Below are 57,671 nucleotides of genomic sequence, written 5' to 3' on the forward strand. Positions count from 1 at the left end.
TATGATGAAATGCATAAGGCGTCAACACGGGTTTTGGTTGAAGGTTTGGTTGGGCTAGGAATCTTGAAGGGCGAGATAAGCACGCTACTTGAAAATGAAGCCTATAAACCGTTTTTTATGCATGGAACCGGGCATTGGCTTGGACGAGACGTGCACGATGTAGGGCACTACAAGCTCAAAGGGCAATGGCGACCGCTAGAGCCGGGCATGATTGTTACCGTGGAGCCCGGGTTGTATATTTCCGAGGAAATCGGGCGTGAACACCAGGTGGATGAGAAATATTGGAATATCGGCATCAGAATTGAAGATGATGTTCAGGTCACCTATTCGGGGCACGAAGTATTGACGTTTGGCTTGCCGCGGACACCGGAAGAGATTGAACTTTTCATGGAAAATGCGGCGGTTGGAGACGAGGGTTAAAGATGGCATCTCAAAAAGCTCAGTCCAGTGTAGAAACCCCTATAAACGTTGATGCGTTTATTAATGGAGGCGGTCCTGTTGGCTTGATTTTGGCATTGGGGCTGGCAAAACAAAACAGACAAGTGGTTTTGGTTGAGCAGTCTGCGCCAAAGCAAGGTCCTTCTTTTGACGGACGGGTGCTGGCATTGAGCTATGGTTCACGTTTGGTGCTGGAGCAGTTGGGTATTTGGCAACAGCTTGAGCCTTTTACCACCGAAATATCGGATATTCATGTTTCGCAAAAAGGGTTTATGGGGGTTACGCATTTGCATGCGAAAGAAGCGAAAGTGCCGGCACTGGGTTACAGTGTGACCGCTTATGATTTAGGTCAGGTACTTTGGCAAATTGCCGGCGAACACAGTCGTATTCAGCTTTTTACCGAATGTTCCTTAGCGTCATTTGGACAACAAGCTTCTGGGGTTTCGATTGCCATTCAATGCCAGAAAAAAGAGGCGGCACATGATTATTTTCATGCCAAACTATTGATTGGTGCTGACGGAACCTACTCTAAAGTCAGAGACATTCTCGGGTTGCCGCTTGAAGAGAACGATTATGGCGCATTTGGCTTTATTGCCAAGATAGAAACCGAACTTGAACCCAATGGTTGGGCATTTGAACGCTTTACTAATGAAGGTCCGGTTGCCTTGCTGCCAATGGGAGGCGCTTTTCATAAGGCGGTTATGGTGGTTCCTAATGACAAAAGAGAAGCGGTTGCGGCTTTGGATGATCGATCCTTTATGGCACTGTTTAGTGAAAAAATGGGCGAAAGACTCGGCCGGTTTGTCAGCATTAGCGACAGAGTTGCTTACCCGTTAAAAGAAACCTATGTGCCGGAAATGGTTCAGGGAAGAGTAGTGTTGATGGGGAATGCATCTCACACTCAGCACCCGGTCGCCGCGCAAGGGTTGAATTTGGGGATTAGTGATATTCAAACTTTCTTGGCGATGATGGACGATGTTGAAGATTTGGGTGATGATACGGTTTTGCTGCAATATCAGACAGAACAACAAGCTCATCACCAGAAAATCATGGGCTTTACTGATAGTTTGATTCAGGTGTTCCAAGCACCGTCTCCTGTTGTCGGGCATATGCGAGGCATCGGTTTGATGGCGATGGAGGCGATGCCTAATTTGCGCAAACGCTTGTCGCGTATGGCGATGGGTTTGGCAAAATAAACGGATTGAGAAAGGGTTTAAATGACACAGCAAACCAAAGAACAATTAGAAACACTTTATGATGTCGCCATTATTGGTGGTGGCATGGTTGGTGCGACCGTTGCACTTGGCTTGGCGCAGCAGGGCTTTAATGTTGTTGTGGTGGAAAAATCACGTCCAGAATTGGCATGGGACAAAAGTAATCCTTTTGAAACCCGAGTCAGCGCACTGACACGTGCCTCCGAAAATATTTTAAAGGGTGTCGGAGCTTGGCAGGGTGTATTGAATAAGCGTTATCATGCTTTTACCGATATGCATGTTTGGGAAGATATTTCCAATGCTCAAGTCCATTTCTCGGCTAAGGACATTGATGAAAGTAATTTAGGCTTTGTGGTTGAAAACAAAGTGATCCAGTTAGCGCTATGGGAAAAGTTGGTTGAGAACGACAATGTTGCTTTGCTGACGGAAAAAGCCCTGATTGATATCCAAACCAAAGTTGGTGCAGCGACCCTAACCCATAACGAGTTGCTGTTTGAAGAGGGCGTTAAGCTTTATTCTAAGCTAGTGGTCGGTGCTGATGGTGCATTTTCTAAAGTTCGCCAATTGGCAGGCATTGGGCTGGAAACCCATGACTATGAGCAATGTGCTGTTGTCGGTTGTGTTGAAACCGAATTAAGTCACCAAAATACTTGTTGGCAGCGTTACCGCTCCGAAGGCCCCTTTGCCTATTTGTGTATGGATGGTCATATAAGCTCCATCGCTTGGTATATGCCGGTGGAAAAAATGGATTGGGCGCTGTCTTTGGATGATAAGGCTTTTGCCGAAGCGGTAGAAGAAGCTTCCGGTGGTTGTTTAGGACGTGTTACCCATGTGGGCGCGCGCGATGCTTTTCCTTTGACCAGACGTCACGCTTTGGAGTACGTTAAGCAAGGCGTTGTTTTGGTTGGTGATGCGGCACATACTATTCATCCGCAAGCTGGACAGGGCGTGAACCTAGGGCTGTTGGATGCTGCAGCTTTGATAGAAACCTTGTCAGAGGCAAAACAAGAAAATGCCGCAACTTGGAACAGATTGTCAGTACTTCGACGTTATGAGCGCTGGCGTAGAGGCGATAACCATATCGTTCAGCGTTCTATGGAAGGTTTTGATTGGCTGTTTGAGCAAGATAGTGATGTGAAAAACGCTGTGCGCAAAACGTTATTGCCGTTTGCAGATAGAATGCAAATGGCAAAAAACTGGCTGATGCGCCAAGCACTGAAGGGGCGCCAAGCGTTACCGGAATTAGCAAGAGATTGAGCGTAAATGAAGGATGATGGTTTTACTCCCTCCGGCCAATTAAAAGAGTCGGTTCAAGAAAAAATCAAACAGGTTAACCTTAGGGCAATTCTAGGGGTTGAAGGGGTTCATTCAGAAGAGAGCCAGTTGGCGATAAACATTGGCCGCATTTTCTCCGTGGTAGTGGTGCTGGCGCTGATGGTCGTGTTGGTTCAGTTGCTACTTGGATTGGCGCACGAGAAAGAAGGTGATTTTTATGTCACTGTCGGAGTGTGGGCGGTTTTTGCTGCCGAACTAAGCGTCAACCTTATACTGGTTAAAAATAAAAAACGATATTTGTTGCACAATTGGCTCAACGTTACTATTGTGGTGTTTGCATTCCCATGGCTCAACTATGGCAGTGAGTGGACAACGATCTTAAGAACGTTAAGGTTTATGTTGTTGATTAGAGTGGTTGCCGATATTTTTTGGGATGTCGTGCTTATTCTGAGACGCAACAACTTCTGGATGGTGTTGCTGGCTGAAACACTTTTAATTATTGTGTCGGGCGCGATTTTTGCAGCACTTGAAAACCGTGATTTCTCTACTGGTATTTGGTATTCCTTAGTGACCATTACTACGGTCGGTTATGGTGATGTTGTGCCTTATACCGAAAAAGGTCGTATTTTCGGAACGATTTTGATTGTGTTTGGGGTGATTTTCTTTTCGCTGATTACTGCGAACATCGCGGCCTTTTTGGTTGGTGCAGAACAGAGAAGAACCGAAAAAGAAATTTTGGATTACGTCAAAATCACAAAATTGCGCTTGGAAGAACAATCCGAAGTGCATGAAAGGCGTATGAATCACATTTTGACGCAGTTAACAGAGAAATTGGATTCAATAGAAAGCGAAATTGACGAAAAGCAACATGCGCAGAGATTGTCCAAGCGTGTTAGTGATTTTGAAGATAAACTTAAGAACGATTCAAAGCATTTCCAACATAGATTGGATGAAATAGAAAAACATATTAATAGACGCGCGAACGAATTAGAGTGAATCCTCCGCCAGAGGCAGGTTTTTCTCTGAAAGTTTTTGACTTTTAGCGGCAATGGCTCTATAGTCAAAGCACTAAATTTTTTTATGAGGCTGATGAGAAAATTCATTTCATCACTTCCTGAACATAGAGGCAAAATGAATGGCAGATAGAAGGCTCCAAGTTTTTTATACTGTTGCAAAGGTGCTAAGTTTTACAAAAGCAGCAGAAACCCTTCATATGACCCAACCAGCGGTCACATTCCAAGTTAAGCAACTCGAAGAATTTTTCAATACGCGTCTATTCGACAGGACTCATAATAAAATCTCTTTAACTGATGCAGGCAAAATCGTTTACGACTACGCCGAGAAGATACTTGATCACTATGAGAAGATGAATAGTGAGGTGAGGGAGCTCACCGGGGAGGTCACGGGCAGCCTGTTGATAGGCGCCAGTACGACGATCGCAGAGTATATGCTGCCAAGTTTGCTGGGCGCTTTCAAAAAGCAGTTTGAAGAAGTGAACATCCGCCTTCAGGTGGGTAACACCGATGCAATTGTTGCCATGGTTGAAAACAACATGATTGACTTGGGTGTCGTCGAAGCACCGGTTTACAACAAGAACCTTGAAGTTGAAGTGTGTCGTTTAGATGAAATGGTGTTGATCGTACCGGTTGGACATCCACTTTCTAACAGAGACAAGATTTCAGTTGAAGATATTCGCAAGTATCGTTATATCTCTCGTGAAGAAGGCTCAGGTTCTCGTTCGGTAATCGATAGCTATATCCGCGAACAAGGTTTGAGTTATTCAGACTTGAATGTTGTGATGGAGTTAGGTAGTCCAGAAGCTGTGAAAATGGCTGTAGAATCTGATGTCGGTGTGGCGATTGTTTCTAGAACGACGATTACGAAAGAGTTGAAACTAGCGACTTTGAAAGCAATTCCATTGGACCCACCATTGGATCGACCTTTCTCTCACGTTCGCCAAAAACATAAATTCAGACATAGAGCAGTGGGTGAGCTTTTGGATTTTGCAGTTGATTACTGTAAAGAGAAAGCGGTTGAGCAAGGCTTTAAATTACCTTCTGAATCAGACATGGAAAAATACGCCTCTAAGACACAGCAATCAGAAAAACGCTAAACCAATGTGAGTTAGAGAAGTAAAAAAACGGGCTATATGCCCGTTTTTTGTTGGAGTGGTTTTGGAAATGTTGTGATTGAAAATCTGCCAGGTTGGGGGGGAGGTGTTAACCCCAACCTGGTAGATTTTCAGGTTATAGATTGTCAGAAGCAAACTCTGCCAAGCGAGAACGCTCACCTTGTTTCAAGGTGATATGTGCTGCATGAGGCCAGTTCTTGAAACGATCCACAATGTAGGTTAAACCGGTTGTTGTTTCCGTGAGATAAGGAGAGTCGATCTGACCGATGTTACCGAGACAGACAATCTTCGTACCTTCACCGGCACGAGTCACCAAAGTCTTCATTTGCTTCGGCGTCAAGTTTTGCGCTTCATCCAAGATGATGAATTTGTTTTGGAAGGTTCGACCACGCATGAAGTTCAATGATTTGATTTTGATGCGCTTGTTCAGTAGCTCTTGAGTAGTTTCTTTTTCCCAATCGGTATGACCTTCTGACTTGGTCAGCACTTCAAGGTTATCCATTAAGGCGCCCATCCAAGGCGTCATTTTTTCCTCTTCCGTACCCGGAAGGAAACCAATGTCGTCGCCGATAGGGATGGTGGCGCGTGTCATGATGATTTCGTTATAAATGCCTTCATCCAGCGTTTGTTGCAAGGCGGCAGCCAAAGCCAGCAGCGTTTTTCCGGTACCCGCCACACCGAGTAGAGAAACGAAGTCGATATTTGGATCAATCAAGAAATTGAGCGCCATGTTCTGCTCATGGTTTCTGGCACTAATGCCCCAAACGTTGTGTTTGTTGTGTTCAAAATTGTGCATGTATTCAAGTGTGGCGACACCATTGTGAATATTGCGGACAATCGCGCTGAAACCAGATTCGTTTTCGCTCACCAAGCATTGGTTTGGATACCAATGGTGATTATCGCCAACCTCGATTTCATAAAAAGTATTATTGTTTTCCTGCCAAGACTTCATTTTGCTGAAGTTCTCTTCGAAGAAATTCTCAGGCAAAATTTCCCAGCCGGTAAATAGCAAGTCGGCATCTTCAAGCACACGGTCATTGTAGTAGTCTTCTGAGTGCAAGCCAGCTGCAGAAGATTTGATGCGCATGTTGATGTCTTTGGTGACGAGTGTAACACCACGATCCGGGTACATTTCTTTTAGCGCCAGACCAGTTTGAAGAATGTGGTTGTCGGCTTTATGGCTCGGTAAAGACTTAGGCAGTTCAGCCAAGAGAGGCTCTGTTTCAAAAAAGAGTTTTCCAAGATAAGAGTTGTCCGAGTCTTTGTTCGGATGAATGCGCTCTAAATCCAGCCCTTGTTTGATTTCTTCAAACGTGGCATTGCTGATAATCTGGTCAATCAAACGGTTGGTTTCACGTACGTTTCGTGAGACTTCCGACATCCCTTTTTTACCTGCGTCCAACTCTTCAAGTACGGTCATAGGCAAGAAAATGTCATGTTCTTCAAAGTTGAACAATGCCATCGGGTCATGCATCAATACATTGGTGTCGAGAATAAAAAGTCTTTTTACTGCATCTGTCATGAACTTTTCCTAATTAAAGATTCATTTTCAATGTGATTGCAACTGACGAAGTTGAGTGAGCACGTCGGTAACATGGTCTTTCACTTTTACTTTGCGCCATTCATGGATCAGTTTGCCGTTAGGGTCGATCAAAAACGTACTCCTTTCAATACCAAGATATTCACGACCGTAGTTCTTTTTAAGTTTGATAACATCAAAGAGTTGGCAGAGGACTTCGTCGCCATCACTAATCAACTCAAATGGAAAATCGTATTTTGTTTTAAAGTTTTCGTGTTTCTTAATGGAGTCTTTTGAAACGCCTAGGATTTGTGTGTTGAGTGCTTGGAAGTCAGAAAGGTGTTCGCTGAAGTCAACCCCTTCGGTTGTGCAGCCTGGCGTATTGTCTTTGGGGTAGAAATAGAGGACTGTGTAGTGTCCTTTGAGGTCGCTTTCGGTAATGGTGAGGTTGGATGTGGCTTCTAAATTGAACTTTGGAACTGTGTCCCCAATTCTTACACTCATTTCGACTCCTTTTTGATAATCAGTATGCATTGAAAAAAAACATTGTTCAATGAAAATTTTATGAAAACAAAAAAAGCGTCGAAAGCGTGCTGAAACGCGAAAAGTCTGCTTGAAGAAAGTGGGTGGAAAAGGTAATATTATGCCTTTGTCTTTCGGTCATTTTTTTGGAGAATTTCACCGTGTTTAAAGGAAGTATGGTTGCTTTGGTCACGCCAATGTTGGCGGACGAATCTGTGGATTTTGCGGCGCTCGAAAATCTAATTGAGCTTCATGTCAAATCCAAGACTAAGGCGATTGTTGCTGTAGGAACAACCGGTGAATCAGCAACATTGGATTTTGAAGAGCACTGTAAAGTAGTGCGTTTTGTTGTGGAAAAAGCCGCAGGTCGTATTCCCGTGATTGCCGGAACGGGTGCCAACTCTACTTCTGAGGCGATTGAGTTAACTCAGTGCGCAAAGGATGCCGGAGCGGACGCCTGTCTTTTGGTAACGCCTTATTACAATAAGCCGACACAAGAAGGTTTATACCTGCATTACAAAAAAGTGGCTGAAACGGTTGATATTCCTCAGATTCTTTATAATGTTCCAGGCAGAACTGCTTGTGATCTGCTTCCTGAAACAGTCGGGCGTTTAGCGTCTGTTAAAAATATTATTGGTATCAAAGAGGCCACGGGTGACTTGTCTCGTGTGGCAAAAATCAAAGCGCTAGTCTCTGATGATTTTGATCTGTATACGGGTGATGATGCCACTGGTATTGAATTCGTTTTATTGGGCGGTCACGGGACCATCTCTGTAACCGCCAATGTTGCACCAGCAATTATGGCTGAAGCTTTTGATGAAGCTTTGGCTGGTAATGCTGAAAAAGCCAAAGCACTGGATGCTAAAGTCGCTGCTTTACACTCGAAACTTTTTGTCGAAGCCAACCCGATTCCTGTGAAATGGGCTATGGCTGAGATGGGGCTGATCGGACCAGCTATTCGCCTACCAATGACGCCTCTATCACCCGCCTACCATGAAGAGGTAAGACAGGCCTTAAAAACCGCCGGGGTTCTTTAAATAATTATGACTTTTTTTCAAATGTTCAATCGAGCGGTCATCTTGGTGATGACCTCTTTTTTACTTATCTCTTGCTCATCAACTGCTTCCAAAAATGCTAATGATGTTTTAAATAACTACGATGATTCCGATGTCGACTATCGTGCAACTGAGTCAAAGCTGGCACCTAGTTTGGATGTGCCGCCTGATCTACTAGCTCCAAGAGCAGCTAATGACGGTTTTGCACAGGCTTTAGCGACTCAGACTAAAGATGAGCCTAGAGCGACAATTCCTACCTACAAAGCTCAGAATATTCAGGTTCAATCAGACCTTTCTGAACGCTGGTTGGTTATTAAAGGGTTGAATGATGAGCAGGTTTGGAAAGGTGTCCAGGCATTCTTGGTATCTGCTGGGTTTAAGATTAAGGATGCCAGAAAAGATACCGGGTTTATCAAAACTGAATTCACACCTAGAAAAGAAATTGTGCCGCCAGATGCGATGGGGCCTATTTCTCGCGTTTTGAACAGTTGGCGTCCTGAGTTGGCTGATGGTGCTTATGACCGCATTATTGCCAGAGTGGTTTATGATGTGAATAAAGCTGAAACACGCGTTTATTTCTACAATACAACCATTTATGACGCCTCATCGGTCAACGACGAGGATGCTGTTATTTCTGGTGGTAAGACCGGTTGGCAAATTCGACCTTATAGTCCTTTGATTGAGGCGGAAACACTTTACCAAGCCCTGATTTTCTTTGGAACTTCACAGCAAAGCGCGATGAATCAAATTGCGACAGTCGAGAAGCAACGCGATTTGGTTGATGGAAGCAAAGAATTTGACGGCGTTGTCTTTGATGCGGATAAAGATACAGTATGGAGTTATTTAGTGGCGATGATTTACCGTTCAGGTTGGCAAATCGACCACATGAAGCCACAATCGTATGCCGTTTGGGTCAAAATCCCAGAAGGATTGCAACAGAAAAAAGGTCTCATGTCGAAGCTAGCCTTCTGGAATTCGGATGATGAACATAAGCCAGCAACGGTGATTTTGACCGTGGAAAATGTCAAAGATGCCACGAAGCCGCAAAGCTTGCTAAGAGTTCATGCGAAAGAAAATGCCACGCCATTGTCTGCAGAGCAACAGAAAGCAGTTGTTGAGTCGATGGGGCTGCTGGCGCAGTGATATTAAATTTGATTAAAACCCTGGCCTCAGGGTTTTTTTGTATTGCTTCAATTTAAGGAATTGTCATGCAAGTTATTTGGGGAAATCCAGCTCATTCTCAATACCGTCTAGAAAAATTATTGGCAAAGCTTCGTGTGAAGTATGCTGTTAACGCGGTTCGCTCTCAATACGTGTATTTTGTGGAGACGGCTGATAATACGGCATTGACTGAGTCAGATGTTCAAAAATTGAATGTTTTGTTGAATGAATCCAATGAAACGGTCAAGGGTGAGTTAAATGATTCTTCATTCATTATTGTGCCGCGTTTAGGAACCATTTCGCCATGGTCGTCAAAAGCCACTGATATTACCCATACTTGCGGTATTGAAGCTGTTCAACGTATTGAAAGAGGTATTGTTTATTTCGTTGAAGGAGCTTCTGATAAGCAAGGTATTGCCACAGAAATCCATGACCGAATGATGGAGCAGGTGTTTTACTCTTTTGATGGACTGTCTGAACTATTTTCACATCAATCACCTAAGCCTTATACAACGGTTGATGTGTTGAGTGGTGGCAAAGAAGCACTTGTAGTGGCGAACAGCGAAATGGGTTTGGCACTATCGGCTGATGAAATAGACTATCTTGTAGAAGCCTTTCAAACATTGAACCGCAATCCGGTGGATGCTGAACTGATGATGTTTGCCCAGGCGAATTCTGAGCATTGCCGTCATAAGATATTTAATGCCGACTGGACAATTGATGGTGAGAATAAACCAAACTCTTTGTTTGGGATGATTCGTAATACCTACCAGAAAAACCCTCAAGGGGTTTTGTCAGCATACAGTGATAATGCTGCGGTTATCGAAGGTTCAAAAGCGACACGCTTTTTCCCAAACCCTGAAACACGTCAATATCAATATTCTGCTGAAAATGTTCATTTTCAAATCAAAGTGGAAACTCATAACCATCCAACCGCGATTTCACCTTGGCCGGGTGCAGCAACGGGTTCTGGTGGAGAAATTCGTGATGAAGGTGCGACCGGACGTGGTTCAAAACCTAAAGCTGGTTTGACGGGTTTTACCGTTTCCAACTTGAACATCCCAGGTTACAAGCAACCATGGGAAAGAGACTATGGTAGACCTTCACGCATTGTTTCCGCTTTTGACATCATGATAGAAGGACCTTTGGGAGCCGCTGGGTTCAATAATGAATTTGGTCGCCCCGCAATCAATGGTTATTTCCGTACTTATGAAAACGCCATGATCACGCATGATGGTGAGGAAATGCGTGGTTACCATAAGCCTATTATGTTAGCGGGCGGATTAGGAAATATCCGTGAAGAACATATTCAGAAAAACGATATTCCTGTCGGCGCAAAACTAGTTGTTTTGGGTGGTCCTGCCATGTTGATTGGTTTGGGCGGCGGTGCTGCGTCATCTGTCGATAGCGGTGCGGGCTCTGAAACATTGGACTTTGCTTCTGTACAACGCGAAAACCCAGAAATGGAAAGACGTGCTCAAGAGGTAATCGACCGTTGTACTTATTTAGGGAATGATTCTCCGATTGCTTCGATTCATGATGTCGGCGCCGGTGGTCTTTCTAACGCCTTTCCAGAATTGGTGAATGATTCTGGTCGTGGTGGATGTTTTAATTTGCGTGATGTGCCAAATGACGAACCAGGTATGTCGCCGATGGAAATCTGGTGTAACGAGTCTCAAGAGCGCTACGTTATTGCGATTTACCCTGAAAAAATTGAGCAGTTTGAAGCGATTTGTAAACGTGAGCGCTGCCTGTATGCGATTGTGGGTGAGGCGACTAAAGAACAAAAATTGGTTGTTAACGATACTGTTTTTGACAACAACCCAGTTGATATGCCGTTGAATGTTCTATTGGGTAAACCACCAAAAATGCACCGTCAAGTAGAATCACGTGCTATGCCGCAGCCAGGGTTTGAGCCTGCTGTGCTGGATATGAATGATGTAGCGGAAAGATTGTTAAAGCTGCCGACCATTGCCAGTAAGAACTTTTTGATCACAATTGGTGATAGAAGTATTACCGGTATGGTGACACGCGATCAGATGGTTGGTCCTTGGCAAGTTCCGGTAGCAAATGCGGGAATTACCTGTAGTGATTATCAGGGATATACCGGTGAAGCAATGGCTTCTGGTGAAAGACCACCAGTTGCGTTGATTAACCCTAAAGCCTCTGCACGCCTATCTATTGCCGAAGCGATTACCAATATTGCCTGTGCCAAGATTTCTGATATTAGCGATATCAAAATTTCTGCCAACTGGATGGCTGCAGCGGGGCATCCAGGTGAAGATTCTGCCTTGTACGATGCAGTAGAAACAGTTGGTTTGGAGTTGTGTCCATCGCTTGGTATTGCTGTTCCGGTTGGAAAAGACTCTATGTCGATGAAGACGGTCTGGGAAGAAAACGGTGAGCAAAAATCTGTGACCTCACCGGTATCATTGAATATCACCACTTTTGCCAAAGTTGAAGATGTACGTAAAACAGTGACGCCTCAACTGAGAACCGATTTAGGTGATACGCGTATCTTGGCGATTGACTTAGGGAAAGGGCAGAACCGTTTAGGTGGAAGTTGCTTAGCGCAGGTATATAACCAGATTGGCGATGAGACCGCGGACTTGGATTCAGCCGAGGATTTGAAAAACTTCTTTGCGGCAGTGCAGGCGTTGATTGCGCAAGACAAATTAGTGGCCTATCACGACCGTGCGGATGGTGGTTTCTTGATTACGGCACTTGAAATGGCTTTTGCGGGACATTGCGGTTTGAGCTTGGATGTTTCTCAGTTGGGTGAAGAGCCTGTATCTGCATTGTGCGCAGAAGAGGTGGGTGCGCTTATTCAGGTTAAATCTTCGGATTTAGATGCAGTGAACGCCGTTATCGCCAAGCATGGTTTGTCAGAAATGGTTGCGGATATTGGAAGCGTGTCGAGTGATGACGTGGTTACCATTTCTGCGCATGGCAAAACGGTGCTTGAAGGTAGTCGCAAATATTATCAAAAGTGGTGGGCTGAAACGAGTTATAAGATGCAGGCTTATCGTGATAATGAAGCGTGTGCACAACAAGAATTTGATGCCATTGAAAATGATGAGTATACCGAAATCAAGCCTTTTGTCAGCTTTGATCAAAACGAAGATATTACAATAAGTTTTAGCCGTGAAAATCGACCCAAGGTGGCGATTTTAAGAGAGCAAGGTGTTAATGGACAGCAAGAGATGGCCGCAGCTTTTGAAAAAGCTGGATTTGATGCCGTTGATGTTCATATGACGGATGTTCTGTCAGGTGATGTTAGTTTTGATGACTTTAAAGGTTTGGTGGCTTGTGGCGGTTTCTCCTATGGAGATGTACTGGGTGCAGGGCGAGGTTGGGCAAATTCAATCTTATTTAACCCAATCGCAAGAAATACTTTTGAAAGCTTCTTTAATCGTCAAGACACCTTTACCTTAGGTGTCTGTAACGGTTGTCAGATGTTGTCGAATCTGAAAGAAATCATTCCGGGTGCGGCAGGTTGGCCGAAGTTTGTTAGAAACAAATCAGAACAGTTTGAAGCGCGTTTTTCTTTGGTAGAGATTCAGCCTTCGCCTTCAATTTTATTACAAGGTATGGAAGGCTCGAGAATTCCTGTCGCGGTTGCTCATGGTGAAGGCCGAATGGACTTTGGTTCTCGTTCCTCATCAGAGGTTGAAGGTTTGGTTGGTGTGCGTTATGTAAACGCTGTCGGTCAACCGACCGAGACTTATCCGTTCAATCCGAATGGGTCAGAAGCAGGCATGACGGGTCTGACAACAAAAGATGGTCGCGTCACGATTATGATGCCGCACCCTGAACGAGTGTTTAGAACGGTGCAAAATTCATGGCATCCAGATGATTGGCAAGAAGATGCACCTTGGATGCGTTTATTTAGAAATGCCAGAAAATGGGTCGGGTAGTTTAAGTTTGGTAGTACGTTTTTGTGGTGAATTTATTCCATAAAAATTAGAGAGGTAGCAATAATATGTCTTTATTTGACATTTATTAGTGTTTTCTTTAATGTTATCCGACTTTAAAAATATTTATTATTTATAACGGTTGTTAAAGAAATTTAATAGCCAATTTCAATTTACAAAACGGAGTAGGAGACTATGTCTTTAAATCGTCGTGAATTTCTTCATGTGATGTCTATGGCCGCAGCGGCAGGTATGTTGCCAGGTACTGCGAGCGCGATGTCATCTAGCCCAGCTAAAAAAGGTGCTGCGGCATCAATGGATATGTATAACTTACCAATGAAAGGTAATGTTCGTTTACTACACATTACAGATACGCATGCGCAGTTAAAGCCTATCTTCTTCCGTGAGCCAAACGTTAACCTTGGAACAGGTCCTGCGTTTGGTAAATTGCCACACGTTGTTGGTCACAAATTGATCAAAGAACTTGGTATTCAAGAAAACACGCCTTTATCCTATGCGTTCTCATTCTTGAACTTCCAAGACGCTGCAGAACAGTACGGTAAAGTTGGTGGTTTTGCTCATATCAAAACATTGCTAGACAAGTTACGTGAAACGGCTGGTGGTCGTGATAACACCTTGACTATGGATGGTGGAGACCTTTGGCATGGTTCAGGGACAGCTCTTTGGACACGTGCAAAAGATATGGTTGAAGCATCTAACATCATTGGTATTGACATCATGACTGGTCACTGGGAATTCACTTACCATGAAGAAGAAGTTCTATCGAATCTTCAGAAGTTCAAAGGTGAGTTCTTGGCACAAAACATCCGTATCAAAGAAGATTCACTATTTGGTGATGACTATAAAGATATGGTTGAGCGTCATGGTGGAATCGGTCTGTTCAACGAAGACGAAGCGCGTGCATTCAAGCCTTACACCGTTAAAATTATTAATGGTGAGCGTATTGCTGTTGTTGGTCAAGCTTTCCCTCGTACTGCTAATGCTAACCCTCAATCAAACTTCCCAGATTGGTCATTCGGTCTTCGTGTAGATGCACTTCAAGACACGGTCAACAAAATCCGTCAAACAGAGAAGGTCGCTGCTGTTGTAATGCTTTCTCATAACGGTATGGATGTTGATATCAAAATGGCATCACAAGTTAGCGGTATTGACGCTATCTTCGGTGGTCACACACATGACGGTGTTCCAAAAACAATCAATGTTAAAACACCAGAGGGTGGTGTTTGTTACGTAACCAACGCTGGTTCAAACGGTAAGTTTGTTGGTTGTATGGATTTGGATATCCAAAACGGTAAGTTGAAAGGTGTTAATTACACGCTGCTACCTGTGTTCTCAAATGTACTACCTGCTGACAAAGAAGTAGATGCTTTCTTGACACAATTGTATTTGAAAAAATACGACGACAACGTTGTAGAATCTCGTGATCCTTCACGTGCATACAGCAAAGAGCGTCTAGGTAAAACTTATGGTGAAATCCTAAGTGAAGAACTAGCAGTAGCTGAAGATACTCTATACCGTCGTGGTAACTTCATGGGGACATGGGACCAAATCATCGTAAACGCTTTGCGTGAAGAACATGATACTCAAATCGCTATGTCCGCAGGTGTTCGTTGGGGGACTTCTGTTCTAGAGGGTGAAACCATCACTATGGAACGTGTTATGGATGAAACCTCTATGACTTACGGTGAAACTTATAAGTCTGAAGTAACTGGTGCTCAAATGAAAGATATCTTGGAAGGTATCTGTGAGAACCTATTCCAAAAAGACCCATACCTACAATCTGGTGGTGATATGGTACGTCTTGGCGGTATGGATTACACTTGTGAGCCAAACGCTACGCTTGGTAACCGTATCACAGAGATGCGTTTGGATGACGGTACACCTCTTGAGCCAAACAAAAAGTACACAGTTGCTGGTTGGGCGCAAGTTGATGCAGTTGGAAGCGGTCGCTTGATGTGGGACGTTACAGCTGATTACCTACGTCGTCACAAAAACGACATGAAGCTTAAGAAAGTAAACCACCCATCACTTAAGGGTGTTAAAAACAACCCAGGTATCGAAGCATACCCAGGTAAAATGCTTTAATAGAGCAAGCTGACTTAAGCAAATAAAAAAACCCGCGTTAGCGGGTTTTTTTATGTCTGAAGAATAATGTCCAGACGTAGCTTAATAGTCTAAAAATCTACCAGGTTGGGTATGGCGCAGTAAAACACTGCCTGTGGGCTTCTAATTTGTGGAGTAGTAAATAAGATAAGGGTAGGCGAGTGTGACCTTGGCAAATAAAGAGAAATGCATTTTTCAATGAGCTTGAGGGTTTAGTACCTATTTGTATATCTTGTTTAAGCAACGCTAATGGTAAAAAACTGCAAAGGGGTTGTTAAGGTAAGATGAAAGTAATGTATTTGAATAAGTATGGTGGAGTTCTAAAGGGAGGCGTTAAAAAGTAAAAGTTTGGGTCGAAAAAGATTTGGTAATTACTTAGAAGAAGTAAATGGGGCGAATGACGGGGATCGAACCCGCGACAACAGGAATCACAATCCTGGGCTCTACCAACTGAGCTACATCCGCCATAGTAGGTCTTGATGAGTGGTAAACCATCAAAAATGGCACGCCCATCAGGATTCGAACCTGAAACCCTCGCCTTAGAAGGGCGATGCACTATCCAGTTGTGCTATGGGCGCTCTTTCGAACCTTGTCTTTGTACCCAATCAAAGAATGATTAAATACGAAATAATTGGTCGGAGTAGAGGGATTTGAACCCCCGACCACTTGTACCCAAAACAAGTGCGCTACCAGGCTGCGCTATACTCCGATAAGATGCGGCGTATTGTATAGAGCGCCGAGAATACTGTCAACCTATAAAATACGATTTTTTTTAAAAAATAGAATGAAAGATAATCTTAGTTTTAGATTGAATTTTATAAATGCGTTATCATATGCGCCATAAGAAAATCTGTACGGAGAATGTGGTTATGTCGGCAAAAATTTTAGATGGTAAAGCGATTGCCCTTGAGTTGCGCGAATCTATCGCTGAAGAAGTAAAAGCTCAAGTTGCAAAGGGTAACCGCGCGCCAGGTTTGGCAGTGATTTTGGTGGGAGAAGATCCCGCTTCGCAAGTTTATGTGAAGAACAAGAAAATCGCTTGTGAGAAAGCTGGGTTTGTTGATGTTTCTATGGAGTTGCCAGCTTCAACCACACAAGAAGAGTTATTAGCGAAAATTGATGAGTTGAATGCGAGAGAAGACGTTCATGGCATTATTGTTCAATTGCCAGTACCAAAACACATTGATCCAGAAGAGTTGATTGAGCGCATTGATCCCAAAAAAGATGTTGACGGCTTTCATCCATACAATATGGGGCGTTTGGCAACAAGAATGCCTGTGCTAGCACCTTGTACCCCTCATGGTGTGATGACCATGCTGGCAAAAACCGGTATTAACTTACGAGGATTGAATGCTGTTGTGGTTGGTGCTTCAAACATTGTTGGCGTTCCGATGACATTGGAGTTGTTGAATGAACGTGCAACCGTGACGGTTTGTCATAGCGCAACCAAGGATTTGCCTCAAAAAGTCAGCGAGGCAGATATTCTAGTGGTAGGGGTCGGCATTCCTGAAATGGTTAAGGGTGACTGGGTCAAAGAAGATGCTATCGTTATTGATGTGGGGATTAACCGCTTGGATGATGGTCGCTTGGTCGGTGATGTTGAATACGAAGTCGCTAAAGAAAAAGCTAGCTGGATTACGCCAGTTCCAGGCGGCGTTGGTCCAATGACGATTGCGACCTTGTTACAGAATACGTTACAGGCAGCATATGATCTGTAAGTTTTAGTGATCTGCGAGTCATAAAAAAAGCCCGATACTGTCGGGCTTTTTTGTTTCCAGCTAATCAAGCTCAAGCTCAAGCTCAAGCTCTTAAGCTTCAGTTTGATCTGCTTTTGATGTGGTGTCGGCTGTCGTTTCAGCATCCTGGTTATTTGGCGTGATGCCTAAGTATTGGTTGGTGAAGTTTTGCATTCCCTGCGTAACCAATCCCCAAGTGCTGTTGAAATTGTCTTTAATTTGGCCGTCAAACACTTTTAGGCTTGAAAGAATATCTTTTGCTTCATCAAAGCCTTTTTTCAAACCACCACCAACAACTTCGTTGAACTTGTCCATCAAGGCTTGCCCTTGTAATTCGGGGTGAATTTTTTGGAAGCCGTCCAAAAATGCTGTTGCACCCGTTACAATTCGGTTTGCGGTGTTTTCTGGTGACCAATACTCAATGCCACCTTGTTGTTTTAACGCTTCTTCGCTAATCGGTGCTGTGTCGGATGAACTGCTACCTGAACTGGTTTGGTCTGCAGTTAAAATCTCGTTCAACTTGCTGATGGCAGCTTGATAAGTCATCTTTAGCGCATCACTTGGCGCAGTTTCCTTGTTGCCAAATAGTGAGGTGACAATGCTTGCCTGTTGTGAACGGTTGGAGGTGCTAATATCTACACCATATTGTGCTGCTCTTTGTGCAGCGATATCCAATCCTTTTACTTTGCTAGTGTTTTGGCTTGAATTGCTCTGATAAGCCTGAACTAAGTCATTAATACTGGTTCCTGACATAATCAAGTTTCCTTCTGGTCTGGGAAGAATTTCTTCTTTTGTTATATTTTTATTCTACGCTTCAGCTAAGTAGCTGAAAAGCATTATATTTTTTTGTATTTTATTTATCGGCAGACGGGGGGGGTTCTTGAGGCTGAATTTTTCCGAGCATTTTCACGGAAGAATTCATTTTTTGTCGGCTAACATGGCTGAATCCAACCGTTAAAAATGATAGAATTCCTCTTTTTTATCACAAGCCGTTAATGAGGCTGCAGAGAAGATGGAATTAAACCCGATTTACAGCAAAATCAAAGATTTTTCAGAGCGTACCCAAGTACTTAGGGGGTATCTTTGACTTCGAAACCAAACAAGAGCGTTTAATCGAAGTAGAAAGGGAGTTAGAAGACCCTACAGTTTGGAATGATCCTGAAAAGGCTCAAGCTCTTGGCAAAGAAAAAGCCCAATTGGATAATGTCGTTAAAACTATCCAAGACCTAGACACCAGCCTAGAATCCGCACAAGAAATTCTTGAAATGGCAGAAGCCGATGAAGACCAGGAAATGGTTGAAGATGTTGTTTCTGAACTAGAGCGTTTGGAAGGCATGCTGGACGCGCTGGAATTTCAGCGTATGTTTTCTGGTGAGTTGGATGCCAATAATTGCTATCTGGAAATTCAGGCGGGTTCCGGTGGGACAGAAGCTCAGGATTGGGCAAACATTCTATTGAGAATGTATTTGCGTTGGGCGGAGTCGCATAATTTCAAAGCTGAAATCGTGGAAATCTCTGCAGGAGAGGTTGCCGGCATTAAAGGGGCCACTGTCCATGTACAGGGTGATTATGCCTACGGTTGGTTGAGAACGGAAACGGGCGTGCATCGCTTGGTGCGTAAGTCTCCATTTGATTCCGGTAACCGCCGTCATACGTCTTTTGCATCCGTATTCATTTCTCCAGAAATTGATGATAGTTTTGAAATTGAAATCAATCCAGCTGATTTGAGAATCGACGTTTATCGTGCAAGCGGTGCAGGTGGTCAGCACGTTAACCGAACAGAGTCAGCGGTGCGAATTACACACTTGCCAACTAATACCGTGACCCAGTGTCAAAATGGTCGTTCTCAGCACCAGAACAAAGCTGAGGCGATGAAACAGTTACGCGCCAAGCTATATGAATTAGAGATGCAAAGCCGCAACGAAGAAAAACAGCAGTTGGAAGACAGTAAGTCCGATATCGGCTGGGGAAGTCAGATTCGCTCTTATGTTTTAGACTCGGGTCGAATCAAAGATTTAAGAACCAATATCGAGACCGGAAATACCGGCGCAGTATTGGATGGAGATTTAGATCAGTTTATTATCCCCAATCTTAAAGCGGGCGTTTAAGCGATCATTTAAAAGTAAATTATTCTGTAAGAGTTCAAGTTAATAGGAAATATCATGTCAAAAACCGAGAATCAGTCGCCAGACCAAGCCAATCCGGTAGACGAAAATAAAATCATCGCGGAACGTCGTGCGAAGCTAAATGCATTGCGATCAGAAGGGCATTCGTACCCGAATACATTCAGACGTCAGGATATTTCTACCGATTTGCATGAGAAATACGGTGATATTTCAAAAGAAGATTTGGCTGAAATGGAACCGGTTCGCGTGAGAGTTGCGGGTCGTATGATGTTGCGTCGTATTATGGGGAAAGCCAGTTTTGCAACTTTGCAAGATACACAAGGCCGTATCCAGATTTATGTCACGCGTGATGAATTGCCAGAAGGCTTCTATAACGAGCAATTCAAGAAGTGGGATTTGGGTGATATCGTTGGTGCAGAAGGGTACTTGTTCAAGACCAATACCGGTGAGCTATCAGTGCATGTTCAGCATATTGAGTTGATTACCAAATCCATTCGTCCGTTGCCGGATAAGTTCCATGGTTTGCAAGATCAAGAAATCAAATATCGCCAACGTTATGTTGACTTGATTGTGAATGAAGAAAGTCGTAATCGTTTTGTATTACGTTCAAAAATCGTTCAGCACGTTCGTGAGTTCTTGATTGGTAAAGGCTTTATGGAAGTTGAAACGCCAATGATGCACGTCATCCCGGGTGGTGCAACGGCGAAGCCTTTCAATACGCATCATAATGCATTGGACATGCCGTTGTATTTGCGTATTGCGCCAGAACTTTACCTAAAACGTTTGGTTGTCGGTGGTTTTGAAAAAGTATTCGAGATTAACCGTAGCTTCCGTAATGAAGGCTTGTCTACACGACACAATCCCGAGTTCACCATGGTTGAATTCTATTCGGCCTATACCGACTATCACCAGTTGATGGACTACACCGAAGAGCTTTTGAAAGAGCTGGCGGAGTTGGCGATTGGTTCTACCAAAGTGCCTTATCAAGGGCAAGAGTTTGATTTCGGTAAGCCATTCGCGCGTATGACTATGAAAGAATCCATCATGCACTTCTATCCAAATGTCACTGCAGATCAGTTAGCGGATTTGGAATCGGCGCGAGCGCTAGCGAAAGAAATGCATGTTTCAATCGACGACTCTTATGGTTTGGGTAAAGTGATTACCGAAATTTTTGAAGAGCATGTTGAAACCAAGCTGCAAGACCCAACATTCATTACCGAGTACCCAGCGGAAGTTTCACCGTTGGCGCGTCGTAATGACCAAGACCCATTTATCACAGACCGTTTTGAGTTGTTTATCGGCGGAAGAGAATTGGCGAATGGTTTCAACGAGTTGAATGATGCGGAAGATCAAGCGGAACGCTTCAAGGCGCAGGTTGCCGCGAAAGATGCCGGTGATGATGAAGCCATGCATTATGATGAAGACTATATCATCGCACTAGAGCATGGTATGCCGCCAACAGCGGGTGAGGGGATTGGTATTGATCGTTTGGTGATGTTGTTTACCGATTCTGCATCGATTAGAGATGTGTTGCTGTTCCCTCATATGAGACCAGCAGACTGATAACCTAATCAGTTATCTTGTTGCATAAAAAAGCCTTTGTTCAGAATGTCTGACAAAGGCTTTTTTGTTTGTACCGAATAGTCTTTGCCCCCCCAACCTGGAAGATTTTCAGCAAAATCTACCAGGTTGGGGGGGGCTAAATAAGCAAACTTATTCTTCTGACAGGTCGTAAGGCATCGGCTCAATAGTTGCAATAGCGCCATCTGCCGTTTTCAAGTCGCCTTGAGTAGACTCTAGAGGTTTTAGAGTTGTGACCGCAAGCGCAATAGAGCCTTCGTAAATATCCTGGCCGATGGATACGATGGTAAATTTATAGCTGCGCTCTGCGCCATCTTGTAGAACCAACTCTTCACCAGAAGTTAAAGACAATGGTTGCGAGATATGTAGTCTTACCATACGTTTGGTTGCTTTTCCGCGATAGTGCATACGAGCGATAATTTCTTGCCCTGGGAAGCAGCCTTTTTTGAAGTTGATGGCTTCTAGTTTGTCTAGGTTTAGGAATTGCGCCACAAATTCATTCGTTGTATTGGCTTTGATTTCCGGTTGTCCTGAAACGATGTTCAAGAGTGACCAGTCGGGTCTGCCAACGCATTCGCTATTGCCTTTCAAGGTTTCCCAAACTTGTTTGATGGTGTCAACATCTCCAAACATACTATAACGGTGGTATGGCCCTGGCAACTTGATGCCGATAACGCCCTCCAAGCCTTCTTTAGACACTTTTTCAACTTGGTAGATGTCTTTGATTTTAGTCGATAACGCTCTTTGGACATCTAGGTCTGCAAACTCACCAGCATAGCCAATTTGGATCAGGCTGTCCGAAACATCTTCTAGCTCAACTTTGGCGCGCAGCTTGAACATGGTTAAACGTTTAACAATGCTGTCTTTTAACGAGTCGTCAAAACTCAGATAAAACGCATCGTCCTGTTTGAAAACCGTGATAAGGGCAAGAACTTTACCCTGTGGTTCGCAGTAGGCGGTGAGCTGGCCTTTTTCATCTGTTACATCTTTCAAGTCGTTGGAAAACTGACCTTGAAGAAAAGTGAAAGCTTCTTCGCCGCTAACTTTAATTAATGCTTGGTAAGAAAGGTCGCTTAAAACAGGACCATGTTTAATCAGAAAGTGTTCTAGTTCAGGGTTGCCGAAATGTTCAATAACCCCGAATTCGTTAAAACTCGCACCTTGTTCTTGTAAAAAACTTTTCCATTCACTATTCATTGTTAGTTTAACCCCGTTTTTTTAGGCGCTCTATTATATACTATTGAACAATGTAAGCTTAATCGGTAATATCATTTGAAAATGATTAAGTCTGATGCTAAACGTCAGTTTGGAGATAAATTGTGTCTGAATCAAAAAAAGATTTTCTAACGTTTAAGTTAAGTAAAGAAGATTACGCGGTTGAGATCAACCGGGTTCAAGAAATTCGAGTTTGGCAAGAGCCAAGCCCGTTGCCGAATGTGCCCGCTTTTGTAAAAGGGGTTATTGATCTTCGTGGCGATGTGGTTCCCATTCTTGACTTGAGAGAAAGATTTCACCTAAAAGTGTCTTATAACGCGACAACCGTAGTGATTGTGGTGAATGTAAACACCCAAAATGGTGAAAGAGTGGTTGGCTTTGTGGTCGATGCGGTGTCTGATGTGCACCAGTTTGACTTGGATAAAGTACAGCCTGCGCCTGATGTTGCCGCAATCGATAACCAGTTTATGATGGGGTTGTCGACGATTATCGAAAAGAATCATGCGAGCAACTCAATGGGTTCTAATCCATCAGAAGACAACACGTCAGATAAAAAACGCATGGTGATTTTGATTGATATTGATAAGCTGGCGACTGATGGTATGTTGCAGCAAATCAGTCAGAATGTGGATAACCTACCGCTGCAAAACGGTTAATTGAATCATTCAAAGTCGGACAGCGCTAAAATAGCGCTTGTCCGATGTGTTTTTTGACTATTTCTTTTTTGTCTCGATTGTCGTTTTAGGCAGTTTCTTTTTGGGCTTCAGGAAAGTGGGTTTTGCCTTGGCTTTGGTCTTGGGGTAATCCAGATTGTAATGTAGTCCACGGCTTTCTTTGCGCTTGATAGCGCTTTTAACCATCAGCTCAGCCACTTCCGTTAGGTTTCTCAGCTCCAATAAATCACTTGTTAAGGTATGGGCATAGAAATATTCGCGTACTTCCTGTTTCAGAATGCGTATGCGTTTTAGTGCACGGTTAAGGCGTTTGTTGGTGCGTACAATGCCGACATAATCCCACATCAATCGTCTCAACTCATCCCAGTCATGGCTGATAAGTACTTTTTCTTTTGCTTGTGTAACAAAGCTGGTGTCCCAGTTTTTGACGCAAAAGAAGGTCTCCGAAGAAACGGGTTCGAAATGCGCTTCTATCCATTCATAAGCGGTTTCGGCAAACACCAAACCTTCCACTAGCGAGTTACTTGCAAGTCTGTTGGCACCATGAAGTCCTGTATAAGCGGTTTCACCGATAGCAAAAAGCCTTGTTAGGTCGGTTTTACCGTTCAGGTCGGTTTTGATGCCGCCACAAGTGTAATGCGCGGCGGGAACAACAGGAATAGGCTCTTTGGTGATATCAATCCCAACTTTTAGGCAGCGCGCATAAATCGTAGGAAAGTGATGGATAATGAAGTCCGCAGGGCGATGTGAAATGTCCAGATAAACGCAGTCGATACCATGACGTTTCATCTCCTGGTCAATGGCGCGCGCCACAATGTCCCGTGGTGCCAGGTCGGCTCTCTGGTCATATTCAGACATGAAGGCATGTCCATTTGGAAGTTTAAGGATGCCGCCTTCACCGCGCACCGCTTCGGAAATCAAAAAAGACCTATCTTGTGGGTGGTACAAGCAGGTTGGGTGGAATTGGTTAAACTCCATATTGGCAACGGTACAACCTGCACGCCATGCCATGGCAATGCCATCTCCCGTGGATGTATCAGGATTGCTGGTGTAAAGATAGGTTTTGCTCGCGCCGCCGGTTGCCAACACGGTATAGTGCGCAAGAAGGGCTTCAACTTTATCTGTTTTTTTATCAAGTACATAGCTTCCCAAACATTCCGAGCGATCACTGTTCAGGATCAAATCGACAGTCATGTGTTCAGGCAAAAGAGTGATGTTCGAGTTTTCTGAGACTCTCTCGATCAGCGTTTCGGCAACACTTTTGCCTGTGTGATCGGCAGCATGGATAACCCGTCTATGACTATGACCACCTTCTTGAGTGAGGTGATAGTCGTCTGAAGTTGTGTCTTTACTAAATGGAACACCAAGTTCAATCAACTCATAAATCGCAGGCGTGCCTTTGGTGGTCACGAGGCGAACAGCCTCTTCTTCGCATAAGCCCGCGCCAGCTTCTAGGGTGTCTTTGATGTGGGATTCGACAGAATCAAACGGGTCGAGTACGGCGGCAATACCCCCTTGCGCATGTTGTGTGCTGCCTTCGTGTAAGGCGGCCTTGGCGACAACGGTCACACGATAGTGACGTGCAAGTTTCAGTGCGATGGACAAACCGGCAATGCCGCTGCCGATGACCAAAATGTCCGTTTGTTGCTTAAAAGCGCTTGTCAAAAGAGGTATCCTATTAGTTTGTGGTTTCGGTTGACGTAAATAGTATTAAAACTATTCTGCTGTCATGTGTATTTGCTCTATTATAACGCTGTCATAGAGCTGGTTTATCGGGAAGTTGTTATGAAAAATCAAAATCAAATCATTCAGCCTTTTTCTTTTGATGCTGAGTCGGCTGACTATGCTTCTCATGGCAAGCTGGTGGCAATGGGGACGGTCGTGGATGCGAAAGAAGGAAAGGTTTGGGTTGTGACCGAACGCAATACAGGGTGTAGCGGTTGTTCGGCGGAATCTGGGTGCGGTACCTCGGCGTTGGCGAAATTGTTTTCACCCAATAATAAAGCACCATTGATGTTGGATAATGACCTTGGCGTCGGGGTTGGCGACCGAGTTCTACTCTCAATAGTGGAGTCAGACTTATTTAAACATTCTATGATGGCTTATGGCTTACCATTATTTTCAATGATTGTACTCGCCTGGATAGGCTTGGCGGCGACTCAAGAAGACGTGTTTTCGATTTTTGGTGGCGTTGTTGGGCTAGGTTTAGGTTGGTGGTTTGCCAAGCGTTATTATCGACCGCATTTACCTAAGTTGGAAAAGATCATACAGGCGCAGTAAGAGATTTCATTTGGAAATTTCTATACGAATAAATAAAACCAAAGGGAGAAAACATGTTTGTTAATAAACATAAGTTCTTATCTGCTAAGACTATGTCAGCCATGTGGCTAGCAGTTTTGTTAAGTGTGTCAGCAGCAGCCTCTGCAAAAACACCAATGGTGGCATTGCCGGATTTTTCGGTTTTGGCTCAGCAAAACAGCCCGGTTGTGGTCAATATTAGTACGACGAAACATGTCTCAACCGTTCCTCAGCAATTTCAAGGGTTGCCTGATGAGATGTTACGTCGTTTTTTCGGTATTCCAGAAGGTCAGCAACCTGGTACACAAGAGAGACAGGTCACTTCCTTAGGGTCTGGTTTTATTATCAGTTCTGACGGCTATATTTTGACCAATAACCATGTGGTTGATGGTGCGGATAACGTTGTGGTGAAACTCAGTGATAGAAAAGAGTTGAAAGCAAAAATCATCGGTCAAGATAAGCGTACTGATGTTGCGGTCTTGAAAGTGGATGCAACAGGGTTGCCGGTAGCGAAGATCGGTTCTTCAAAAGATTTGAAAGTTGGGCAGTGGGTGTTGGCAATCGGCGAACCATTTGGTCTTGATTACACGGTAACGCATGGTATTGTCTCTGCGATTGGTCGTGCTTTGCCAGATGATACTTATGTGCCTTTTATTCAAACGGACGTTCCAATTAACCCAGGTAATTCTGGTGGGCCATTGTTTAATATGAACGGTGAAGTTGTCGGTATTAACTCACAAATCTACAGTAACAGTGGTGGGTCAATGGGCTTGTCTTTCTCGATTCCGATCGATATTGCGATGTCAGTTGCTGAGCAGTTGAAAGAAAAAGGTCATGTTACGCGAGGCTTCCTAGGTGTCAGTGTTCAGGATGTATCTGGTGATTTGGCGAAATCCTTCGGATTAACTATTCCAAAAGGTGCATTGGTTGCAGAAGCTGTTAAAGGAACACCCGCTGAGAAGGCAGGTATTCAGGCTGGAGACATTATCCTTGCATTCAATGGTCAGCCAATTAATAAGTCGGCGGACTTGCCACCAATCGTTGGTGCAACACCAATCGGTAAGAAGGTGAAGGTTAAAATTTTGAGAGCGGGTGACATCAAGTATGTAACTGTTGTATTAAAGCCATTGGATAAATTTGGCGGTAATGCAGGTGGTGATAATGCTGTCGATATTCCATCATTGGGCGCTCGCGTTGAAATGGTTGATCCTAAAGTGCTACATAAACTGAATTTGCCGTTTGGTGTTCGTTTAGTGCATGTCGAAAATGACGGTCCTGCGGACAAAGCCGGGCTGATGAAAGGCGATATTCTGGTGACAGTTAATTTCCATTCTGTAGAGTCGGTAGCTGCATTGGAGAAAATTGCCAAAGATGTGCCAAAAGACAGAGCAGTTCCAGTAAGAGTGGTTAGAGGTAATCGATCTATTTTCTTACCGGTACAGTTTGGTAAGTAAAGCTTGTTCAAACCATTTTAAAGAGTGAGTTTGAAGTCAAATTAGCGTAAAATACGGCGATTATTGGATTATGCTCGTATCTATGCTGGTTTGAAATGCATCACACTGAGGTTTCTCAGTAGTGTGAAATAAAGGAAGGGTGCAAATTCCGTTGGAATAGGCGCCCTTTTTTATTGTTTTGTTAAGTAGAAAATCAGTGATAAAGAGGCGAGACGAAAACAGATTGAAGGTTGTTGAGGCTTAAATGTCAGTAAATATTGACCATATCAGAAATTTTTCCATCATTGCGCATATCGATCATGGTAAGTCCACCATCGCAGACCGCTTTATTCATATGTGCGGCGGATTGACGGATCGAGAAATGGCGGCACAGGTTTTGGATTCAATGGATATTGAACGTGAACGTGGCATCACTATCAAAGCGCAAAGTGTGACATTGCATTACAAAGCCGAAAATGGTCAAACCTATCAGTTGAATTTCATTGATACTCCAGGTCATGTCGACTTTTCTTATGAAGTTTCACGTTCTTTGGCTGCTTGTGAAGGTGCGTTGCTGGTGGTGGATGCTTCTCAAGGTGTTGAGGCGCAGACGGTTGCTAACTGTTATACCGCTATTGAACAAGGGCTGGAAGTCTTGCCGGTCTTGAATAAGATAGACTTGCCAGCAGCGGAACCTGAGCGTGTGGTCGACGAGATTGAAGAGATTATCGGTATTGAAGCCCATGATGCGGTTCAGGCGAGTGCAAAGTCCGGTATCGGTATCAAAGAAACATTGGAACAGATTGTTCAAAAGGTGCCTGCGCCGACGGGGAATGCTGATGCGCCTTTGAAAGCCTTGATTATCGACTCGTGGTTCGATAACTACCTGGGGGTGGTTTCTTTGGTCCGCGTTGTGGATGGACGCATCGGTAAGAAAATGAAGATGAAGATTTGTTCAACCAAAGAGGAATACATGGTTGATCAGGTCGGTATCTTTACACCAAAGCATACGCCGACGGAATTCCTGTCTGCGGGTGAGGTGGGGTTTGTGATTGCCGGGATTAAAGACATTGACGGTGCTCCGGTTGGGGATACCATTACGTTAGCGGGCAATGATGTTTCACCATTGCCTGGCTTTAAACCTGTACAACCACGGGTTTTTGCCGGGCTGTTCCCGATCAGTTCCGAAGATTATGAAGATTTGCGTGAAGCACTTAGAAAGCTTCGTTTGAATGACGCGGCACTACATTTCGAACCAGAGTCTTCCGATGCCTTGGGGTTCGGATTCCGTTGTGGTTTCCTTGGGATGCTGCATATGGAAATCATTCAGGAGCGCTTGGAGCGCGAATACAACCTTGATTTGATTACCACAGCACCAACGGTGGTCTATGAAGTGTTGACCAAGTCGGGTGAGGTCATTAAGGTCGATAACCCGTCGAGTTTGCCGGAAGTATCGAGTATCGATGAGATTCGTGAGCCTATTATCCAGGCGAATATCTTGGTGCCGAATGAATATGTAGGTGCGGTCATGAAGCTGTGTTTGGAAAAGCGTGGTATTCAAAAGAATATGCAGTACGCAGGGAACCAGGTATCTCTTAACTATGAAATGCCGCTGAATGAAGTGGTGTTGGATTTCTTTGACCGCCTGAAATCGACCAGTCGAGGCTATGCGTCAATGGATTATGAGTTCAAACGTTTCCAGGCGGATGACTTGGTGAAGTTGGAATTCATGATCAATGGTGAAGGGGTGGACGCGCTTGCTGTGATTGTTCACCGTTCAACGGCGGTGCAACGTGGGAAAGTGTTGATTGAGAAGCTGAAAGACATTATTCCTCGTCAAATGTTTGATGTTGCCATTCAGGCCGCTATTGGTGCTAAAATCATCGGCAGAACAAACGTTAAGGCGTTGAGAAAGAACGTAACCGCTAAGTGTTATGGTGGAGATGTCTCACGTAAGAAAAAATTGCTGCAGAAGCAAAAAGAGGGGAAAAAACGCATGAAAGCCATCGGTAGTGTCGAACTGCCGCAGGAAGCGTTTTTAGCTGTATTGAATACTTCGGAAGATTAAGGACAGAATAGATGAGTTTTGAACTGATACTGGTCATCGCAACGGCTATAACGGGGGCGATTGCCTATGTCGATAAGTTGGTTTGGAAACCAAAGCGTGATCGTTCGGTCACGACCGAAAGTGAACCATTAATCGTTGAATACTCTCGTTCTTTATTTCCAGTCTTTTTAGTGGTTTTAGTTTTACGCTCTTTCGTTGTAGAGCCTTTCAGAATTCCGTCCGGTTCTATGTATCCTACTCTAGAAATCGGTGATTTCATCGTCGTGAACAAGTTTGCCTATGGGTTGAAGTTGCCAGTCACGCAAACCAAAATTGTACCGATTGGTGAACCGAAACGTGGTGACGTGGTGGTGTTTAAATATCCAAAAGACCCTGATGTTGACTACATCAAACGCGTGATTGGTCTGCCGGGTGACAAGATTACCTATATTGGTCGTACGGTTTTTGTGAATGGTGAGCCTCTGAAACAAAAATTTGTGGAGACCTATAAAGGCCATGATTCAGGCGCTAACATGACAGGCACTTCGGAAGTTCAGGAAACTTTCCCATCCGGTAGGAAGCATATGATCCTATTGGATAAAGATAAATATAGCCAAGACATGCAAACAGTTACCGTGCCGCCAGGGCATTATTTCATGATGGGTGATAACCGAGATTATTCCAATGACAGTCGATTCTGGGGCTTTGTCCCAGAGCAAAATATCAAAGGCAAAGCGTTTGGTATTTGGATGAACTGGGATGATGGTATTCACTTTGGACGAATTGGGAAAGGGATTGATTAACAATGTCTGAACGCGAAAAGCAGGCAAAGTTAAAAAGACTTGCTAAAGCACTGGGTTACGACTATCAAGATATGGGTTATCTTGAAAAAGCATTGACGCACCGTAGCGTTGGAGCCAAAAATAACGAGCGCTTGGAGTTTCTAGGAGATAGCTTGGTAAACTTCATGATTGCCGATGCGCTTTTTCACCAGTTCGAAAAAATTTCCGAGGGTGACTTGAGTCGAATTCGCGCCTTTTTGGTTAAAGGAGAGACGCTCGCCAAAATCGGAAAAGAGTACCAGTTGTCTGAGTATTTGATGCTAGGGCCGGGTGAGCTGAAAAGTGGCGGTTATCGTCGAGAATCCATTATTGCGGATGCTGTCGAGGCGATTATTGCATCGGTTTATGAAGACGGTGGTTTGGAGCCTTGTCGAGATCTGGTGTCGAGATTGTACAAAAAACGTTTGGAAGAACTTGAGCCGGAAAAAGTCGGTAAAGACCCGAAAACGCGTCTACAAGAGTTTTTGCAATCTCATCATCAGCAGTTGCCTGAGTATAGCGTTATCAGTGTGAATGGCCCTGCTCATGCACAAGAGTTTATCGTTAGTTGTTATGTTGCGCAGTTAAACCGAAAGTTTGAAGCGACAGCCACCAATAGAAGAAAAGCGGAACAGCTTGCCGCAGAACAGGCTCTTGACGTTCTGGAGAATCAATCATGAGTGATGAAAAGGATTTTAAAGCCGGTTTCGTTGCTGTAATCGGTCGCCCTAATGTCGGTAAGTCGACTTTGATGAATACCCTTTTAGGGCAAAAGCTAAGTATCACTTCTCCTAAACCCCAAACAACGCGACACCGAATTCACGGTATCCACTCAACTGAAAATTATCAAATCGTTTTTGTCGATACGCCGGGTATGCATTTGGGTGGGCAAAAATCGATCAATCGTTATATGAATCGTGCGGCAAACAGTGCATTCGCAGATGTTGATGTGGTGTTGTTCGTTGTCGAAGCTGGACGTTGGACTCAGGAAGATCAAGCGGTAGCGCAGAAGTGCCAGAACCTAGATATTCCTGTGATTGTCTTAGTGAATAAAATCGACAAGATGCAGCAGAAAGAAGTGTTGCTACCCTATCTGCAAAAGATCGCGGAAAAGATTGATTTTGATGAGGTTATTCCTGTTTCTGCCTACAAAAAATCCGGTATAGATTTGATTGAAACAGAAGTCTTGAAGCATTTACCAAACCAGCCTGCTATTTTTCCTGAAGATTACATTACGGACCGTTCTTCGCGCTTCCTTGCATCGGAAATTGTCCGTGAAAAGCTGATGCGTACACTGGGTGACGAAGTACCTTATGGCGTGACTGTCGAGATTGAGCAATTCAAGTTTGATGAAGAAGAAGGTCGCTGGGTAATTCATGCATTGATTCTGGTTGAGAGGCCGGGACAAAAGCAAATCGTTATCGGTAAGCAAGGACAGCTGATCAAACAGGTCGGTATTCAAGCTCGTAAGGATTTGATGAAGATGATGGATAGTCGCGTTCACCTTGAGTTGTGGGTGAAGGTCAAAGAAAATTGGGCAGATGACGATCGCGCTCTGGCGAGTTTAGGTTATACCGACGAAATCAATTGATAGCTGAGAGGATAGGCTTTGGCTTTAGAGATACAGCAGCAAGCCTATGTATTGCACAAAAGACCTTATCGCGAAACCAGCTTGTTGGTCACTTTTTTAACTGCCGAAAAAGGACGCCAAAACGCGGTTGTGAAAGGGGTTCGTAGTAACTCTAAGTCTAGTCGAGTTAAGCAAGCTTGGTTGCAGCCATTTCAAAGTCTTAATATCAGTTGGGCAGAGCGTTCAGTGCATCAATCCGATTTGGTTAATCTCAGATTGTTGGAACCAGCCTCAGTAAGGTTCCCGTTAGTTGGCGATGCCAATATTTGTGGGTTATACCTGAATGAGCTGTTGTATCGTCTGCTTTATCCTCGTGTGACCTCTGAATCCATTTTTGAAGATTATCAGCAAGCTTTGCTTGGTTTGGCAAGAGCGCAAGACCGAAATGAACAGGCGTGGGTATTACGACAATTCGAGTTTCAACTGCTGAACGACTTGGGCTATGGCTTTGACTTGTCCAGCGATGCTGCGGGTAAGGCGATTGACGAGGACAAACAGTATAAATTTGTCCCGGAAATCGGTTTTGTAGAGCTTTCTGGGTTGATTGAAGTTCAGGGGGCGACAATTTCGGGACGATGCATTTTGCGGTTTTTGGCGGAAGATTATTCCCCTGACTGTGCGAATGCCATCAAACAATTTTTCAGACAGGTATTGGCCTATTACCTGGGAAATAAACCTATCCAAACCCGTGCGTTATTTCAGGGGAATTAGGTGAACAAAATAGGTCTACACTGAGGTAAGAAGGAATAGAAATGAATCCGATTTATTTGGGATTGAACATCGATCATGTGGCAACGGTTCGTCAGGCGAGAGGAACTCGTTACCCGGATCCTGTCAAAGCGGCGTTGGATGCAGAGATGGCGGGTGCGGACAGCATCACACTTCACTTGAGGGAAGATCGTCGCCATATCCAAGATGATGATGTAAGGCGTATCAGTGAGTCTCGACAAACCAAAGTAAATTTAGAGATGGCGGCTACACCAGAGATGGTCGCTATCGCACTGCAATACTGTCCTGCAGATGTTTGTTTGGTGCCGGAAAAGCGCGAAGAATTGACAACAGAAGGCGGGCTGGATGTCGCTTCTCAGCAACCATGGCTGACAGAAGTGTGTGGGAAATTAGCGGCCAATAAAACACGTGTTTCCTTGTTCATTGATGCTGATGAAACTCAAATCCGTGCGGCAAAAGCCGTTGGTGCTCCTGTGATAGAAATCCATACCGGTACTTATGCCGAGTTGACTGATCCAGCTGAGATTGCTACTGAGTTGGAACGCATCAAACAAGCGACGGCTTTGGCAAAGTCTTTAGGCTTGGTGGTAAATGCCGGGCACGGGTTGCATTATCATAATGTGCAAGCGATTGCCGCAATACAAGATATTGAAGAATTGAATATCGGTCATGCAATCATTGCTCAGGCGATGTTCTCCGGTTTGCCTGAAGCGGTGAGAGAGATGAAACGCATCATGGTGGAAAGCCGTAAACAATCTTATCTAGGTTAAGGGCGGCTTGACAGTAAGATGATTATCGGAATCGGAACGGATATTGTTGAAATCGAAAGAATCTCCTCTTTGTTAGACAAAAGAGGGGAGTCATTTGCCCGTAGAATTTTGTCCAAAATCGAAATGAAAGAGTTTGTAGATCAGATGCATCCTGCGGTATATCTTTCAAAACGCTGGGCAGCAAAAGAAGCCATTGCTAAGGCTTTGGGCACAGGGTTCACGCAAGGCGTTTGCTTTTCCGAAATGACGGTCGGTCATACTGACCTAGGTCAACCACAAGTCCATTTGCATGGCAAAACACTTGCACTTTCTGAGTCACGTCACATAACCGACTGGTCAATCAGTATCAGTGATGAAAAGCACTACGCGATTGCATTTGTCGTTGCTGAAAGTCGATGAATGCGTTTCATTGAAAATATCTCTGAAGGATTCCGCTTACACTTTTCGATAAGATTTAATACAATGCAATCTATGAATCGATTAATCATTGTTTTTGTAAGAAAAATCTGCCAGGTTGGGGTGTTTGCTTTTGCATGGTTTTCGGCAAATGTTTATGCCGCAGTACCCGAGCCGACAACGCTATCCAAAGGCATTGAACCGACAAGCTATTTCGGTCAAATTCTCGTATCTCTTGCATTTATTATTTTGGTTATCTTTGCAGGTGCATGGATGCTGAAGCGTTTAGGGAAAGTCAATGGCTTGGTTAGCAAGGATATGCGGGTACTTGGTAATATGGCGGTTGGACAGAGAGAGCGAATCTTGCTGCTACAAGTTGGTCAAGAACAATTATTGATTGGCGTCACTTCAAGCCGTATCTCGCTGCTACATGAGTTGAAAGAGCCGATTGAAGTACAAGAGTCGGTTCCGATGAATAGCGCCTTTGCCCAACGGCTTCAAGAAGCCCTAGCCAATAGAAAAAAGCCGGAAAATGACTAAACGATTACCTTTCTTACTGTTTGTTTTTACACTTTTCTTTCCGATGATTGCCGGTGCCGATCCCGGTATTCCAGCCTTTACCGTTCAAACGGATGCACAAGGCAATCAAGATTACACCTTAACGATCCAAATTCTATTGTTGATGACAGGGTTGACCTTGTTACCGGCAGCGTTGATTGCAATGACATCCTTCTTGAGAATTATCGTGGTGCTTGCATTATTGAGACAGGCGCTTGGCGTTCAGTCAACACCTTCTAACCAAGTGTTGATTGGGTTAGCCTTGTTTTTAACCTTGTTTATCATGTCTCCAGTACTTGATAAGATTTATAAAGATGCGGTAACACCGTATTTGAATGAGCAAATCAAGTTCAAAGAAGCGATTGATATTGGCGCTAAGCCATTGCATCAATTTATGATTGAGCAGACGCGGGAGTCGGATCTAGGTATGTTTGCCCAAATGGCGGATGTCGAGTTGAATGATCCGCAAACAGTTCCTTTTAAAGTTCTGATTCCGGCATTCATGACCAGTGAGTTGAAAACGGCGTTTCAAATAGGATTTATGATTTTTATTCCTTTCTTGATCATAGATTTGGTGGTCGCGACGTTGTTGATGGCAATGGGGATGATGATGTTGTCACCGATGATTATCTCGTTGCCCTTTAAGATCATGCTGTTTGTTTTGATCGATGGATGGGCTTTGATTATGGGAACTTTGGCGAACAGTTTTGTCGTTGCAGGAGGTACTTGATGACACCTGAATTTGTATTGACGCTAGGTCAAAGAATGTTGGAAGTGGTTGCGATGCTCTCGGTGCCACTATTATTGCCGGCGTTGGCTGTCGGTTTGTTGGTCGGTATGTTTCAGGCCGCAACCCAAATCAACGAAATGACGTTGAGCTTTATCCCTAAGGTTGCAGCAGTAGGTGTGGTTCTGGTGATTGGCGGTCCATGGATGCTGACGACATTGATTTCTTTTACTAAAGAGCTTTTCCAAAACATCCCCGCATTGATTGGTTAGCGCTATGCTGACGTTTAACTATGATGATTTTCTGCGCCTACTAGGGCTGTATTTCTGGCCATTTGTCCGTATTACCGGCATGCTTATGCTTATGCCGTTATTTTCTGCAAGTTACGTTTCCGTTAATGTCCGCTTGATGCTGGCTGTCTTTATCACTTTGGCGGTCGCACCTTCTTTGCCGTTACCGGCTCCCATTGACCCTTTTACCTGGCATGGTGTGTTGTTGATTGTTCAGCAATTCGGCATCGGGTTGGCAATCGGCCTGATTTTTGCCGTTATTTTCCAAGCATTTGTTATTGCCGGTCACTTGATTTCAATGGCGATGGGGCTGGCAATGGCGACCATGGTTGACCCTTCAACTGGCGTTAATACCCCCATTATCGGGCGTTATTTTACAATTGTCGCCACTCTGTTATTCTTGTTGATGAATGGTCATGTTTTGATTTTTAAAATGGTGCTGGACAGCTTTCAAACGATGCCTGTCGGGCTGCATTTTTTTGATTCCATGAGCCTGAAACAAATTTATGGTTTTGGTAGCACCATGTTTGAATCCGGTGTGTTATTAGCGCTACCGTTGGTAACCGCATTGTTGCTAGTGAATATTTCTTTTGGTGTGGTAGCGCGTGCGGCACCTGCACTGAATATTTTTGCGGTTGGTTTTCCAATTACGCTATTGGCAGGGTTGATTATGTTGATTTTCATCACGCCTTTGTTGCAGCCTACTATGCAAAGCTTGATGGTGGCGGCACACGATTTGATTGAAAGTTTAGCGCTGAGCAAGTAGAGAGTTACTTAAGGGTTTTGGATGGCTGAGAACGAAGACGGCACAGAAAAAACGGAAGACCCCTCCGATAAAAAGCTCCGGGAAGCTAGAGAGAAAGGTCAGGTTCCGAGATCAAGAGAGTTATCAACACTGTTGATGACCTTGTCTGCTGCTTTGTTTTTGTATTTTTTCGGTCATTTTATGGTGGTTCGATTTGAAGAAATCATGATACAAGGGTTTCAGCTGGACCGAGCTCATGCCTATGACATTGGGTTACTCACCAATCGTATTCTTGGCATGGCTTTAGAATCAATCTATATGTCATTGCCTTTCTTGACGTTAATGATGCTGGTAGCGATTGTTTCGCCCATGTTGCTAGGTGGCTGGAATTTCAGTACCCATTCATTGGCGCCTAAATTGAGCAAGCTGAATCCCATTAGCGGCATTAAACGGATGTTTTCGATGAATGCTTTGGTCGAGTTAATCAAAGCGTTATTGAAGTTCACATTGGTTTCTGCAGTAGCCGCTTATTTCCTATGGCATACTTATCATGAAGTGGTTTCTATCGGGTTGGAGCCACTCAAGATCGCCATGGAACATTCGGCGAAACTGGTGCTCGAAGCTTTCATTTTCGTCAGTCTTTCACTCATAATCATTGCAGCCATTGATGTCCCTTTTCAGATGTATCAGCATATCAAACAGCTGAAAATGACTAAACAAGAAGTGAAAGACGAATATAAACAACAGGAAGGAAGTCCAGAAGTTAAGGGACGCATTCGTCAGTTACAAAGGGAAATGTCTCAGAAACGTATGATGCAGCGTGTTCCGGAGGCGGATGTGGTTATTACCAACCCGACACACTTTGCTGTTGCATTGAAGTATGACCCCGATGCGATGCAAGAACCGATGGTGTTGGCAATGGGGGCTGACTTTATGGCCTCGCAAATTAGGACACTGGCAACTGAACACAATATTCCATTAGTAGAAGCGCCTCCTTTAGCTCGTGCTTTATACTATAATGCAGAAGTTGAGCGACCGATTCCTTATGACTTATTTAAAGCGGTTGCAGCGGTGTTGGCTTATGTCTATCAGCTAAGAGATGGTCGAATGCCGCAAGAAATGGATTTTGAGACTTTACCTATTCCCGAAGGAATGAAAACTGAGCAATCCTCAGAGAGTAGAGAACGAGAATTAGAAGAATAACCATTAGATGAATTTTACTCAGCTGCTCAATCAGATAAAACAATCATTCAAAAATGGATTAGGGATACCTGTCGCTATTCTGGCACTTTTGGCAATGGTTGTTGTGCCGCTACCGCCGTTCTTGTTGGATGTTTTCTTCACTTTCAATATTGCTTTATCACTTGTCGTTTTGATGGTGACCTTGTATGCCAAGCGACCAATCGAATTTTCAATTTTCCCAACCATAATCTTGTTGACGACTTTGTTTAGGCTGTCTTTGAACATTGCATCCACACGTGTCATCTTGTTGGAAGGTCACAATGGTGGCGCTTCAGCTGGTTATGTAATCGAGTCTTTCGGTGAGTTTGTTATCGGCGGTAACTATGCCGTTGGTTTGGTGGTCTTTGCGATTCTTGTGGTTATTAACTTTGTGGTTATCACCAAGGGTGCCGGTAGGGTTGCTGAAGTAAGCGCACGTTTTACGCTAGACTCCATGCCAGGTAAACAAATGGCGATTGACGCTGATTTGAATGCAGGTTTAATCACACAGGAACAGGCGCAGGAGCGCCGTTTTGAAATTGCGACAGAAGCCGATTTCTATGGCTCAATGGATGGTGCTAGTAAGTTTGTAAGAGGGGATGCGATCGCAGGGATTATCATTCTATTTATCAACTTACTGGGCGGTTTTGCAATTGGTGTTGGTCAGCATGATATGTCATTCAGCGATGCAACCCATGTCTACACGATTTTGACGTTAGGGGATGGTTTGGTCGCACAAATTCCTTCGTTGTTACTGTCTACCGCGACGGCGATTATCGTTACCCGTGTGTCAGGCGAAAAGAAAGATATGTCCCAGCAAGTACAACTGCAGATGTTTGCCAATCCAAAGGCGTTAGGCATGAGTGCGGGTATCGTTGGTGTTCTAGGTTTGGTTCCAGGAATGCCAAATATCGCCTTTTTATCCTTTGCAGCGATTTCAGGTGTGGGCGCCTATTTAATTCACAAGAAACAACTGGAAACGCCTCCTGTTGAAGAGTTGTTGAATGAAAGTGAGTCTGAAACGCCGGAGCAAGCATCTGAGTTGAGCTGGGATGATGTGCAGGCAGTTGATGTGCTGGGTCTTGAAGTTGGTTATCGTTTGATTCCAATGGTGGATCAAGCTCAAAATGGACAACTTTTGGAACGCGTCAAAGGTGTTAGACGAAAAGTATCTCAAGAACTTGGTTTTTTGGTTCCACCTGTCCATATTCGCGATAATCTGGATCTTACGCCGAACAATTATAAAATTATGCTATTAGGGGTCTCCGCTGGAGAAGGCGAAGTTTTCCCAGATAAAGAGCTAGCAATTAACCCTGGACAAGTTTTTGGCGAGATTCAAGGGACACCGACAAAAGACCCGACATTTGGTTTGGATGCGGTTTGGATTTCTCCATCGGATAGGGAGCAAGCGCAAGCACTGGGTTATACTGTGGTAGATTCAAGTACGGTTGTGGCGACGCATATCAGCCAAGTAATTCAAGACTATGCAGCGGAGTTGCTAGGGTATGATGAAACACAGAAGCTTTTGGATAAACTCAAAGAATCTTCACCTAAGTTGGTGAGTGAACTGATTCCAGATAAATTGCCATTATCGGTTGTAGTAAAAGTTTTGCAGAACCTTCTGGAAGAGAAAGTCTCTATTAAAGACTTGAGAACGATTTTGGAAACTTTGACAGAAAGCGCGGCTAAAATTCAAGACCCCAGTTTGTTGACGATACAGGTGCGTGCCGCGTTAGGTCGTTCGATTATTCAAAACCTAGTAGGACCGGAAGGTGAGTTGAAAGTCATTACATTGGATCCGAGTTTGGAACAGTTGTTGCTACAGGCATCTCAGGGCTCTCCAGAAGGGCAATTAGCGATTGAACCTGGCTTGGCAGAAAGATTGCATAATACTTTGAAAGAAGAATCGCAAAAGGTCGAAATGGAAGGCCAGGCGGCCGTGCTACTGGTTGCACCGCAGATTCGAGCACAGTTAGCTAGACTGTTTAAGTTTAGTTTACCTAGCTTAAATATTTTGGCATATTCCGAAGTGCCGGAAAACCGTCAGATAAGCGTGGTTGCAAATGTGGGGCAGGGAGGCTAGATGAAGCTTAAACGTTATCTGGGACCAAATATGCGACAAGTGATGGCGCTGGTTCGTGAAGAATTAGGAGACGATGCTGTCATAATGTCAACGCGTAATACGGATGAAGGCGTTGAAATTGTTGCCGCGATTGACCCGGAATCGTCAATCAAGCAAGAAGCTCCCATTCAACAGGGAGCGAGAGCGAGTTTTACTTCGCCGGAGTTGAGCCATCAAGGCGGGCAAGGGTTTGGCAAAGAAAACCAAGAAATACAAAAAATGGCAGCGGAGCTCCAGGCTGTCAAAACCATGTTAAAAGACCAACTGGCTGGACTGGCTTGGAATCATTCGGAAAAAATGGAGCCAGAAAAAGTCCGGTTGCTGAAGCGTTTGGTTCAACTTGGTATTGGTTGGGATTTAGCACAAGAGCTGGTTGATGGGCTGGAAAGTCTCAATGAGAGCTCTTGGGCTGAAGTTTTGGTCGAGTTGGAAAGACGTATTCCAACGGGTATGGGGGATGTTGTTGACATGGGTGGTGTGGTAGCTTTGGTAGGCCCCACCGGAGTCGGGAAAACCACCACCATCGCAAAAATGGCAAGTCGCTTTGTGATGAGAAACAGTCCTAGCCAATTAGCATTGATTACGACGGATTGTTATAAAATAGGCGCACAAGCTCAACTTAAGACGTTTGCAGATTTGCTGGGTGTTCCTGTTTATGTCGCAGCTTCAGAAGGCGAACTGTTAAATTTACTAGCATCGTTGACCAGTAAAAAACTGATATTGATTGATACGGCTGGCCTCAGCCAGAAAGACTCGCAAATTGAGCAGCAGCCCACTAAAACAAAAATGGGATTGGAGACGATACGAAATTATTTAGTGATGTCTGCAGCAACCCAGTTGAGTGTCATGAAAGACATTGTTAGCGCTTTCGGCAAAGTTGGTTTAAAAGGTTGTATCTTGACGAAGTTGGATGAGGCAACCCAGTTGGGTAATATTTTGACGGTGTTGATCGAAAATAAGTTGCCACCAGCTTATGTGTCGAATGGCCAGAGAGTTCCAGAAGATTTGGAGCCGGTAAGAATAAGAGATTTAGTTGATAAAGCCATGGTCTTAGGACAGCAAAAATCAGTAAATGAAGAAGAAGTGGCATTTCGTTTAGGAATGGGTAAGGATATTTCAGATGCACAATGATCAAGCAGCAGGTTTAAGAGCCATGCAATCCAGCCAAGCCAGCACTCCGGTAAGTGAAGAAAGCGCTCCGAAAAAAACTTCGGGGAGGCCTCCAAAACCGGTTAGAGTGCTTGCAGTCGCAAGTGGTAAAGGTGGTGTCGGTAAAACGAATGTGTCTGTTAACCTCTCTGTTTCACTAGCTCAGCTAGGCAATCGCGTCCTATTGATGGATGCGGATATGGGGTTGGCGAATGTCGATATCATGTTGGGGCTGCAAACCAAATATAACCTCGCACATGTGCTAGATGGGGAAAAAACGTTGCGTGAAGTAATGGTGGATGCTCCAGGCGGAATTAAAGTCATTCCGGCAGCATCTGGTGTTAAACGCATGGCTCAGTTATCGACAGCTGAGAACGCAGGGATTATCAACGCATTTTCTGAGATTGACGGTTTTTTAGATGTTTTGGTTATTGATACAGCTGCTGGTATTGCAGATAGCGTTGTAAGCTTTTGTAGAGCGTCTCAAGACGTAATTGTGGTTGTAAATGATGAGCCAGCGTCTATGACGGATGCTTACGCGTTGATAAAAGTATTAAGTAAAGAATATAATCTAACAAAGTTCAAGTTGCTGGCGAATATGGTTCGCACTGAGAAGCATGGCTTAATGCTTTATGATAAATTCTCAAAGGTATGCGAGCAGTTCTTAGATGTTTACATTGATTATTTAGGGACCGTTCCTTTCGATCATGATTTGAGAGAAGCGATTCAACGCCAAACACCTGTAACGATTTCCAAGCCGAATAGTGAGTCGGCAAAAGCGTTTAGAAAGATTGCGGCAGAAATAAACAACTGGCCGATACCAACGGGAATCACTGGGTATTTGCAGTTTTTTGTCGAGCGATTGTTTCAATCGCAAAATAGTTAATCAAGGATTGGGTTAATTCATGACAGGCACGCAAATTTATGCAAATATTCAAAAGCAATCAGGGCAACCGATTGATATTGAAGAGTTTTTGCCGCTTGTCAATAGAATTGCTTATCATTTAAAAGGTCGTTTGCCTGATAGTGTAATGGTAGATGATTTGATTCAGTCTGGCGTTGTTGGACTGATTGAAGCAGCGCAAAAGTTTGATGCTAGTCAGGGTGCTAGCTTTGAAACTTATGCAGGCATTAGAATTCGTGGGGCGATGTTGGATGAAATTCGCCGCGGAGACTGGACACCGAGGTCCGTTTACCGTAAGTCTCGAGAAGTATCAGACGCGATTGCTAAAATCGAGGCAAAGCAAGGACGGGAAGCCAAAGACCCTGAAATCGCTGAAGAAATGCAAATAAGTTTAGATGATTATTACCATATTCTTCAGGACACGAATTCGGTACAATTGCTGTCCATTGATGAACCCGATCATGATGAGCTTTCTGAAGACAGAATGGTTGGACAAATGAAATCTCAGTTGGCGGAGATTTCCGAAGAAGGGTTTCATAAGGCGCTGTCGCAAGAAATTGCAAATCTGCCTGAAAAAGAAAAACTGGTGATGGCTCTTTACTACGATGAAGAGTTGAATCTAAAAGAAATTGGTGAAGTCTTGGATGTAAGTGAATCTCGTGTAAGTCAGATTCACAGCCAAGCGATAAAGCGTCTTAAAGCACGCTTAGATGATTGGATTTAGAATTAAAGGAATATCAGTATTAAACTGAAGGAATAAACGATGCAAATTGATAGAAATATGAACATCTTGGTGGTAGATGATTTTTCTACGATGAGAAGAATTGTTAAAAATCTGCTGAAAGAACTAGGCTTTAGTAAGTTCGATGAAGCAGATGATGGCGCTAATGCTTGGCCGATGATTCAAACGGGAAAGTATGATTTCATCGTAAGTGATTGGAATATGCCTCAAATGACTGGTATTGATTTGCTAAGACATGTTCGTGCGGACGCAAAACTGAAAGATACGCCATTCCTATTGATTACTGCGGAAGCGAAAAGAAGCCAAATCCTTGAAGCGGCTGAAGCAGGAGTGGATGGTTACATCGTTAAGCCATTTACTGCCGCGACTTTGAATGCAAAAATTCAGAAGATTTTTGAGCGAGTTGAAGAACGTAAAAAAGCTAATGCCGGCTAACGGAAGATCATAAAAATATAATATTAAAAGCCTTATATAACTTAATTTATATAAGGCTTTTTTTTTAGCAAAGAGGGGAAAAAATGGAAAACATCAGTGTTGCTCAAGTGGAGTCTTTGTTAAAGTCGATTAAAGACAAAAATTATCAAGAAGCCGCATCCATTATTGATGAATTGGTAAAAATGAAAAATGAAAGTCTGGTCAATGAAGTAAAAGAACTCTCCGCAGGCTTGCATAAATCTCTAGAAAGTTTTGGCAACGACACCATCATTCTAAAGCACACAAAGCATGATTTGCCGGATGCCTCGGAAAGACTGAAATATGTTATTGAAGCCACGGAAGAAGCCAGTAACAAAACACTCGAAGCAGCCGAATCGGTGCTGGGAAAACTGGAAACTTTGGAATCACAAATAACCGATGAATCCGTGTTGGCAACCTTGTCGACCATACAAACCCAGATGACAGATATCATGGTTGCCCAATCCTTTCAAGACTTAACCGGACAGGTGTTGAATCGCATAGTTGATTTAGTGACCAGTCTAGAAAAAAACTTAAATGAGCTTATTGTTAAGGCTGGTGTTGATTTGGACAATGTCGCAGGGCTTGAAGCGACGGATGAGCAGCGTCACGAGGATGAAATGAAGGGAGTTGGCCCTAACGTGACCAAGTCCAGCAAGAAAGATTCTGTTTCTTCTCAAGACGATGTGGATGACCTGCTTGGTGAACTTGGATTGTAATTTGGGCTGGCATGCTCGTTGCTTAAGGTTTTCTAGATTTAATTATCAAGAAAATAAGTCACTATGTTGACAGGCACCTAGACGAGGTATGAATTGTGGATGAAGAAATTTTACAGGATTTTTTAATTGAAGCATCAGAGCTGGTAGAGCAGCTAGATGAGCAATTAACCGATCTGGCCAATTCACCGACAGACTCTGATTTGCTGAACGCCATTTTTAGGGGGTTTCATACCATTAAAGGGGGCGCAGGCTTCCTAGGCGTTACGCCTTTGGTTGAAGTGTGTCACAGAGCTGAGAACGTCTTTGACAAAATCCGAAATGATGAAGTAGCCTATGATGATGTTGCTAGTGACGTTATCATGCGCGCTTTTGACGTTATTTCAGACTATATCGAAAAATTGAGAGATGGTGCTCGTGAACTTGACGAAGCAGATACAGGATTGCTTTCCGAATTAGATGCTTTGTGGCGTGGTCAGGCAGCTGGCGCAACTCATGAGGAAGAAATTGCCACACCAGAGGCGGAAGTTGCCCCTTCGCAGCCTGAAGTTAAGCTTCAGCTTCCAGAAGGCGTTGATCCCGATGGCGATATTAGTGATGATGAATTTGAAGCACTGCTTAATCAACGTGATGCGCTTTCCGTATCTGCTGATGAGCCAGGAACAACTTCTGTTGCCGGCGTAAAACTTCAATTAGAAGAAGGGGTTGACCCTGATGGGGATATTACCGACGACGAATTTGAAGCACTGTTGAATCAAAGAGATATGTTAGGGGTAGATGAACCTTCTGCTCCTGCTGAACCACCAAAGTCTGCTGTAGAACCTAAAGTCGCTGCGCCAGCGCCACAACCAGCTCCGGCTCCTAAACCTGCTGCTAAAGACAGTGATGGTGACAAAGGTGAGGATAAGCCTTCAAAAGCTGCTGCTGAATCTACTGTGCGTGTCGATACACGCCGCTTGGATGAGATCATGAACTTGGTTGGTGAGTTGGTGCTTGTCCGTAACCGTCTGTTGACCTTAAAATCTTTAGAAGATGCGCAAGAAGAGCTTTCGAATGCCGTTGGTAATTTGGATCACGTAACTACTGACTTGCAAACATCAGTCATGAAGACTCGTATGCAACCAGTTAAGAAAGTATTTGGTCGCTTCCCTCGCGTTGTAAGAGATTTGGCCAGAAAGCTTGGTAAAGAGATTGAGCTTGAATTGCAAGGTGAAGAGACAGACCTTGATAAAAACCTTGTAGAAGCGCTAGCGGATCCATTGGTTCACTTGGTAAGAAACTCTGTTGACCATGGTATTGAAATGCCAAGTGAACGTGAAAACGCCAATAAACCGAGAAAGGGCACGGTCATTCTTGCCGCAGAACAAGAAGGGGATCACATTCTTCTATCAATTACCGATGACGGGAAAGGGATGGATCCTGATGTTTTGAGACGCAAAGCTGTCGAAAAAGGCATGATGGATGAAGTCAGTGCAAACCAGCTAGATGACAAGGCAGCGTTCGAGTTAATCATGTCGGCAGGATTTTCGACTGCTGAAACGATTAGTGATATTTCTGGTCGTGGTGTTGGTATGGATGTTGTAAAAAACATGATTACCAAGCTGAACGGTAGTATTGATATCCATTCTGTTTTGGGGAAAGGAACACAGATTAATATTCGTGTACCTTTGACATTGGCTATCTTGCCGACATTGATGGTTTCTTTCGGTGAAGACAGTTATGCAATTCCACTAACGAGTGTTCAAGAAATTTTCGATTTTGATTCTGATCAAACGAATAAAATTGATGGTCAAATGATGGTTCGCCTGCGTGAGAAGAGTATTCCGCTGATTTTTCTTTCCGAATGGCTTTCGCCTGAGTGTGATAAGACCACTTATGACGGAGATAAAGTAATTATCGTCTCTATTGGTAATCAGCGAGCAGGATTTGTCGTTGATCAGGTAAATGGTCAGGAAGAAGTGGTTATTAAGCCGCTGGGTGTAATGATGAAGCATATCGAAGGCTATGCCGGAGCTACCATCACAGGTAATGGAAATATTGCTTTGATTCTGGATTTACCAGGTGTCATTCAACGTTTTCAATATTAAGGAAGGAAACACATGGCTTTAGTAGCAGCAAACAAAAACAAAGACGTTGATCTAGCGCTTATGAATGAAGAGGATCAGGAGAAGTATTCTGGGCCAAGCATTCGTTGTGTGTTATTTGAGTTGGATTCCGAGATTTATGGCATCAATGTTAAAAAAATACGTGAAGTCTTGAGAGTCGGGTCTATCCGTAAAGTTGAGGGTTCTGACTACAATGTTTTAGGGGTTATTAACGTCCGCGGTGTCATTGTGACCGTCGTTGATACTCGCCTGTCCTATGGTATTTCTCCTAAAGCAGTTGACGATCTATCGCGAATCATTATTGTTGAGCTTGATGACGATAATATCGTTGGAATGTTGGTTGATTGCGTTCTGGAAGTAAAAGATATTCCTGAAAAACAATTCGAGTCGATGTCAGCCACTAAAGAGGGTGCTTCAAGGTATCTTCAAGGCATCGCACACTTTAACGGCAACGTTATCATCCTAGTGGACGTTGATAGCATGTTCAAGGTTTAAGTTCGGGGTGTTTGCCTGAAATTTGATAGGCAAAAATCAAGACTTGAACCACGGCTTCATAAAGCGATTCCGGGATTTCACTATCTAGCTCTACCTGAGAAAGAAGCGCCGCCAAATTTTCATCCGAAGTGATAGGAATATCATTTTCCTTTGCTATCTGGATGATTTCTTCTGCAACATACCCGTAACCTTTCGCAGACACTGTTGGTGCGCCCTCACCATCATATTCAAGAGAAATAGCGACTGACTTATCGAGTGTAATTTTTTCCAAACCAGCGTTCCTTTAGTGGTTTTGAAAGGTAGTGCTTGGTGAGTTTTGCCGCTTTGGATTCATTGCAGCGTCATTAATTTTTGATAGAAGCCCGGAAAATTTTAGGAAAGCATTAACTTTTCGCTCAAGCCAAGTTTGCTTGCGCTGGTGGTTAATTGTTCTGATGGAGCTGTCCATTGGATTGTTTTATTACCGGCTTGTGCACTTTTAATAAGTGCTAGCAATAGTTGCAATCCTGAGGTGTCAATGTTTTCAACTTTTGAACCTTCCAGATTGAAAGTTTCAGCATCGGACTGGAAGGCCAGTCTTAAGTCACCAAGTTGACCTTCTATATGGTGAATCGTCAGGCTTTCTGGAAGAGTGATTGTGGTTTCGCTCATGACGTTCTTCTCCGGTTCTGAAAAAAGGTGATGCGCTTATAGAACGCGTGTAATAACTGATAACAGTTTTTCTGGGCTGAAAGGTTTAACAATCCAACCAGTTGCACCTGCTTCTTTACCTTTTTGCTTCATATCGCCAGAAGATTCTGTCGTCAAACACAGAATCGGCGTGAACTTGTAGTTTGGTAAAACTCTCAACGCCTGGATAAGCTCGATTCCATTCATGTTTGGCATGTTGATATCCGTAACAACCAGATCGAATTGTTCGCGTTTCGCAATATCGAGTGCCATAGCGCCATCTTCAGCTTCTGTGACATCATGGCCAGCAGATTTTAGAGACATGCTTACCATTTGACGCATTGATTTAGAATCATCTACTGCGAGAATTTTAGACATTGTTTTCCTCTCAAAAAAATTTTTAGATTATTTAAGAATAATTATAACGTTATTCTTCAATTCGCAAGTTTTTTTTAATCGCTGCCAACACCCCTTGAGTGATCAATTGATCAACATTGAGGACGATAACCATTTTTTCGGCAACTGTTGCCAACCCTTTCACATAATCTGAATGGATGGAGCCATTGATATCCGGTGCGCTTTGAATCATGTTGCTATCTAAGGTGTGTACATCTGATACACCATCGACAACAATCCCAATAATTTTTTGTGTACCGGTGTTTTCATCGTTAGATCTAAGAATAATGACAACGGTGCTGTCGTCATAAGTGACGTTTGGCAGCCCGAATCTTACACGAAGGTCGATAACAGGAACTACTGCGCCCCTTAGGTTGATGACTCCCATGACATAATCTGGAGAGTTTGGAATACTTGTGGTTTTTTCCCAGTCTTTGATTTCTTGGACACGGAGGATATCTACACCATATTCTTCTCCACCAAGAACAAAGCTCAGAATTTGTTCGTCATTTCCATCTGAAGGTTCATACTGGCTAGAATTATTTTCAGCTTCTGTGCTCATAGACCACCTTTAGTACCCGAAATCATTTCATTAATAGGTAAAAGTTAACCGATTTGTGTCAAAAGGTCTAGCCCAATTTATACGATATTTCATCTTCTAATCTCCAAATTGATGCTTTGATAAAAGTATGTCGTTGTTTTCAGGGTAGAAAGAAGTATTTAAACCAGTTTGATAAAGGCTTTATACTCTAATATCAATCAATGCAATTTTCGTCGCCATAGGGTTGGCCTCGGGCTTTTGCGTATTCATGAGTATGTGTTTTACACTCAGCCCGTTCCGTCTGAGCTGTTCTCTGAAGCCATCTAAGTTATCTTCAATCTGTTTTGCCAGTGCGGATTCTTCTGCCCAAAACTGAAACCCAAACTCTTCGTTTTGCATGGTGCATTTAGCAACCATCGTGCCCATGTCGCTTACGTCGAGAGAAATAATGGTTTCCCAAATAGTATTATGTGCTCCTGTGGTTTTCCTGATATCAAGTTGAAATTCAATTAAAGGGTTGTTGTTAGGAGAGGTAGGAAGTTGAATCGTCCATGCATTAGGATTTTCAACCGCTTGAATTTGTTGGTGTGTGACTTTGTTTAAAAGCTGATTCAATGTTTTTGCCAGAGACTTAAGTTCCGGTGATTGGGAAGACTCGTTGCGAATGATGTCCAGTAATTTGAGTAAGTGCGCCTTAAAATCATTGGCATAGGGTTTCTTATTTTTAGTCAAGCTGTTTTCCAGAAAAAGTCCGCTAGTGAGCAAAGCGGCTTTAAACTCTTCAACTTTGACTTTATCGGATAGTTTGAAGAGGCTATCGAATAATTTAAACAGATAAGTTTGGATGATGGTTGGTAATCCGCCAGTTTGAGTCAATTGAACCAGTTGGCTTAAGCCTTGAGAGACAGAGGTTTGATTTGGCAGTATTTGGGTAAGAACCTGTTGTAGAAGCTTGTCGGAATTTACCGGAACCGGTTGGTTCTGTGTGTTTGAAAAAGTCAGTACAACACTGGGTTTGATTTGGATCACTCTGGCTTGTAGTTGCTGGCCTTCAAGTAGCGGCATTTCAGGAGATGTTTTTGCCGCAAAGGTTTGTCCGGCGATGTTCAGCAAGGCTTGCCCATTACTTATTTTCAGCACAGTTGCCGCCAGTGTTTGGCCTACTGAAATTTGCAATCCTTTGCCTGAAGCCCCTAGTTTTGCGAGGGCAGACAGAGTGTCAGTAGCTGGGGGATTGTTCGGAGGGGTTATCGCCATAGTGTTTTCATATCGAAACGAGAGAATTTAGTTAGGTTCAAGCCTATTTGTTTTATATAATCTAATCATAGATGATGTGCTCGCGAAAAGAAAATTCTGAGTGGATTTCAGAAGGCATTAAAGTTCGGAAAAAGGTGGCAGATGAATTCGGAAAGAGAGTTTGAATATACAGAAACAGATTTTTTACGAGTCAAAAATCTGGTTTATAACTTTGCAGGAATAGACCTGAATGACTCAAAAAAGAACCTTGTTTATAACAGACTGGCAAAGCGTATACGCTTTCTACAGCAAGATTCATTCGATGAATATCTGAATTATGTTGAAGCTCAAGGCGAAGCAGAATTCATCCATCTTATCAACGCCATTACGACTAACCTGACATTTTTCTTTAGAGAGAATCACCATTTCGAGTTTTTGGCGGAAACGGTTATTCCCGAACTCTTGCAGAAAAATCAGTCGACCAAAAAAATTCGTGTTTGGTCTGCAGGTTGCTCAACGGGAGAAGAGCCTTATTCAATTGCCATTGTTTTGAAAGAGGTTGTGCCTCCAGGTTGGGACGCAAAAGTAATTGCCACGGATTTGGATACAAATGTGGTCAATACGGCCAGTAGTGGAGTGTATAAAGTCGATAGACTCAAAGGTGTTTCTGAAGCCAGAAAGAAAAACTGGTTTATGAAAGGAAAAGGTAGTAATGATGGCTATGTCAAAGTGAAGCCTGATCTGCAATCTATTATTGAGTTCGGGCAAATTAATCTTATGAACGAATGGCCTATCAAAGACCAGATAGATGTCATCTTTTGTCGTAACGTTGTGATTTATTTTGATAAAGAAACACAGTCTAAATTGTTTAATCGCTATGCAGACTTGTTAAGGGAGAAGGGGTATTTGTTTGTAGGGCACTCGGAATCATTATACAAAGTCTGTGATCGCTTTGAACTGCTTGGGAAAACGATTTACCAGAAAAAAGATTAAACCAGAAAGCAGGATAAGTAATCTCTAGTGAGACTAAAAAAGAGAATAAGAATAATGAAAAGTAGGGTGGTGGAAGTATGTCAAAAGTAAAAGTGCTGGTCGTTGACGACTCTTCATTGGTAAGACAGATGTTGTCAGATATGCTCGATTCGGATCCTTTTATTGAAGTGGTTGGTACAGCTTCAGATCCTTACGATGCAAGAGAAAAAGTCAAAACACTTCGCCCAGATGTGTTGACGCTGGATATTGAAATGCCGCGCATGGATGGTGTGACCTTTTTAAAAAATCTGATGAGATTGCATCCTATGCCGGTGGTAATGGTTTCTACCTTGACAGAAAAAGGTGCTGACATCACGTTTGAGGCATTGGACTTAGGGGCGGTGGACTTTGTCACCAAACCGAAAATCGACTTGGAGCATACTTTTGAAGCCTATTCGTTGGAAATTCGCCGTAAAGTCAAAATCGCGGCAAAGGTTTCCAAAGAACAGTTGATCAGACAATATGAGCGTTATGTTCAGAACCTAGATGCTAAGCCTGCGTTTAAACCCAATTCTGCTGCCAAGGCTGATAGAGTGCCTGATAAGTTGAATGTTGACGCGATCATTCCCGCTAAACCAGTTCCGAAGAGTTTTGGTAAAACCCATCAGGTTATTGCTTTAGGGGCGTCAACCGGCGGAACCGAAGCTATTAAAGAAGTACTGATGCGTTTGCCGGAAAACACGCCGCCAATCGTTATTACCCAGCACATTCCGGCTGCATTCAGTTTGCCATTTGCTAACCGTATGGACACGATTTCGGCAATGAGAGTGGTGCAAGCGGAAGATGGGCAGGAAATTCTGCCAGGTTGGGTCTATATTGCACCTGGTGACCGCCATTTACTTGTTGAAAAACAAGGTGGGAAATATATTTGCCGTCTCAATGATGGGCCACCAGTCAATCGCCATAAGCCTTCTGTAGATGTCATGTTTAGAAGCGTGTTACAAACTGTTGGAACCAATGCGATTGGCGTGATTCTGACGGGAATGGGCGCAGATGGTGCGCAAGGGTTGAAGGAGTTAAGAGAGATAGGCGTTCACACCATTGCTCAGGATGAAAAAACCAGTGTGGTGTGGGGAATGCCGGGTGAAGCAACCAAAATCGGTGCGGCAGAAGAAGTGATGCCGTTAGATAAGGTTGCAGAAAAAATTCTCAGTTGGGTCAAATAAGTTTGGCATTGATTTTATTTGGCATAATGCCTGCTTTACACAAAGCATAGTTAATGTCGATATAAGGGCTCAGTATGTTACTAGTTTTACAGCGTTATTGGATTGCATGGTTGCTTACATTGATTGGTGTAGGCCTATCCTTTACCGTCATACCTTATATAGGGGTGATTTTCCTATTTATTGTGTCCATCACGTGGACGCTTCTTGCGGCAAATTCTGCCGATAAAACCACGCATGCCGTTTCTGCGACACCTGCAGAGCCCGTTAAAGTAAGTGGTGGCTCGATTCCTGATGCTGAAGTCAACCTTATTGAAAACACACTGGCAACCATTTTGGCGGACATTGATTCTGTAATGGGGCAAGAAGTTGAGGTGGTCAGAGGGGAGTTGACGCAGGTTAAGACGTTGGTCGGGGAAGCCATTGAGACATTGAACGATAGCTTTATGGGGCTGCATGAGCAGACACAAGCGGAATACAACTTGGTTCTGTCTTTGATCGACAACTTGGGTGGTGGCTCTTCTGAAGGAATGAGTATTCAGAAGTTCTCTGAAGAAATCAAAACGCTTTTGAGCTACCTGATTGAACTGTTGACCATTTCGAGTCAGCGCAGTAATGAAACGGTTGGCAAGATCGATAACATGGTTGAGCAAATTGAATCTATCTTTATCTTGTTGGAAGACGTTAAAGGTATTGCTGACCAAACAAACTTGTTGGCATTGAATGCGGCAATCGAAGCGGCAAGAGCCGGTGAAGCCGGTCGTGGGTTTGCCGTTGTTGCCGATGAAGTTCGAAAACTTTCACTTAATTCCAACTTGTTGAACGAACAGATTCGTAAGCAAGCCGAGAAAGCGAAGCAAACAGTTGATCATGTTCGTAAGTTGGTGAGTGATACTGCGGCTAAAGACATTCAAGAAGCCAACAGTTCAAAAGATCAGGTGACGGGCTTGTTAACGGATTTGGAATCTATGAACACAGGCATCTCCGGTAAGCTTGGTGATGTATCTGGCATTATTTCTGAAATTGAAGTTTCGGTTTCCAATGCCATGCGTTCTTTACAGTTCGAAGACATCGTTCGTCAGTTGGTTGAACAAATTATGCATCACTTAGATAACTTGCATTCTTTCTCACAAGAGATTAATAAACAAGTGGAAGAGGATAAAGATAAACCACCTGTCAGTTATGACGAATATAAAGAAAGAATGGCGATTTTTAGAGCCAAGATTCATAATCAAAGAGAAGCAATCGAAGCCCAGCGAATGAAGCGCGTGACGTCTTCAACGATGGATGAGGGAGAGGTTGATCTTTTCTAGTCTGAGAGAGTTGAAATTCAGACAATAAAAAAAGCCCGTCAAGTACGGGCTTTTTTTATTGCCGTAAAATGGGGAGGATTACATTCCGCCCATTTGAGAGTTCCAGAAAGTCCCGAAGATCAAGCTGAAAAACAAACCTGTCGCAAATACAACATACCAATACTTCTTATAGGTGGCAACTTTAGCCGCTGCTTCGGTATCAACATCTTCTTTTGAAGAAGGGTCCTTGAAAAAGACCAGCATAAAACCAATCGCAGCGATGAAACCAGCGATATTGGCGAAGTAGTGTATTTTTGTCACCATGGAAAGAATGCCGAGGGTAAGGATAATGGCATAGGTAATCAAAATCAGTTTCATAGATTGCATATCAGGTATCCTTGGTTTTTTGTATATTGTATCTGCAATTCGTTTTAACGAGGGAGATTTGGTTTGTTAAAGTTAACGTTTTTTGTTCCCAGCACCCATTTGGAGCAGGTTAAGTCAGCCTTGTTTTCGGTCGGTGCCGGCAAGATAGGTCATTATGATAGTTGTTGTTGGCAAGTGCAAGGGCAAGGACAATTTAGACCCTTGGAAGGGAGTCAGCCTTTTTTGGGGCAGCCAGGCGTTGTTGAAACTGTTGATGAGTATAAAGTTGAGATGGTGCTGGAAGAGGCTTTAGCAAAAGCCGCTTTAGAAGCACTTCTTGAGGCTCATCCGTATGAAACGCCAGCCTATGAGTTTTATCGATTATTGGATGTGGAAGCGGGAGAATAAAGCTTTTATATATTAACTTTATCTATGATTATAAAAGAATATTATATTAGTAAAAAATAATGCTGTCACTTAAGATAAGCGCCAGTTGAAACTTCAACTAATCCTCCCTTGGTATTTAGAACATAATACAGCCCCAAATTTTTGGGGCTTTTTTGTATGCGGGAGTAAGAGAAGCTTAGTGACTAGGCTTGTCTTTACTGTAGGTGATCATTTCAATTGTAAAGATCAGTGTTTGGTTTGGTCCAATCACTTTACCCGCACCTTTCGAACCGTAGCCCAATGAAGGTGGAACAAAGATTTTCCATTTAGAGCCAGGCTTCATCATTTTCAATGCTTCTGACCAACCGCCAATCACGTCATGCATTTGGATTTCAATCGGGGTACCACGTTGATATGAACTATCAAATACTTTCCCGTTAATATCTGTTCCTTCGTAGTTTGCTGTGATGTAGTCACTATCGGTTGGTGGTGTGCCTTTACCTTCTTTCAATACAACATATTGAAGACCGCTTTTAGTGACTTTAACACCAGGCTTGTTCTTGTTTTGTTCTAGGAACGCTTGACCGGCTTTAGCGTTCTTCTCGCCCAGCGCTTTGCGTGCTTCCATTTGTTTTTTGATCAGGTTTTGCTTCACTGTTTCAACAGCTTGTTGCATTTCCTCTGGCGTCAAACGGATTTTTTGTTTGTTCATAACATCGGTCAGACCCAGCATCAGTGCCTTTGAGTCGACTTCCAAGCCTTGTTTCTCAAAGCTTTTTGCCAAGTCAATTCCCAGTGCGTAGCTTGCTTTTTGGTTTGCAGTTTTCAAATCAACATTTGCAGCAAAAGCGGAAGGGGCAAGCAAAGAAGTTGTGAGTATTGAAATTAAGGCGGTGTGTTTCATATCAATCCTTGGATTTATTGGTGAGAAAAATCTGCCAGGTTGGGCCCGGCAGATTTAAACTAGACTTGACTATACAAGAAGATGTAGCGTTATTCAAACCCTTTTAGGATTAGGATTTTTTCGCTGCAAGTTGATCTAAATACTTCTCGGCATCAAGTGCTGCCATACAGCCTGCACCCGCTGAAGTAATGGCTTGTTTGTAGACTTGGTCCATTACGTCACCGGCTGCAAATACGCCTTCAACAGAGGTTTGTGTGGCGTTGCCTTGCAGGCCGCTTTGTACTTTGATGTAGCCGTGATCCATTAGCATTTGATCTTCGAAAATGCTGGTGTTAGGCGTATGACCGATGGCAATGAAAACACCGGAAACATCAATTTCTTTGGTGTCACCTGTTTGAGTGTTTTTTAGTCTCAAACCGGTAACCCCCATATTGTCCCCCAACACTTCGTCGATTTCGCTGTGGAATTCGATTTTAATGTTGCCATTTTCAGCTTTGTCCATTAGCTGTTGAGCCAAGATTTTCTCGGAAGAGAAATAATCGCGACGGTGAATAACCGTGACTTCAGCGGCAATATGAGAAAGGTAAAGTGCTTCTTCAACAGCGGTGTTACCACCACCGACAACCGCGACTTTTTGATTGCGGTAAAAGAAACCATCACAAGTTGCACAAGCGGAAACCCCTTTTCCTTTGAAAGCTTCTTCAGAAGGCAGGCCTAGGTATTTCGCAGAAGCACCGGTTGCGATAATCAAGGCGTCACAGGTATATTCACCTGCATCACCCGTTAGTTTGAAAGGGCGGTTTTTCAAGTCGGCAGTATGAATGTGGTCGAAAATGATTTCGGTTCCAAAGCGCTCAGCGTGCTTTTGCATACGTACCATCAAATCCGGTCCAGTTAATCCCTCAACATCTCCAGGCCAGTTATCGACTTCTGTCGTTGTGGTAAGTTGTCCGCCTTGCTGTAGACCAGTGATGATAACTGGCTCCAGGTTTGCACGTGCTGCATAAACCGCAGCGGTATAACCAGCAGGTCCTGAACCGAGGATGAGTAGTTTACAATGTTTTGCTGCCATTAATTGGTCCCTCTATTTTTTGATGCTAAACTAGCCTGAATACTTTCTTTACCATTAGAACGCATGTCGATCTGATGGAACCCTTTATGCATGGCTCAACATACATATGGCTAACATTAAGGGCGCTAGTAGTAGCCTGAGTGAATCTGAGATTAAATTCTGTGCTTTTGTGCTAAAATTCTAGCAGTTTTTAGTGTGTCAAGTTAAGGAATTATGATTCTCTCAAGGGTATTTCCATAAAACCTTTTTTAACATAGAAACCTATTTTTAACCTAGTGAACGAGTGTCACGAAAAGACCTTCAAGCGACTAAGTGATTTGAAAAGAAACATGCCTGATTATTCTCAATCCAACCTCTCCAGAAAAAGTGGCGAAAGTTCAGATGCGCCTACGCAGCGTTTTCATTGGATCATAAAAGACGCGATTGTATTAGCGTGTATCGGTGTGTCATTCTTCTTGTTTTTGGTGTTGTTCAGTTATAGCGGCACTGATCCTGGTTTTGAAACCGCCTCCTCGTCGCAGAACATCCAAAATTACGGTGGAAGAACCGGTGCTTGGATTGCTTCACTTTTACTTTATCTATTTGGATTGTTCGGTTTTTTGATTCCGTTTGGCATTTTTATGGCGGGTATGGTGACGTTGAAAATACGCTCCGAGGGGGATACCGATTACTTGCATTTCGGGTTAAGTTTGACCGGGTTAATTCTTCTGATCGTATCCGGTTCTGCGCTATCGACACTGTTTCTATCGCCAGACCTTGGGTTTCTCAAACTGCCTTATTCCGGTGGTGGGGTGCTAGGTTACGAAGTCAGCAATGTTCTGGTGTCAGCGATTGACTTGTTGGGTACAACATTACTTCTGCTGGTAATTTTCGCTGTTGGTATCAGTCTTTTCACCCAGTTGTCCTGGATGACCATTCTGGATAAAACCGGACAAATCACCTGGGTGTTGATAGATAAAGCCAAACCACACTTACAAGCCTTGTGGGGGAATGTCTCTTCCAAGTCTGAAGGAAAAGACTCAGAAGATTCACCTTCACTGGTCATCGCAGCGCGAAGCGAACAAGAGCAAAAGATGAGAAGTCCATTGGTCGGTAAGCTCGCAGAAAAAGTTAAGACCAAAACGCTGGCGGTACTGGAGAAGTCTGAAGATAAACTTTCAACAGCTGCAGATCACGAAATCTCAATGGGAGATGATTTATCCGAGGGTGGTTCTTCATCGGTTAGAGTGGGACGAAAGGTTACTTCAAACATTACGGTTCCTGTGCATCAGGGCGGTGACTTGCCAGGGGTCGATTTATTGGACCCTATTCCTGTGTCCGAAGACAGTTTTTCGTCCGAGGAACTGACTGCCTTGTCGTTTCTGCTTGAGCAGCGTCTAGAAGAGTTTGGGGTGTCCATCAAAGTTGAAGCCGTTCAACCGGGGCCAGTGGTTACCCGTTTCGAGGTGCTTCCGGCTGCAGGTGTGAAAGTCAGCCAAATTTCCAACTTGGCAAAAGATTTAGCGCGAGTACTCTCGGTCAAGTCCGTACGTGTGGTCGATATCATCCCCGGTAAAGCCGTTGTCGGAATAGAAATTCCGAACGAAAAACGCGAAGTGGTGAGCTTCCGTGAAGTGATTTCTTCTGAAGAGTTCCAAACTTCAAAATCTCCGCTGACCGTTGCCTTAGGAAAAGACATTTCCGGGAAACCGGTTGTGGCGGATATTGCCAAGATGCCGCATTTGCTGGTGGCGGGGACGACAGGCTCCGGTAAGTCGGTCGGGGTTAACAGTATGATTCTGAGCTTGCTTTATAAGAGCACGCCGGAAGAAGTTCGACTCATTATGGTCGACCCCAAAATGCTTGAGCTTTCCATCTATGAAGATATTCCACATTTGTTGACCCCTGTGGTTACCGATATGTCCGAAGCGGCAAATGCCTTGCGTTGGAGCGTGTTCGAGATGGATCGTCGTTATCAATTGATGGCGAAGCTTGGGGTCAGAAACATTGCCGGGTTTAATGCCAAAGTCCGTGGTGCGATTGAAAAGGGTGAACCTTTGATTGATCCTTTATATCAGCAAGCTGCAAACTTTGGTCATGAGTTGGGTGAAAAGCCACCCACGTTGGAGCCATTACCTTTTATCGTAGTGGTGGTTGATGAGTTCGCCGATATGATTATGGTCGTCGGTAAAGAAGTGGAGCAGTTGATTGCACGTATTGCACAAAAAGCACGTGCTGCGGGGATTCACTTGATTCTGGCAACCCAGAGGCCGTCTGTGAATGTCATTACCGGTTTGATCAAAGCCAATATTCCGACCCGTATCTCTTTTATGGTTAACACCAAAATCGACTCACGAACCATTCTTGATCAAGGTGGTGCTGAGCAACTGCTGGGAATGGGCGATATGCTGTTCATGCCACCGGGGAGTGGTAATCCTCGCCGAGTGCATGGTGCATTCATGACCGATGAAGAAGTGCACCGAGTCGCGGATTTTGTGAAGACTCAAGGTGAACCACAGTATTTGGAAAGTATTACCCAGCCGCCTTCAGCGGATGGTAGCGATTCGTTGGGTGAAGATGCCGAGCAGGATTTGCTCTACGACCAGGTGGTAGCCTTTGTGACCGACAACCAACGTGTATCGGTCTCTTTGGTGCAGCGTCATTTTAAAATCGGCTATAACCGTGCGGCAAGAATCGTTGAGGCAATGGAGTCTTCCGGTGTGGTTTCACCAATGAAATCCAATGGTAACCGTGACGTGCTAGCCGGAAAATCGCCACAGTAAATTTCCCGATTTAATTTTTAGTGACATACCAGGTGACCCCAACCTGGTAGATTTTTGAATACATACTTGTGAAGAAGAAAATATGAAAAAGCATTTGTTAACTTGGTTGGGTTTCATTGTCTTAGCAACGAGCAGTTGGCAGGCACTGGCAGAGTCGCCAAAATCCAAGATCGAGACCTTGCATCATTTTCTGGAAAACCTTCACACCTTCAAAGCCAATTTTGTTCAGACTCAGCCAGATGAACAGTTGTTTCAAGAAAACAAATCCACCGGCTATGTTGTGTTGTCCCGCCCTGGGAAGCTGATTTGGGTTTACAAGAAACCGGATCGTCAGGAGATTATTTCTGACAGTCTCAATCTCTGGGTGTTCGAACCGGATATCGACCAAGTGACCGTGCGTCCATTGACATCCGTGCAGTCGGATTTTCCATTACGCTGGTTGCTGTATAACGACAAAATCGAAAGCAATTTCAATGTGTTACCTGAAACCATTAAAGATGGTGTCAGTTGGTACAATCTGACGCCTAAAGATTCGACCTTCTTCCAAAGTTTGGAAGTCGCCATCAAAGGGGATAAGTTGGTCCAGATTTGGATGTATCAGAGTACGGACAACATCACCAAAGTGAAGTTCACCGATATTCAGCAAAATCCTAAGATTGCCAGCAGTCAGTTTGATTTCATTCCACCGGAAGGCGTGGATGTGATTGGACAGCAGGTTAATAACCTAAAATAGACATGAGCTATAAACCACTTTCCGACAGGCTCAGACCAACCGAGCTAGAACATTATGTCGGGCAAAAGCATTTGCTCGGGGC

General features: G+C 43.8%; 55 protein-coding genes and 3 tRNA genes (2 of these 58 running past the window's edge). 42 read left to right on the forward strand and 16 right to left on the reverse strand.

Annotated elements, in window-relative coordinates:
• From F8R13_RS01045 to F8R13_RS01065, 5 genes are all read left to right on the forward strand, one after another.
• On the forward strand, window positions 1–420 hold the 3' end of the coding sequence (locus tag F8R13_RS01045) for an aminopeptidase P N-terminal domain-containing protein (protein WP_152831424.1). It extends 981 nt beyond the left edge of the window; 420 of the gene's 1,401 nt are visible here — the last part of the coding sequence; its start codon lies off the left edge, out of view; the stop codon is at window positions 418–420.
• Window positions 421–422: 2 nt separating this feature from the next.
• Window positions 423–1,634, forward strand: a complete 1,212-nt coding sequence (locus F8R13_RS01050; RefSeq protein ID WP_152831426.1) for an FAD-dependent monooxygenase — start codon at window positions 423–425, stop codon at window positions 1,632–1,634.
• A gap of 21 nt (window positions 1,635–1,655) precedes the next feature.
• Window positions 1,656–2,909 (forward strand): UbiH/UbiF/VisC/COQ6 family ubiquinone biosynthesis hydroxylase, encoded by a 1,254-nt coding sequence (locus F8R13_RS01055; protein ID WP_152831428.1) that lies wholly within the window; start codon window positions 1,656–1,658, stop codon window positions 2,907–2,909.
• A 6-nt stretch (window positions 2,910–2,915) separates the two neighbouring features.
• Window positions 2,916–3,923, forward strand: a complete 1,008-nt coding sequence (locus F8R13_RS01060; RefSeq protein ID WP_152831430.1) for a potassium channel family protein — start codon at window positions 2,916–2,918, stop codon at window positions 3,921–3,923.
• A gap of 139 nt (window positions 3,924–4,062) precedes the next feature.
• On the forward strand, window positions 4,063–5,040 hold the full coding sequence (locus F8R13_RS01065; protein ID WP_152831431.1) for a LysR family transcriptional regulator: 978 nt from the start codon (window positions 4,063–4,065) through the stop codon (window positions 5,038–5,040).
• A gap of 133 nt (window positions 5,041–5,173) precedes the next feature.
• Here the strand turns inward: F8R13_RS01065 and F8R13_RS01070 are convergent, their stop codons facing one another.
• Together F8R13_RS01070 and F8R13_RS01075 are read right to left on the reverse strand one after the other, a co-directional pair.
• Window positions 5,174–6,580, reverse strand: a complete 1,407-nt coding sequence (locus tag F8R13_RS01070; RefSeq protein WP_152831433.1) for a PhoH family protein — start codon at window positions 6,578–6,580, stop codon at window positions 5,174–5,176.
• A gap of 27 nt (window positions 6,581–6,607) precedes the next feature.
• The gene (locus F8R13_RS01075) at window positions 6,608–7,081 is read right to left on the reverse strand and encodes a peroxiredoxin (RefSeq protein ID WP_152831435.1); all 474 of its coding nucleotides are present in this window, start codon (window positions 7,079–7,081) and stop codon (window positions 6,608–6,610) included.
• 179 nt (window positions 7,082–7,260) lie between these two features.
• On the opposite strand from F8R13_RS01075, the gene dapA reads away from it, so the two are divergent.
• The 4 genes from dapA to F8R13_RS01095 all read left to right on the forward strand — a co-directional run bounded on the left by dapA (window position 7,261) and on the right by F8R13_RS01095 (window position 15,335).
• Window positions 7,261–8,136, forward strand: coding sequence for a 4-hydroxy-tetrahydrodipicolinate synthase (dapA, locus tag F8R13_RS01080; protein ID WP_371414869.1), 876 nt, complete (start codon window positions 7,261–7,263; stop codon window positions 8,134–8,136).
• A 6-nt stretch (window positions 8,137–8,142) separates the two neighbouring features.
• Entirely contained in the window at window positions 8,143–9,297 is a 1,155-nt protein-coding gene (locus tag F8R13_RS01085; protein ID WP_152831437.1) for an outer membrane protein assembly factor BamC, read from the forward strand.
• Window positions 9,298–9,362: 65 nt separating this feature from the next.
• Complete coding sequence (purL, locus tag F8R13_RS01090) at window positions 9,363–13,232, forward strand: phosphoribosylformylglycinamidine synthase (RefSeq protein WP_152831439.1); 3,870 nt, start codon at window positions 9,363–9,365, stop codon at window positions 13,230–13,232.
• A 192-nt stretch (window positions 13,233–13,424) separates the two neighbouring features.
• A complete protein-coding gene (locus F8R13_RS01095; protein ID WP_152831441.1) occupies window positions 13,425–15,335 on the forward strand; it encodes a 5'-nucleotidase C-terminal domain-containing protein in 1,911 nt (636 codons plus the stop codon).
• Between the two features lie 407 nt (window positions 15,336–15,742).
• On the opposite strand, the gene F8R13_RS01100 is transcribed toward F8R13_RS01095, so the two are convergent.
• From F8R13_RS01100 to F8R13_RS01110, 3 genes are all read right to left on the reverse strand, one after another.
• Window positions 15,743–15,818 (reverse strand) — tRNA-His (locus tag F8R13_RS01100).
• 36 nt (window positions 15,819–15,854) lie between these two features.
• Window positions 15,855–15,931, reverse strand: a tRNA-Arg gene (locus F8R13_RS01105).
• A 54-nt stretch (window positions 15,932–15,985) separates the two neighbouring features.
• Window positions 15,986–16,062: transfer RNA gene (locus tag F8R13_RS01110), tRNA-Pro, on the reverse strand.
• Window positions 16,063–16,222: 160 nt separating this feature from the next.
• Between F8R13_RS01110 and folD the strand changes: the two genes are divergently transcribed.
• On the forward strand, window positions 16,223–17,071 hold the full coding sequence (folD, locus tag F8R13_RS01115; RefSeq protein WP_152831443.1) for a bifunctional methylenetetrahydrofolate dehydrogenase/methenyltetrahydrofolate cyclohydrolase FolD: 849 nt from the start codon (window positions 16,223–16,225) through the stop codon (window positions 17,069–17,071).
• A 90-nt stretch (window positions 17,072–17,161) separates the two neighbouring features.
• Here folD and F8R13_RS01120 read toward each other — a convergent pair whose 3' ends face one another.
• Window positions 17,162–17,842, reverse strand: a complete 681-nt coding sequence (locus F8R13_RS01120) for a DUF5610 domain-containing protein (RefSeq protein WP_152831446.1) — start codon at window positions 17,840–17,842, stop codon at window positions 17,162–17,164.
• A 259-nt stretch (window positions 17,843–18,101) separates the two neighbouring features.
• On the opposite strand from F8R13_RS01120, the gene prfB reads away from it, so the two are divergent.
• A protein-coding gene (prfB, locus tag F8R13_RS01125; RefSeq protein ID WP_152831448.1) for a peptide chain release factor 2 occupies window positions 18,102–19,197 on the forward strand; the annotation gives its coding sequence in 2 pieces (ribosomal slippage) (window positions 18,102–18,173 and window positions 18,175–19,197; 1,095 coding nt in all).
• Window positions 19,198–19,251: 54 nt separating this feature from the next.
• Complete coding sequence (lysS, locus tag F8R13_RS01130; protein WP_152831451.1) at window positions 19,252–20,778, forward strand: lysine--tRNA ligase; 1,527 nt, start codon at window positions 19,252–19,254, stop codon at window positions 20,776–20,778.
• A 150-nt stretch (window positions 20,779–20,928) separates the two neighbouring features.
• On the opposite strand, the gene F8R13_RS01135 is transcribed toward lysS, so the two are convergent.
• Entirely contained in the window at window positions 20,929–21,993 is a 1,065-nt protein-coding gene (locus F8R13_RS01135; protein ID WP_152831453.1) for a folate-binding protein YgfZ, read from the reverse strand.
• A gap of 122 nt (window positions 21,994–22,115) precedes the next feature.
• Between F8R13_RS01135 and F8R13_RS01140 the strand changes: the two genes are divergently transcribed.
• Entirely contained in the window at window positions 22,116–22,667 is a 552-nt protein-coding gene (locus F8R13_RS01140; protein WP_371414870.1) for a chemotaxis protein CheW, read from the forward strand.
• Between the two features lie 57 nt (window positions 22,668–22,724).
• On the opposite strand, the gene nadB is transcribed toward F8R13_RS01140, so the two are convergent.
• A complete protein-coding gene (nadB, locus tag F8R13_RS01145; RefSeq protein ID WP_152831456.1) occupies window positions 22,725–24,350 on the reverse strand; it encodes an L-aspartate oxidase in 1,626 nt (541 codons plus the stop codon).
• Between the two features lie 120 nt (window positions 24,351–24,470).
• Here nadB and F8R13_RS01150 point away from each other — a divergent pair, with 120 nt between their 5' ends.
• The 22 genes from F8R13_RS01150 to F8R13_RS01255 all read left to right on the forward strand — a co-directional run bounded on the left by F8R13_RS01150 (window position 24,471) and on the right by F8R13_RS01255 (window position 45,036).
• Entirely contained in the window at window positions 24,471–24,965 is a 495-nt protein-coding gene (locus F8R13_RS01150) for a SoxR reducing system RseC family protein (RefSeq protein ID WP_152831458.1), read from the forward strand.
• A 53-nt stretch (window positions 24,966–25,018) separates the two neighbouring features.
• Entirely contained in the window at window positions 25,019–26,437 is a 1,419-nt protein-coding gene (locus F8R13_RS01155; RefSeq protein ID WP_152831460.1) for a DegQ family serine endoprotease, read from the forward strand.
• 244 nt (window positions 26,438–26,681) lie between these two features.
• Window positions 26,682–28,484, forward strand: a complete 1,803-nt coding sequence (gene lepA / locus F8R13_RS01160; RefSeq protein ID WP_152831462.1) for a translation elongation factor 4 — start codon at window positions 26,682–26,684, stop codon at window positions 28,482–28,484.
• Window positions 28,485–28,495: 11 nt separating this feature from the next.
• Window positions 28,496–29,266, forward strand: coding sequence for a signal peptidase I (gene lepB / locus F8R13_RS01165; RefSeq protein WP_152831464.1), 771 nt, complete (start codon window positions 28,496–28,498; stop codon window positions 29,264–29,266).
• A gap of 2 nt (window positions 29,267–29,268) precedes the next feature.
• Entirely contained in the window at window positions 29,269–29,964 is a 696-nt protein-coding gene (gene rnc, locus F8R13_RS01170) for a ribonuclease III (protein WP_152831466.1), read from the forward strand.
• On the forward strand, window positions 29,961–30,875 hold the full coding sequence (gene era / locus F8R13_RS01175; RefSeq protein WP_152831468.1) for a GTPase Era: 915 nt from the start codon (window positions 29,961–29,963) through the stop codon (window positions 30,873–30,875). The genes rnc and era overlap by 4 nt, the downstream gene beginning before the upstream one ends.
• Before the next feature lie 18 nt (window positions 30,876–30,893).
• Window positions 30,894–31,625 carry a DNA repair protein RecO gene (gene recO, locus F8R13_RS01180; RefSeq protein WP_152831470.1) on the forward strand — a complete coding sequence of 244 codons (732 nt, stop codon included), beginning with the start codon at window positions 30,894–30,896 and terminating at the stop codon, window positions 31,623–31,625.
• A gap of 41 nt (window positions 31,626–31,666) precedes the next feature.
• A complete protein-coding gene (gene pdxJ, locus F8R13_RS01185) occupies window positions 31,667–32,413 on the forward strand; it encodes a pyridoxine 5'-phosphate synthase (RefSeq protein WP_152831472.1) in 747 nt (248 codons plus the stop codon).
• Window positions 32,414–32,431: 18 nt separating this feature from the next.
• On the forward strand, window positions 32,432–32,812 hold the full coding sequence (gene acpS / locus F8R13_RS01190; protein WP_152831474.1) for a holo-ACP synthase: 381 nt from the start codon (window positions 32,432–32,434) through the stop codon (window positions 32,810–32,812).
• 63 nt (window positions 32,813–32,875) lie between these two features.
• Complete coding sequence (gene fliO / locus F8R13_RS01195) at window positions 32,876–33,349, forward strand: flagellar biosynthetic protein FliO (protein WP_253806288.1); 474 nt, start codon at window positions 32,876–32,878, stop codon at window positions 33,347–33,349.
• Entirely contained in the window at window positions 33,342–34,097 is a 756-nt protein-coding gene (gene fliP / locus F8R13_RS01200; RefSeq protein ID WP_152831476.1) for a flagellar type III secretion system pore protein FliP, read from the forward strand. The genes fliO and fliP overlap by 8 nt, the downstream gene beginning before the upstream one ends.
• Entirely contained in the window at window positions 34,097–34,366 is a 270-nt protein-coding gene (gene fliQ, locus F8R13_RS01205; RefSeq protein ID WP_152831479.1) for a flagellar biosynthesis protein FliQ, read from the forward strand. The genes fliP and fliQ overlap by 1 nt, the downstream gene beginning before the upstream one ends.
• Window positions 34,367–34,370: 4 nt before the next feature.
• Complete coding sequence (fliR, locus tag F8R13_RS01210) at window positions 34,371–35,150, forward strand: flagellar biosynthetic protein FliR (protein ID WP_152831481.1); 780 nt, start codon at window positions 34,371–34,373, stop codon at window positions 35,148–35,150.
• A gap of 21 nt (window positions 35,151–35,171) precedes the next feature.
• Window positions 35,172–36,332: a flagellar biosynthesis protein FlhB gene (flhB, locus tag F8R13_RS01215; RefSeq protein ID WP_152831483.1), complete on the forward strand. Its 1,161-nt coding sequence runs from the start codon at window positions 35,172–35,174 to the stop codon at window positions 36,330–36,332.
• A gap of 7 nt (window positions 36,333–36,339) precedes the next feature.
• Complete coding sequence (gene flhA, locus F8R13_RS01220) at window positions 36,340–38,433, forward strand: flagellar biosynthesis protein FlhA (RefSeq protein WP_152831485.1); 2,094 nt, start codon at window positions 36,340–36,342, stop codon at window positions 38,431–38,433.
• Window positions 38,434–39,603 (forward strand): flagellar biosynthesis protein FlhF, encoded by a 1,170-nt coding sequence (gene flhF, locus F8R13_RS01225; protein ID WP_152831487.1) that lies wholly within the window; start codon window positions 38,434–38,436, stop codon window positions 39,601–39,603.
• Complete coding sequence (locus F8R13_RS01230) at window positions 39,593–40,507, forward strand: MinD/ParA family protein (protein ID WP_152831489.1); 915 nt, start codon at window positions 39,593–39,595, stop codon at window positions 40,505–40,507. Before flhF ends, F8R13_RS01230 begins: the two co-directional genes overlap by 11 nt.
• Before the next feature lie 19 nt (window positions 40,508–40,526).
• A complete protein-coding gene (locus F8R13_RS01235; RefSeq protein ID WP_029908273.1) occupies window positions 40,527–41,249 on the forward strand; it encodes an RNA polymerase sigma factor FliA in 723 nt (240 codons plus the stop codon).
• Window positions 41,250–41,294: 45 nt separating this feature from the next.
• Window positions 41,295–41,702 carry a chemotaxis response regulator CheY gene (locus F8R13_RS01240; protein WP_371414896.1) on the forward strand — a complete coding sequence of 136 codons (408 nt, stop codon included), beginning with the start codon at window positions 41,295–41,297 and terminating at the stop codon, window positions 41,700–41,702.
• An 83-nt stretch (window positions 41,703–41,785) separates the two neighbouring features.
• Complete coding sequence (locus F8R13_RS01245; protein ID WP_152831493.1) at window positions 41,786–42,439, forward strand: protein phosphatase CheZ; 654 nt, start codon at window positions 41,786–41,788, stop codon at window positions 42,437–42,439.
• A 95-nt stretch (window positions 42,440–42,534) separates the two neighbouring features.
• Complete coding sequence (locus F8R13_RS01250) at window positions 42,535–44,523, forward strand: chemotaxis protein CheA (protein WP_371414871.1); 1,989 nt, start codon at window positions 42,535–42,537, stop codon at window positions 44,521–44,523.
• A 12-nt stretch (window positions 44,524–44,535) separates the two neighbouring features.
• Window positions 44,536–45,036, forward strand: coding sequence for a chemotaxis protein CheW (locus F8R13_RS01255; protein ID WP_152831495.1), 501 nt, complete (start codon window positions 44,536–44,538; stop codon window positions 45,034–45,036).
• Here F8R13_RS01255 and F8R13_RS01260 read toward each other — a convergent pair.
• The 5 genes from F8R13_RS01260 to F8R13_RS01280 all read right to left on the reverse strand — a co-directional run bounded on the left by F8R13_RS01260 (window position 45,026) and on the right by F8R13_RS01280 (window position 47,899).
• Entirely contained in the window at window positions 45,026–45,307 is a 282-nt protein-coding gene (locus tag F8R13_RS01260; protein ID WP_152831497.1) for an EscU/YscU/HrcU family type III secretion system export apparatus switch protein, read from the reverse strand. The two genes, F8R13_RS01255 and F8R13_RS01260, sit on opposite strands and share 11 nt — an antisense overlap.
• Before the next feature lie 101 nt (window positions 45,308–45,408).
• Window positions 45,409–45,687 carry a lipid asymmetry maintenance protein MlaB gene (locus F8R13_RS01265; protein ID WP_152831499.1) on the reverse strand — a complete coding sequence of 93 codons (279 nt, stop codon included), beginning with the start codon at window positions 45,685–45,687 and terminating at the stop codon, window positions 45,409–45,411.
• Window positions 45,688–45,723: 36 nt separating this feature from the next.
• Window positions 45,724–46,083, reverse strand: coding sequence for a response regulator (locus F8R13_RS01270; protein WP_152831501.1), 360 nt, complete (start codon window positions 46,081–46,083; stop codon window positions 45,724–45,726).
• A 49-nt stretch (window positions 46,084–46,132) separates the two neighbouring features.
• Entirely contained in the window at window positions 46,133–46,663 is a 531-nt protein-coding gene (locus F8R13_RS01275; protein WP_152831503.1) for a chemotaxis protein CheW, read from the reverse strand.
• Window positions 46,664–46,843: 180 nt separating this feature from the next.
• Window positions 46,844–47,899 carry a flagellar hook-length control protein FliK gene (locus F8R13_RS01280; protein ID WP_152831505.1) on the reverse strand — a complete coding sequence of 352 codons (1,056 nt, stop codon included), beginning with the start codon at window positions 47,897–47,899 and terminating at the stop codon, window positions 46,844–46,846.
• A 141-nt stretch (window positions 47,900–48,040) separates the two neighbouring features.
• Between F8R13_RS01280 and F8R13_RS01285 the strand changes: the two genes are divergently transcribed.
• The 3 genes from F8R13_RS01285 (at window position 48,041) to F8R13_RS01295 (ending at window position 51,386) form a co-directional block, all read left to right on the forward strand.
• Entirely contained in the window at window positions 48,041–48,871 is an 831-nt protein-coding gene (locus F8R13_RS01285; RefSeq protein WP_152831507.1) for a protein-glutamate O-methyltransferase CheR, read from the forward strand.
• A gap of 77 nt (window positions 48,872–48,948) precedes the next feature.
• Window positions 48,949–50,076 carry a chemotaxis response regulator protein-glutamate methylesterase gene (locus tag F8R13_RS01290; RefSeq protein WP_152831509.1) on the forward strand — a complete coding sequence of 376 codons (1,128 nt, stop codon included), beginning with the start codon at window positions 48,949–48,951 and terminating at the stop codon, window positions 50,074–50,076.
• 74 nt (window positions 50,077–50,150) lie between these two features.
• On the forward strand, window positions 50,151–51,386 hold the full coding sequence (locus F8R13_RS01295) for a methyl-accepting chemotaxis protein (RefSeq protein WP_152831512.1): 1,236 nt from the start codon (window positions 50,151–50,153) through the stop codon (window positions 51,384–51,386).
• A 78-nt stretch (window positions 51,387–51,464) separates the two neighbouring features.
• Here F8R13_RS01295 and F8R13_RS01300 read toward each other — a convergent pair whose 3' ends face one another.
• Window positions 51,465–51,752, reverse strand: a complete 288-nt coding sequence (locus F8R13_RS01300) for a hypothetical protein (RefSeq protein WP_253806289.1) — start codon at window positions 51,750–51,752, stop codon at window positions 51,465–51,467.
• Window positions 51,753–51,815: 63 nt separating this feature from the next.
• Here F8R13_RS01300 and F8R13_RS01305 point away from each other — a divergent pair, with 63 nt between their 5' ends.
• Complete coding sequence (locus tag F8R13_RS01305) at window positions 51,816–52,139, forward strand: NGG1p interacting factor NIF3 (RefSeq protein ID WP_152831514.1); 324 nt, start codon at window positions 51,816–51,818, stop codon at window positions 52,137–52,139.
• Between the two features lie 175 nt (window positions 52,140–52,314).
• Here F8R13_RS01305 and F8R13_RS01310 read toward each other — a convergent pair whose 3' ends face one another.
• Together F8R13_RS01310 and trxB are read right to left on the reverse strand one after the other, a co-directional pair.
• On the reverse strand, window positions 52,315–53,022 hold the full coding sequence (locus tag F8R13_RS01310) for an FKBP-type peptidyl-prolyl cis-trans isomerase (RefSeq protein WP_152831516.1): 708 nt from the start codon (window positions 53,020–53,022) through the stop codon (window positions 52,315–52,317).
• A 109-nt stretch (window positions 53,023–53,131) separates the two neighbouring features.
• On the reverse strand, window positions 53,132–54,094 hold the full coding sequence (trxB, locus tag F8R13_RS01315; protein ID WP_152831518.1) for a thioredoxin-disulfide reductase: 963 nt from the start codon (window positions 54,092–54,094) through the stop codon (window positions 53,132–53,134).
• Window positions 54,095–54,423: 329 nt separating this feature from the next.
• Here trxB and F8R13_RS11750 point away from each other — a divergent pair, with 329 nt between their 5' ends.
• The 3 genes from F8R13_RS11750 to F8R13_RS01330 form a co-directional block, all read left to right on the forward strand.
• Complete coding sequence (locus tag F8R13_RS11750) at window positions 54,424–56,856, forward strand: DNA translocase FtsK (protein ID WP_152831520.1); 2,433 nt, start codon at window positions 54,424–54,426, stop codon at window positions 56,854–56,856.
• Between the two features lie 82 nt (window positions 56,857–56,938).
• Window positions 56,939–57,589 carry an outer membrane lipoprotein chaperone LolA gene (lolA, locus tag F8R13_RS01325; RefSeq protein WP_152831523.1) on the forward strand — a complete coding sequence of 217 codons (651 nt, stop codon included), beginning with the start codon at window positions 56,939–56,941 and terminating at the stop codon, window positions 57,587–57,589.
• Between the two features lie 2 nt (window positions 57,590–57,591).
• Window positions 57,592–57,671 carry the 5' end (the start) of a replication-associated recombination protein A gene (locus tag F8R13_RS01330; protein ID WP_152831525.1) on the forward strand. 1,231 nt of this gene lie beyond the right edge of the window, so the window shows 80 of its 1,311 coding nt (coding positions 1–80); its start codon is at window positions 57,592–57,594; the stop codon falls past the right edge of the window.

The organism is Hydrogenovibrio sp. JE_KL2, from assembly GCF_009296185.1.
Classification (GTDB): domain Bacteria; phylum Pseudomonadota; class Gammaproteobacteria; order Thiomicrospirales; family Thiomicrospiraceae; genus Hydrogenovibrio.

Coding starts and splice junctions, on each gene's coding strand:
- F8R13_RS01050 (WP_152831426.1), top strand. CDS start 423: ATGGCATCTCAAAAAGCTCAGTCCAGTGTAGAAACCCCTATAAACGTT.
- F8R13_RS01055 (WP_152831428.1), top strand. CDS start 1,656: ATGACACAGCAAACCAAAGAACAATTAGAAACACTTTATGATGTCGCC.
- F8R13_RS01060 (WP_152831430.1), top strand. CDS start 2,916: ATGAAGGATGATGGTTTTACTCCCTCCGGCCAATTAAAAGAGTCGGTT.
- F8R13_RS01065 (WP_152831431.1), top strand. CDS start 4,063: ATGGCAGATAGAAGGCTCCAAGTTTTTTATACTGTTGCAAAGGTGCTA.
- F8R13_RS01070 (WP_152831433.1), bottom strand. CDS start 6,580: ATGACAGATGCAGTAAAAAGACTTTTTATTCTCGACACCAATGTATTG.
- F8R13_RS01075 (WP_152831435.1), bottom strand. CDS start 7,081: ATGAGTGTAAGAATTGGGGACACAGTTCCAAAGTTCAATTTAGAAGCC.
- F8R13_RS01085 (WP_152831437.1), top strand. CDS start 8,143: ATGACTTTTTTTCAAATGTTCAATCGAGCGGTCATCTTGGTGATGACC.
- purL (WP_152831439.1), top strand. CDS start 9,363: ATGCAAGTTATTTGGGGAAATCCAGCTCATTCTCAATACCGTCTAGAA.
- F8R13_RS01095 (WP_152831441.1), top strand. CDS start 13,425: ATGTCTTTAAATCGTCGTGAATTTCTTCATGTGATGTCTATGGCCGCA.
- folD (WP_152831443.1), top strand. CDS start 16,223: ATGTCGGCAAAAATTTTAGATGGTAAAGCGATTGCCCTTGAGTTGCGC.
- F8R13_RS01120 (WP_152831446.1), bottom strand. CDS start 17,842: ATGTCAGGAACCAGTATTAATGACTTAGTTCAGGCTTATCAGAGCAAT.
- lysS (WP_152831451.1), top strand. CDS start 19,252: ATGTCAAAAACCGAGAATCAGTCGCCAGACCAAGCCAATCCGGTAGAC.
- F8R13_RS01135 (WP_152831453.1), bottom strand. CDS start 21,993: ATGAATAGTGAATGGAAAAGTTTTTTACAAGAACAAGGTGCGAGTTTT.
- F8R13_RS01150 (WP_152831458.1), top strand. CDS start 24,471: ATGAAAAATCAAAATCAAATCATTCAGCCTTTTTCTTTTGATGCTGAG.
- F8R13_RS01155 (WP_152831460.1), top strand. CDS start 25,019: ATGTTTGTTAATAAACATAAGTTCTTATCTGCTAAGACTATGTCAGCC.
- lepA (WP_152831462.1), top strand. CDS start 26,682: ATGTCAGTAAATATTGACCATATCAGAAATTTTTCCATCATTGCGCAT.
- lepB (WP_152831464.1), top strand. CDS start 28,496: ATGAGTTTTGAACTGATACTGGTCATCGCAACGGCTATAACGGGGGCG.
- rnc (WP_152831466.1), top strand. CDS start 29,269: ATGTCTGAACGCGAAAAGCAGGCAAAGTTAAAAAGACTTGCTAAAGCA.
- era (WP_152831468.1), top strand. CDS start 29,961: ATGAGTGATGAAAAGGATTTTAAAGCCGGTTTCGTTGCTGTAATCGGT.
- pdxJ (WP_152831472.1), top strand. CDS start 31,667: ATGAATCCGATTTATTTGGGATTGAACATCGATCATGTGGCAACGGTT.
- acpS (WP_152831474.1), top strand. CDS start 32,432: ATGATTATCGGAATCGGAACGGATATTGTTGAAATCGAAAGAATCTCC.
- fliO (WP_253806288.1), top strand. CDS start 32,876: ATGCAATCTATGAATCGATTAATCATTGTTTTTGTAAGAAAAATCTGC.
- fliP (WP_152831476.1), top strand. CDS start 33,342: ATGACTAAACGATTACCTTTCTTACTGTTTGTTTTTACACTTTTCTTT.
- fliQ (WP_152831479.1), top strand. CDS start 34,097: ATGACACCTGAATTTGTATTGACGCTAGGTCAAAGAATGTTGGAAGTG.
- fliR (WP_152831481.1), top strand. CDS start 34,371: ATGCTGACGTTTAACTATGATGATTTTCTGCGCCTACTAGGGCTGTAT.
- flhB (WP_152831483.1), top strand. CDS start 35,172: ATGGCTGAGAACGAAGACGGCACAGAAAAAACGGAAGACCCCTCCGAT.
- flhA (WP_152831485.1), top strand. CDS start 36,340: ATGAATTTTACTCAGCTGCTCAATCAGATAAAACAATCATTCAAAAAT.
- flhF (WP_152831487.1), top strand. CDS start 38,434: ATGAAGCTTAAACGTTATCTGGGACCAAATATGCGACAAGTGATGGCG.
- F8R13_RS01230 (WP_152831489.1), top strand. CDS start 39,593: ATGCACAATGATCAAGCAGCAGGTTTAAGAGCCATGCAATCCAGCCAA.
- F8R13_RS01235 (WP_029908273.1), top strand. CDS start 40,527: ATGACAGGCACGCAAATTTATGCAAATATTCAAAAGCAATCAGGGCAA.
- F8R13_RS01245 (WP_152831493.1), top strand. CDS start 41,786: ATGGAAAACATCAGTGTTGCTCAAGTGGAGTCTTTGTTAAAGTCGATT.
- F8R13_RS01255 (WP_152831495.1), top strand. CDS start 44,536: ATGGCTTTAGTAGCAGCAAACAAAAACAAAGACGTTGATCTAGCGCTT.
- F8R13_RS01265 (WP_152831499.1), bottom strand. CDS start 45,687: ATGAGCGAAACCACAATCACTCTTCCAGAAAGCCTGACGATTCACCAT.
- F8R13_RS01270 (WP_152831501.1), bottom strand. CDS start 46,083: ATGTCTAAAATTCTCGCAGTAGATGATTCTAAATCAATGCGTCAAATG.
- F8R13_RS01275 (WP_152831503.1), bottom strand. CDS start 46,663: ATGAGCACAGAAGCTGAAAATAATTCTAGCCAGTATGAACCTTCAGAT.
- F8R13_RS01280 (WP_152831505.1), bottom strand. CDS start 47,899: ATGGCGATAACCCCTCCGAACAATCCCCCAGCTACTGACACTCTGTCT.
- F8R13_RS01285 (WP_152831507.1), top strand. CDS start 48,041: ATGAATTCGGAAAGAGAGTTTGAATATACAGAAACAGATTTTTTACGA.
- F8R13_RS01290 (WP_152831509.1), top strand. CDS start 48,949: ATGTCAAAAGTAAAAGTGCTGGTCGTTGACGACTCTTCATTGGTAAGA.
- F8R13_RS01295 (WP_152831512.1), top strand. CDS start 50,151: ATGTTACTAGTTTTACAGCGTTATTGGATTGCATGGTTGCTTACATTG.
- F8R13_RS01300 (WP_253806289.1), bottom strand. CDS start 51,752: ATGCAATCTATGAAACTGATTTTGATTACCTATGCCATTATCCTTACC.
- F8R13_RS01310 (WP_152831516.1), bottom strand. CDS start 53,022: ATGAAACACACCGCCTTAATTTCAATACTCACAACTTCTTTGCTTGCC.
- trxB (WP_152831518.1), bottom strand. CDS start 54,094: ATGGCAGCAAAACATTGTAAACTACTCATCCTCGGTTCAGGACCTGCT.
- F8R13_RS11750 (WP_152831520.1), top strand. CDS start 54,424: ATGCCTGATTATTCTCAATCCAACCTCTCCAGAAAAAGTGGCGAAAGT.
- lolA (WP_152831523.1), top strand. CDS start 56,939: ATGAAAAAGCATTTGTTAACTTGGTTGGGTTTCATTGTCTTAGCAACG.